Source organism: Desulfobulbus rhabdoformis (genome assembly GCF_016919065.1).
In the GTDB taxonomy this organism is placed as follows: domain Bacteria; phylum Desulfobacterota; class Desulfobulbia; order Desulfobulbales; family Desulfobulbaceae; genus Desulfobulbus; species Desulfobulbus rhabdoformis.
The window spans coordinates 1-53,447 of record NZ_JAFFQA010000024.1; the positions used below are offsets into that span (position 1 = coordinate 1).

74 protein-coding genes and 1 tRNA gene (1 of these 75 running past the window's edge) are annotated in these 53,447 nt (G+C 47.5%); 34 read left to right on the plus strand and 41 right to left on the minus strand.

The features are described from left to right. Positions 1-326: 326 nt before the first annotated feature. The 13 genes from JWJ90_RS13165 (at position 327) to JWJ90_RS13215 (ending at position 6,223) form a co-directional block, all read left to right on the plus strand. Entirely contained in the window at positions 327-887 is a 561-nt protein-coding gene (locus JWJ90_RS13165) for a hypothetical protein (protein ID WP_205227695.1), read from the plus strand. Positions 888-919: 32 nt separating this feature from the next. Then, complete coding sequence (locus JWJ90_RS13170) at positions 920-1,558, plus strand: hypothetical protein (protein WP_205227696.1); 639 nt, start codon at positions 920-922, stop codon at positions 1,556-1,558. A gap of 50 nt (positions 1,559-1,608) precedes the next feature. After that, positions 1,609-1,749: a hypothetical protein gene (locus JWJ90_RS13175; protein WP_205227697.1), complete on the plus strand. Its 141-nt coding sequence runs from the start codon at positions 1,609-1,611 to the stop codon at positions 1,747-1,749. Then, positions 1,746-1,880 (plus strand): hypothetical protein, encoded by a 135-nt coding sequence (locus JWJ90_RS23960; protein ID WP_420828916.1) that lies wholly within the window; start codon positions 1,746-1,748, stop codon positions 1,878-1,880. The genes JWJ90_RS13175 and JWJ90_RS23960 overlap by 4 nt, the downstream gene beginning before the upstream one ends. A 25-nt stretch (positions 1,881-1,905) precedes the next feature. Continuing rightward, positions 1,906-2,034 carry a hypothetical protein gene (locus JWJ90_RS23600; protein ID WP_275889112.1) on the plus strand — a complete coding sequence of 43 codons (129 nt, stop codon included), beginning with the start codon at positions 1,906-1,908 and terminating at the stop codon, positions 2,032-2,034. A gap of 16 nt (positions 2,035-2,050) precedes the next feature. Next, the gene (locus JWJ90_RS13180) at positions 2,051-2,212 is read left to right on the plus strand and encodes a hypothetical protein (protein WP_205227698.1); all 162 of its coding nucleotides are present in this window, start codon (positions 2,051-2,053) and stop codon (positions 2,210-2,212) included. 39 nt (positions 2,213-2,251) lie between these two features. Continuing rightward, complete coding sequence (locus JWJ90_RS13185) at positions 2,252-2,482, plus strand: hypothetical protein (RefSeq protein ID WP_205227699.1); 231 nt, start codon at positions 2,252-2,254, stop codon at positions 2,480-2,482. Continuing rightward, positions 2,463-2,597 (plus strand): hypothetical protein, encoded by a 135-nt coding sequence (locus tag JWJ90_RS23605; RefSeq protein WP_275889113.1) that lies wholly within the window; start codon positions 2,463-2,465, stop codon positions 2,595-2,597. The genes JWJ90_RS13185 and JWJ90_RS23605 overlap by 20 nt, the downstream gene beginning before the upstream one ends. A gap of 41 nt (positions 2,598-2,638) precedes the next feature. Then, a complete protein-coding gene (locus JWJ90_RS13190) occupies positions 2,639-2,905 on the plus strand; it encodes a hypothetical protein (RefSeq protein WP_205227700.1) in 267 nt (88 codons plus the stop codon). Then, complete coding sequence (locus tag JWJ90_RS13195; RefSeq protein ID WP_205227701.1) at positions 2,886-3,125, plus strand: hypothetical protein; 240 nt, start codon at positions 2,886-2,888, stop codon at positions 3,123-3,125. The genes JWJ90_RS13190 and JWJ90_RS13195 overlap by 20 nt, the downstream gene beginning before the upstream one ends. A gap of 292 nt (positions 3,126-3,417) precedes the next feature. Continuing rightward, entirely contained in the window at positions 3,418-3,609 is a 192-nt protein-coding gene (locus JWJ90_RS13200; RefSeq protein ID WP_205227702.1) for a hypothetical protein, read from the plus strand. A gap of 57 nt (positions 3,610-3,666) precedes the next feature. After that, positions 3,667-5,958 carry a DUF3560 domain-containing protein gene (locus JWJ90_RS23240; protein WP_240194921.1) on the plus strand — a complete coding sequence of 764 codons (2,292 nt, stop codon included), beginning with the start codon at positions 3,667-3,669 and terminating at the stop codon, positions 5,956-5,958. A gap of 7 nt (positions 5,959-5,965) precedes the next feature. Then, positions 5,966-6,223, plus strand: a complete 258-nt coding sequence (locus JWJ90_RS13215) for a hypothetical protein (RefSeq protein ID WP_205227703.1) — start codon at positions 5,966-5,968, stop codon at positions 6,221-6,223. Positions 6,224-6,684: 461 nt separating this feature from the next. On the opposite strand, the gene JWJ90_RS13220 is transcribed toward JWJ90_RS13215, so the two are convergent. The 22 genes from JWJ90_RS13220 to JWJ90_RS13325 form a co-directional block, all read right to left on the minus strand. Beyond that, positions 6,685-7,329: a hypothetical protein gene (locus JWJ90_RS13220; protein ID WP_205227704.1), complete on the minus strand. Its 645-nt coding sequence runs from the start codon at positions 7,327-7,329 to the stop codon at positions 6,685-6,687. Between the two features lie 4 nt (positions 7,330-7,333). After that, positions 7,334-7,786 (minus strand): hypothetical protein, encoded by a 453-nt coding sequence (locus JWJ90_RS13225; protein WP_205227705.1) that lies wholly within the window; start codon positions 7,784-7,786, stop codon positions 7,334-7,336. Beyond that, positions 7,787-9,862, minus strand: a complete 2,076-nt coding sequence (locus JWJ90_RS13230) for an AAA family ATPase (RefSeq protein ID WP_205227706.1) — start codon at positions 9,860-9,862, stop codon at positions 7,787-7,789. A gap of 574 nt (positions 9,863-10,436) precedes the next feature. Further along, entirely contained in the window at positions 10,437-11,180 is a 744-nt protein-coding gene (locus tag JWJ90_RS13235; RefSeq protein WP_205227707.1) for a hypothetical protein, read from the minus strand. A 3-nt stretch (positions 11,181-11,183) separates the two neighbouring features. After that, on the minus strand, positions 11,184-12,857 hold the full coding sequence (locus JWJ90_RS13240) for a DNA cytosine methyltransferase (RefSeq protein ID WP_205227708.1): 1,674 nt from the start codon (positions 12,855-12,857) through the stop codon (positions 11,184-11,186). Next, complete coding sequence (locus tag JWJ90_RS13245) at positions 12,854-13,279, minus strand: deoxycytidylate deaminase (RefSeq protein ID WP_205227709.1); 426 nt, start codon at positions 13,277-13,279, stop codon at positions 12,854-12,856. The genes JWJ90_RS13240 and JWJ90_RS13245 overlap by 4 nt, the downstream gene beginning before the upstream one ends. Continuing rightward, positions 13,276-13,479 carry a hypothetical protein gene (locus JWJ90_RS13250; protein WP_205227710.1) on the minus strand — a complete coding sequence of 68 codons (204 nt, stop codon included), beginning with the start codon at positions 13,477-13,479 and terminating at the stop codon, positions 13,276-13,278. The genes JWJ90_RS13245 and JWJ90_RS13250 overlap by 4 nt, the downstream gene beginning before the upstream one ends. Then, on the minus strand, positions 13,476-14,384 hold the full coding sequence (locus tag JWJ90_RS13255) for an FAD-dependent thymidylate synthase (protein WP_205227711.1): 909 nt from the start codon (positions 14,382-14,384) through the stop codon (positions 13,476-13,478). Before JWJ90_RS13255 ends, JWJ90_RS13250 begins: the two co-directional genes overlap by 4 nt. 52 nt (positions 14,385-14,436) lie before the next feature. Next, positions 14,437-14,775, minus strand: a complete 339-nt coding sequence (locus JWJ90_RS13260; protein ID WP_205227712.1) for a hypothetical protein — start codon at positions 14,773-14,775, stop codon at positions 14,437-14,439. Between the two features lie 4 nt (positions 14,776-14,779). Next, positions 14,780-15,097 (minus strand): hypothetical protein, encoded by a 318-nt coding sequence (locus JWJ90_RS13265; RefSeq protein WP_205227713.1) that lies wholly within the window; start codon positions 15,095-15,097, stop codon positions 14,780-14,782. Next, positions 15,094-15,279 carry a hypothetical protein gene (locus JWJ90_RS13270; protein WP_205227714.1) on the minus strand — a complete coding sequence of 62 codons (186 nt, stop codon included), beginning with the start codon at positions 15,277-15,279 and terminating at the stop codon, positions 15,094-15,096. The genes JWJ90_RS13265 and JWJ90_RS13270 overlap by 4 nt, the downstream gene beginning before the upstream one ends. Then, positions 15,272-15,442, minus strand: coding sequence for a hypothetical protein (locus JWJ90_RS13275; RefSeq protein WP_205227715.1), 171 nt, complete (start codon positions 15,440-15,442; stop codon positions 15,272-15,274). Before JWJ90_RS13275 ends, JWJ90_RS13270 begins: the two co-directional genes overlap by 8 nt. After that, positions 15,442-15,792, minus strand: a complete 351-nt coding sequence (locus JWJ90_RS13280; RefSeq protein ID WP_205227716.1) for a hypothetical protein — start codon at positions 15,790-15,792, stop codon at positions 15,442-15,444. Before JWJ90_RS13280 ends, JWJ90_RS13275 begins: the two co-directional genes overlap by 1 nt. Positions 15,793-15,883: 91 nt before the next feature. Further along, positions 15,884-17,533, minus strand: a complete 1,650-nt coding sequence (locus JWJ90_RS13285) for a DEAD/DEAH box helicase (RefSeq protein WP_205227717.1) — start codon at positions 17,531-17,533, stop codon at positions 15,884-15,886. Beyond that, on the minus strand, positions 17,530-17,973 hold the full coding sequence (locus tag JWJ90_RS13290; protein ID WP_205227718.1) for a hypothetical protein: 444 nt from the start codon (positions 17,971-17,973) through the stop codon (positions 17,530-17,532). The genes JWJ90_RS13285 and JWJ90_RS13290 overlap by 4 nt, the downstream gene beginning before the upstream one ends. Positions 17,974-18,046: 73 nt before the next feature. Further along, entirely contained in the window at positions 18,047-18,721 is a 675-nt protein-coding gene (locus JWJ90_RS13295) for a hypothetical protein (RefSeq protein WP_205227719.1), read from the minus strand. Further along, entirely contained in the window at positions 18,721-19,224 is a 504-nt protein-coding gene (locus JWJ90_RS13300) for a nucleoside triphosphate pyrophosphohydrolase family protein (RefSeq protein ID WP_205227720.1), read from the minus strand. The genes JWJ90_RS13295 and JWJ90_RS13300 overlap by 1 nt, the downstream gene beginning before the upstream one ends. Before the next feature lie 221 nt (positions 19,225-19,445). After that, a complete protein-coding gene (locus JWJ90_RS13305) occupies positions 19,446-19,655 on the minus strand; it encodes a hypothetical protein (RefSeq protein ID WP_205227721.1) in 210 nt (69 codons plus the stop codon). 4 nt (positions 19,656-19,659) lie between these two features. Continuing rightward, positions 19,660-20,463 carry an ATP-binding protein gene (locus JWJ90_RS13310; protein ID WP_205227722.1) on the minus strand — a complete coding sequence of 268 codons (804 nt, stop codon included), beginning with the start codon at positions 20,461-20,463 and terminating at the stop codon, positions 19,660-19,662. A 478-nt stretch (positions 20,464-20,941) separates the two neighbouring features. Then, a complete protein-coding gene (locus JWJ90_RS13315) occupies positions 20,942-21,220 on the minus strand; it encodes a hypothetical protein (RefSeq protein WP_205227723.1) in 279 nt (92 codons plus the stop codon). Between the two features lie 239 nt (positions 21,221-21,459). Then, complete coding sequence (locus JWJ90_RS13320) at positions 21,460-21,903, minus strand: hypothetical protein (protein WP_205227724.1); 444 nt, start codon at positions 21,901-21,903, stop codon at positions 21,460-21,462. After that, positions 21,903-22,346 (minus strand): hypothetical protein, encoded by a 444-nt coding sequence (locus JWJ90_RS13325; RefSeq protein WP_205227725.1) that lies wholly within the window; start codon positions 22,344-22,346, stop codon positions 21,903-21,905. The genes JWJ90_RS13320 and JWJ90_RS13325 overlap by 1 nt, the downstream gene beginning before the upstream one ends. 357 nt (positions 22,347-22,703) lie before the next feature. Between JWJ90_RS13325 and JWJ90_RS13330 the strand changes: the two genes are divergently transcribed. Continuing rightward, positions 22,704-23,771, plus strand: coding sequence for a tyrosine-type recombinase/integrase (locus JWJ90_RS13330; protein ID WP_205227726.1), 1,068 nt, complete (start codon positions 22,704-22,706; stop codon positions 23,769-23,771). A 266-nt stretch (positions 23,772-24,037) separates the two neighbouring features. On the opposite strand, the gene JWJ90_RS13335 is transcribed toward JWJ90_RS13330, so the two are convergent. Further along, positions 24,038-24,113: transfer RNA gene (locus tag JWJ90_RS13335), tRNA-Glu, on the minus strand. A gap of 504 nt (positions 24,114-24,617) precedes the next feature. Between JWJ90_RS13335 and JWJ90_RS13340 the strand changes: the two genes are divergently transcribed. Then, a complete protein-coding gene (locus JWJ90_RS13340) occupies positions 24,618-25,694 on the plus strand; it encodes a flagellar hook protein FlgE (RefSeq protein WP_240194922.1) in 1,077 nt (358 codons plus the stop codon). Positions 25,695-25,826: 132 nt separating this feature from the next. On the opposite strand, the gene JWJ90_RS13345 is transcribed toward JWJ90_RS13340, so the two are convergent. The 6 genes from JWJ90_RS13345 to JWJ90_RS13370 form a co-directional block, all read right to left on the minus strand. Continuing rightward, positions 25,827-26,096, minus strand: a complete 270-nt coding sequence (locus JWJ90_RS13345; RefSeq protein WP_205227727.1) for a hypothetical protein — start codon at positions 26,094-26,096, stop codon at positions 25,827-25,829. 354 nt (positions 26,097-26,450) lie between these two features. Continuing rightward, a complete protein-coding gene (locus JWJ90_RS13350; protein ID WP_205227728.1) occupies positions 26,451-27,233 on the minus strand; it encodes a hypothetical protein in 783 nt (260 codons plus the stop codon). A gap of 117 nt (positions 27,234-27,350) precedes the next feature. Further along, positions 27,351-28,325: a hypothetical protein gene (locus JWJ90_RS13355; protein WP_205227729.1), complete on the minus strand. Its 975-nt coding sequence runs from the start codon at positions 28,323-28,325 to the stop codon at positions 27,351-27,353. Positions 28,326-28,579: 254 nt separating this feature from the next. Beyond that, on the minus strand, positions 28,580-29,374 hold the full coding sequence (locus tag JWJ90_RS13360) for a hypothetical protein (RefSeq protein ID WP_205227730.1): 795 nt from the start codon (positions 29,372-29,374) through the stop codon (positions 28,580-28,582). A gap of 98 nt (positions 29,375-29,472) precedes the next feature. Continuing rightward, positions 29,473-29,928, minus strand: coding sequence for a hypothetical protein (locus JWJ90_RS13365; protein ID WP_205227731.1), 456 nt, complete (start codon positions 29,926-29,928; stop codon positions 29,473-29,475). Between the two features lie 93 nt (positions 29,929-30,021). After that, positions 30,022-30,432: a helix-turn-helix domain-containing protein gene (locus JWJ90_RS13370; RefSeq protein WP_205227732.1), complete on the minus strand. Its 411-nt coding sequence runs from the start codon at positions 30,430-30,432 to the stop codon at positions 30,022-30,024. Between the two features lie 100 nt (positions 30,433-30,532). On the opposite strand from JWJ90_RS13370, the gene JWJ90_RS13375 reads away from it, so the two are divergent. The 9 genes from JWJ90_RS13375 (at position 30,533) to JWJ90_RS13410 (ending at position 33,399) form a co-directional block, all read left to right on the plus strand. Beyond that, positions 30,533-30,709, plus strand: coding sequence for a hypothetical protein (locus tag JWJ90_RS13375; protein ID WP_205227733.1), 177 nt, complete (start codon positions 30,533-30,535; stop codon positions 30,707-30,709). Next, positions 30,706-30,918, plus strand: a complete 213-nt coding sequence (locus JWJ90_RS13380) for a hypothetical protein (RefSeq protein ID WP_205227734.1) — start codon at positions 30,706-30,708, stop codon at positions 30,916-30,918. The genes JWJ90_RS13375 and JWJ90_RS13380 overlap by 4 nt, the downstream gene beginning before the upstream one ends. Before the next feature lie 47 nt (positions 30,919-30,965). Further along, positions 30,966-31,298 carry a hypothetical protein gene (locus JWJ90_RS13385; protein ID WP_205227735.1) on the plus strand — a complete coding sequence of 111 codons (333 nt, stop codon included), beginning with the start codon at positions 30,966-30,968 and terminating at the stop codon, positions 31,296-31,298. Positions 31,299-31,566: 268 nt separating this feature from the next. Beyond that, a complete protein-coding gene (locus JWJ90_RS13390; protein ID WP_205227736.1) occupies positions 31,567-31,704 on the plus strand; it encodes a hypothetical protein in 138 nt (45 codons plus the stop codon). Between the two features lie 69 nt (positions 31,705-31,773). Continuing rightward, on the plus strand, positions 31,774-31,917 hold the full coding sequence (locus JWJ90_RS13395) for a hypothetical protein (protein ID WP_205227737.1): 144 nt from the start codon (positions 31,774-31,776) through the stop codon (positions 31,915-31,917). Positions 31,918-31,968: 51 nt separating this feature from the next. Continuing rightward, complete coding sequence (locus JWJ90_RS13400; protein WP_205227738.1) at positions 31,969-32,505, plus strand: hypothetical protein; 537 nt, start codon at positions 31,969-31,971, stop codon at positions 32,503-32,505. 117 nt (positions 32,506-32,622) lie between these two features. Continuing rightward, positions 32,623-32,748: a hypothetical protein gene (locus JWJ90_RS23610; protein ID WP_275889114.1), complete on the plus strand. Its 126-nt coding sequence runs from the start codon at positions 32,623-32,625 to the stop codon at positions 32,746-32,748. A gap of 2 nt (positions 32,749-32,750) precedes the next feature. Further along, positions 32,751-32,891, plus strand: a complete 141-nt coding sequence (locus JWJ90_RS13405) for a hypothetical protein (protein WP_205227739.1) — start codon at positions 32,751-32,753, stop codon at positions 32,889-32,891. A 97-nt stretch (positions 32,892-32,988) separates the two neighbouring features. Next, on the plus strand, positions 32,989-33,399 hold the full coding sequence (locus tag JWJ90_RS13410; RefSeq protein ID WP_205227740.1) for a hypothetical protein: 411 nt from the start codon (positions 32,989-32,991) through the stop codon (positions 33,397-33,399). A 193-nt stretch (positions 33,400-33,592) separates the two neighbouring features. On the opposite strand, the gene JWJ90_RS13415 is transcribed toward JWJ90_RS13410, so the two are convergent. Further along, positions 33,593-34,453: an IS3 family transposase gene (locus JWJ90_RS13415; protein WP_205227741.1), complete on the minus strand. Its 861-nt coding sequence runs from the start codon at positions 34,451-34,453 to the stop codon at positions 33,593-33,595. Beyond that, positions 34,411-34,725 carry a transposase gene (locus tag JWJ90_RS13420; RefSeq protein WP_205227742.1) on the minus strand — a complete coding sequence of 105 codons (315 nt, stop codon included), beginning with the start codon at positions 34,723-34,725 and terminating at the stop codon, positions 34,411-34,413. Before JWJ90_RS13420 ends, JWJ90_RS13415 begins: the two co-directional genes overlap by 43 nt. A 31-nt stretch (positions 34,726-34,756) precedes the next feature. On the opposite strand from JWJ90_RS13420, the gene JWJ90_RS13425 reads away from it, so the two are divergent. The 9 genes from JWJ90_RS13425 to JWJ90_RS13465 all read left to right on the plus strand — a co-directional run bounded on the left by JWJ90_RS13425 (position 34,757) and on the right by JWJ90_RS13465 (position 42,037). Beyond that, the gene (locus JWJ90_RS13425; RefSeq protein WP_205227743.1) at positions 34,757-36,115 is read left to right on the plus strand and encodes a hypothetical protein; all 1,359 of its coding nucleotides are present in this window, start codon (positions 34,757-34,759) and stop codon (positions 36,113-36,115) included. 2 nt (positions 36,116-36,117) lie between these two features. Then, entirely contained in the window at positions 36,118-36,453 is a 336-nt protein-coding gene (locus JWJ90_RS13430; protein WP_205227744.1) for a hypothetical protein, read from the plus strand. A gap of 2 nt (positions 36,454-36,455) precedes the next feature. Continuing rightward, entirely contained in the window at positions 36,456-37,298 is an 843-nt protein-coding gene (locus tag JWJ90_RS13435; protein WP_205227745.1) for a zonular occludens toxin domain-containing protein, read from the plus strand. A gap of 11 nt (positions 37,299-37,309) precedes the next feature. Beyond that, positions 37,310-37,906: a hypothetical protein gene (locus JWJ90_RS13440; RefSeq protein WP_205227746.1), complete on the plus strand. Its 597-nt coding sequence runs from the start codon at positions 37,310-37,312 to the stop codon at positions 37,904-37,906. Positions 37,907-38,286: 380 nt separating this feature from the next. Beyond that, on the plus strand, positions 38,287-39,768 hold the full coding sequence (locus JWJ90_RS13445) for a hypothetical protein (RefSeq protein ID WP_205227747.1): 1,482 nt from the start codon (positions 38,287-38,289) through the stop codon (positions 39,766-39,768). A 282-nt stretch (positions 39,769-40,050) separates the two neighbouring features. Next, on the plus strand, positions 40,051-40,338 hold the full coding sequence (locus JWJ90_RS13450; RefSeq protein WP_205227748.1) for a hypothetical protein: 288 nt from the start codon (positions 40,051-40,053) through the stop codon (positions 40,336-40,338). Positions 40,339-40,373: 35 nt separating this feature from the next. After that, positions 40,374-40,625 (plus strand): hypothetical protein, encoded by a 252-nt coding sequence (locus tag JWJ90_RS13455; protein WP_205227749.1) that lies wholly within the window; start codon positions 40,374-40,376, stop codon positions 40,623-40,625. Beyond that, positions 40,622-40,789: a hypothetical protein gene (locus JWJ90_RS13460; protein WP_205227750.1), complete on the plus strand. Its 168-nt coding sequence runs from the start codon at positions 40,622-40,624 to the stop codon at positions 40,787-40,789. The genes JWJ90_RS13455 and JWJ90_RS13460 overlap by 4 nt, the downstream gene beginning before the upstream one ends. Before the next feature lie 174 nt (positions 40,790-40,963). Next, positions 40,964-42,037, plus strand: coding sequence for a tyrosine-type recombinase/integrase (locus tag JWJ90_RS13465; RefSeq protein WP_205227751.1), 1,074 nt, complete (start codon positions 40,964-40,966; stop codon positions 42,035-42,037). A 394-nt stretch (positions 42,038-42,431) separates the two neighbouring features. Here JWJ90_RS13465 and JWJ90_RS13470 read toward each other — a convergent pair whose 3' ends face one another. The 6 genes from JWJ90_RS13470 to JWJ90_RS13495 form a co-directional block, all read right to left on the minus strand. Continuing rightward, positions 42,432-43,025, minus strand: coding sequence for a PEP-CTERM sorting domain-containing protein (locus JWJ90_RS13470; protein ID WP_205227752.1), 594 nt, complete (start codon positions 43,023-43,025; stop codon positions 42,432-42,434). 120 nt (positions 43,026-43,145) lie between these two features. Further along, a complete protein-coding gene (locus JWJ90_RS13475) occupies positions 43,146-44,195 on the minus strand; it encodes a hypothetical protein (RefSeq protein WP_205227753.1) in 1,050 nt (349 codons plus the stop codon). Positions 44,196-44,471: 276 nt separating this feature from the next. Continuing rightward, a complete protein-coding gene (locus tag JWJ90_RS13480; RefSeq protein ID WP_205227754.1) occupies positions 44,472-44,759 on the minus strand; it encodes a hypothetical protein in 288 nt (95 codons plus the stop codon). Between the two features lie 393 nt (positions 44,760-45,152). Next, on the minus strand, positions 45,153-45,944 hold the full coding sequence (locus JWJ90_RS13485) for an AbiU2 domain-containing protein (protein WP_205227755.1): 792 nt from the start codon (positions 45,942-45,944) through the stop codon (positions 45,153-45,155). Positions 45,945-46,025: 81 nt separating this feature from the next. Next, complete coding sequence (locus tag JWJ90_RS13490) at positions 46,026-46,532, minus strand: hypothetical protein (RefSeq protein WP_205227756.1); 507 nt, start codon at positions 46,530-46,532, stop codon at positions 46,026-46,028. A 586-nt stretch (positions 46,533-47,118) separates the two neighbouring features. Continuing rightward, positions 47,119-47,682: a hypothetical protein gene (locus JWJ90_RS13495; RefSeq protein WP_205227757.1), complete on the minus strand. Its 564-nt coding sequence runs from the start codon at positions 47,680-47,682 to the stop codon at positions 47,119-47,121. Positions 47,683-48,045: 363 nt separating this feature from the next. Here JWJ90_RS13495 and JWJ90_RS13500 point away from each other — a divergent pair, with 363 nt between their 5' ends. Beyond that, positions 48,046-48,369: a hypothetical protein gene (locus JWJ90_RS13500; RefSeq protein WP_205227758.1), complete on the plus strand. Its 324-nt coding sequence runs from the start codon at positions 48,046-48,048 to the stop codon at positions 48,367-48,369. Positions 48,370-48,371: 2 nt separating this feature from the next. On the opposite strand, the gene JWJ90_RS13505 is transcribed toward JWJ90_RS13500, so the two are convergent. From JWJ90_RS13505 to JWJ90_RS13520, 4 genes are all read right to left on the minus strand, one after another. Beyond that, entirely contained in the window at positions 48,372-48,944 is a 573-nt protein-coding gene (locus JWJ90_RS13505) for a glycoside hydrolase family 108 protein (protein ID WP_205227759.1), read from the minus strand. Continuing rightward, the gene (locus JWJ90_RS13510) at positions 48,941-49,453 is read right to left on the minus strand and encodes a coiled-coil domain-containing protein (protein ID WP_205227760.1); all 513 of its coding nucleotides are present in this window, start codon (positions 49,451-49,453) and stop codon (positions 48,941-48,943) included. Before JWJ90_RS13510 ends, JWJ90_RS13505 begins: the two co-directional genes overlap by 4 nt. Further along, a complete protein-coding gene (locus tag JWJ90_RS13515) occupies positions 49,454-49,705 on the minus strand; it encodes a hypothetical protein (protein WP_205227761.1) in 252 nt (83 codons plus the stop codon). A 376-nt stretch (positions 49,706-50,081) separates the two neighbouring features. Continuing rightward, positions 50,082-53,447, minus strand: the 3' portion of a protein-coding gene (locus tag JWJ90_RS13520) for a host specificity factor TipJ family phage tail protein (protein ID WP_205227762.1). The gene runs 54 nt beyond the window's last position; the window shows 3,366 of its 3,420 coding nt (coding positions 55-3,420); its start codon lies beyond the right edge, outside the window — the gene reads right to left on this strand; its stop codon occupies positions 50,082-50,084.

Consider the following 53,447-nt stretch of genomic DNA (forward strand, 5'->3'; position numbering starts at 1 on the left):
TTGGCGCTTTTCCCTTGTAGCGCAAGCTTTTGCAGGTGGCGCTCATAGAGGGACTCGAATCGTTTAATTTCGGCCTTGTTCATAGTATACTCCTTGCTGTAAGTGTTTGAAAATTAAACTCTTACACCGAGTATACACTGGTTTTTATTCTGCCGCGCAGCGGCTTCGTCCAACAAGCCGGTGAAGCTTCCAATATAGACAAAAAACAACTCGATGAAATGCAGCGCATAAGTATGATTCGCACGAGAAAGAGATAAACGCCCGTCCTGAGTACGACAGAAAACTGCTCCCCCAAAAATCAACTATAACGTTCGGAGAATGAAACAATGGAACAGAGCTATTGTACCTATATTTGTGACAAGTACCGGCATAACTGGAAAATCGGCCAAGCATTAAGGACTGAACATATCGAGTACATGGAAAACGATATAGACGGTCTAGTCGATGAATGCAGAGCATACGAAGCGGAATTGATTAGTTATTACATGGAACAGGAAAACAAGGGCGATTTTTGGCGGAACAGTGAAGGGCAAGTATTTTTTCGACTCCCGCGGGATGCAAGAGAATATAGCAACATGAGGGAAAAGGTCATTGCCTGCGCCTGTGGTTTCACATGCGTTCCGTTTTACAAAGTAATCGATCAAGACTTGTGGCTATGCGAGGACTGCACGCAAGCCGCCGTAAACGCCGATTATACCGGCCTCGACTATCATTACAGCGAACAGGAAGCGGATCAGCGTTACAAGGAAATAACAGAAGGCCTTGAACGTCTCGGAACTGGTCTTTGCTGGTCTGGCGAGGAATCAGACGAGTTTTCCCGCAAGACTTGCGACTGTTGCGGAACTGCTCTTCATGGTCGACGCAAACGCTTTGTTTTAGTCGGGTAATTTCCCAAAAATAAACCACAGGAGAAAACAAGATGGAACAAATCACACTTACAATTAATCTGTATTCTTTTGAAGAGTTAAGCGACGAAGCGAAACAACACGCAATAGAGGAATACCACGATATAAACACGGATCATGATTGGTGGGATTGCTCATTCGAGCAGTTTGCAGAAGTGGCGGAACTGTTCGGGCTCGATATCCGCCAGACAAGAAAAAATCTCATAAATGGCGATTTTCGTTACGATCCTACAATTTACTTTTCCGGTTTTGCCTCGCAAGGTGACGGAGCGTGCTTTGAAGGGAGGTACAGTTACAAGGAAGGCGCGTTAAAAAACATTAAAAAGGAATGGCCACAGGACAAAGAATTGCACCAAATAGTGGCAAGCTTGCAGGAGTTACAACGACGGAATTTTTATCAGGTACACTGCCGAACAAAACAAAGTGGCCACTATATGCATTCAGGATGTATGCAGGTGGACGTTGAGCATGCAGAGGACAGCTACAGGCAAGTGGCAGGGGAAGACGATTTCATCCAATGCATGCGCAATTTTGCCGACTGGATTTATAGCAAATTAGAAAAAGAACACGATTACTTAACCAGTGACGAACAAATAAAAGAGTCGTTGATTGCAAATGAATACAAGTTCACGGAAAACGGTGAAATTTACTAAAATTTTTTATCAATCCGTTTCCCAAAAATAAAACATTAAAGGTGCTAAAAATGAAACAATCTGATTTTAGCCGCATTAAACACAATATCAACGGTAATTCCCGCTTTGTTGTCCACTTCCTGCAATGCGCACTGAAAAGTGGAAAGGCGACGGTACGCCAGGCCTGTACGCCAGAACAGCAAAGCTTATGAACAAAATAGGGGGACGCAAATACAATTGCAAGTCTTTTGCTGGTGGAATTGTGTTCCAGACTTACAGCATTGAACGAACTATTGCAGATATCGAACGGGTTAAAAGCTACAGTATAAACGGGAACGTATAGAACCACTAGAACAGGAGAACAACCAGTGAAACAACTCAAAATTGCAACAAAAACTAACGCCGATAATATAGCGGAAAAATTGAGGGAGCAAGGCTTTTTTGTCGTTCGCATGTTCGATGGCCGTCACTATTACCTAATCATTTCCCGGCTGTAAAAAGGAGAATGTAATAATGGTTTATATTCAGCGAAAAGGAAACGGCTATCTTGAAACAGTAGATGAATTTACCACCAGAAAAGAAGCGCGTGAAATGCTGGCAGAATATCGTTTGTCAGATCCATACGCGCACTATTACTTATCTAGTCGAGCCTGCAAGGCATGGCATGAACGTTAATAGGAACATTAAGAACCAATAGAACCGGGATATTTTACAATGCAACAGACAATTTTGATTGAAAACGTTGATACGGGATTACTCCAGGAGCAAATAAAACTACTTGATAGCCTTTTGCACAGCATGAAACGGAATGATTTTTCATTGCCTTGTCAAGATAGAGCGCTTGAAGGCGTGTTGAATATGTTGGCAGAACGTCAAGAGACCGAACAGACTGTTTTATTTGTCAATCATTTACCAAAAGGGAAACATGAAGAAAAAGAAAATTGAAAAGCAGGAAACTTTCACCAAAGACAGAAGCAAACCGGCACGCATTCGTCGCCAGCGTAAACGCTTGGCAATTCAGGAGCGAGAGACCGCCTGTATGTTGGCGTCTGCCCGGTAAGCGGAACGCACGGAACCACTAGAACCACAGGAGGAGAAACCATGGAACGCATAGAGGCCTATAGGACTTTCGACGGCAAAATACACACCTCACACGCGGACGCAAGGCGTCATGTGGAAAAAATGTATGGGGATTTGCTGTTGAAAACTTCACACCGGCTTTGCAGGGAAACGAACAACGGTAAATATTCAAAAATCACTGAATTTATTGACAGTAACCTGGATATTTTTAACCAATTGCGCCTGATTAAAAACGACTTGGTAATCGACAATGACGGGAGACAGCACCATGGACCAGAAAACAGATGAAAAGATTAATGAGCTAGCAAACTTCTTTTGTTCCTCTTTAAAGATCGAAGCCCAAAAACTCGCCCGGTCTGGAATGATCGACGTTGGCAAGTTTGATCCGGACCAGTTTGCTTTGGCGAAGGTACTTTTGACTGCCTCAATCAAGCGCATGCAAGACGACTTTGCCCCAGTGCATGACAAGAAATTGCAAGCTGACGTTGAAAACCTGTTGCACGCATAGAACGCACAGAACCGATAGAACCTAGAGATAACTAATGTTGCGCACAAAATTAGCCAGAAAGGTACTGACCAAAACGGAACAGAAGCATTTGACAGAAATAGGCGTCAATTCAATACAACAATTTCAAAAATCGATAGACCACCAAGAGAGAATGCACCGGGAAGCTGAACAAAAGCACGGTGAAGATATACCTGCTTTTCTTTGCCGCTGTCCTGATTGCTGGCATATCGCAAAGAAACTGGGGATAAACGCCACAAACAACTCAGAATGCACAGAACAAGGAGAACTGACTATGGAACCGCAAACCCTCAAAGATATGACCGATCAAGGCGCAACAGAACAGGAAGCACAGAAAGCGCTTGAACTGTTCACCCTGTTGCGGCCAAGTCTCAAAATTAAGAGCAATGGCCGCATTGAAACAGAGTGCGGAGACAAGACGGTCTTAGGCCTTTATCGAACGTTGAAACGTTTTCACCGGAACTAACGGAACCGCCAGAATCATATATTTTTTTAACCTCATATTTCCCAACGGAGAAACAAAATGGAAAACATGACAGCCACCTATTCGCCCGATGATAACAAATTGCGCCTCTATTCAGCCACCCGCCTTGACTCGGAAACATACGCCAAGGCAAAAGCGCACGGGTTTAAGTGGGCACCTAAACAAGAGCTCTTTGTTGCTCCCATGTGGACGCCAGGAAGGGAGGATTTTCTTTTGTCCTTGGTGGATGAAATAGACGACGAAGATACAAGCTTGATTGATCGTACAGAGGAGCGGGCGGAACGGTTTAACGATTACAGCGATAAACGAGCAAAGGAAGCTGATCAAGCCGCTAACGCTGTGCAATTCATTTGTGACCAGATTCCGCTTGGTCAGCCTATCCTTGTTGGCCACCATAGCGAAAAACGAGCGAGACGAGACCAACAGAAGATTGAAAACGGAATGCGCAGAGCCGTTTCTCTCTGGGAAACCTCGGGATATTGGCAACGCCGGGCAGCCGGTGCGCTCGCTCATGCAAAATACAAAGAACGTCCGGACGTTCGCGCTCGCAGAATTAAGAGAATCGAGGCGGATAAGCGGAAACAAGAACGCAACATTGCAGAGGCGGAAACGTGGTTAAAACTCTGGTCAGCCCCAGACCTTACCCACGAAAAAGCGGTGACCATTGCCGGTTTTTGCTGGCTACACATGCCAAGGAAGGCCGGGGACCGGGAAGATTTTGACCAGAGTCCCACGGCTTACAATGTCTTGACTAATGATTTCCCTCACCTGTACGCACCGCGAACGGTTGAGGAGGTTGTAGAGGTGGCAAAAGCAACCTATCCGCGCACTATTGCTTGGTGTCAACGGTGGATCAACCACTATGACAATCGCCTGGTGTATGAAAAGGCAATGTTGGGCGAACAAGGCAAGCTTGATCTTATCGCAAAAAAGGCGAGGCCTAAACAATTGCCCCTTTGCAACTATCGCACGCCGGAAGGCCTGGAAATTGAAAATCAGTATTACAAGGGCGAGTTTATCCACTATCAGCAAGCGGAAATGACCAAGGCTGAATACGCCAAACTCTACAAAGACGACAAAGGCACAAGGAAAATAGACGGAACGCACCGGGTAAGGGTTGCCTATATCCGTGGAAAAAATTACAGCCGTTCCTTTTGCGTCGTTTTCTTGACTGACCAGAAAGAGACCAGACCGCCCAAGACAGAACAGCCGGAACCGCCAGAAGTAGCAGAGCAGAGAATACAGGCCAAAAGCTTGATGATCGACGAAACTACCCTTGCAGAACATGGTGATTTTTCACCGGCTCAACTTGCGACCAACAGGGACCAGGCCCTTATCAAATACTTTTCGGAACACCCGGAAGAGCTTAAAAAGCACGAGGCGGAACTTTGCAATCTTTATGAGAAATGGCAAGAGCAGAACCAGCCGGAAGAGCCAGAACCAAAGGAACTTGAGCCCGTCCGCTTTGAGGTGGGAAAAACATATTACACTCGCTCGATTTGTGACCATGAATGCATTCACCGCAGCACTATTGCCAGCCGCACAGAAAAAACCATCACTACCACCGAGGGAAAACGGCACAGGCTCACTGTTTACAATGGAGTGGAACAGTTTAAACCCCACGGTTCCTACAGTATGGCGGCAATCTTGAGCGCGGATAAATTCGAGGAACAGGAACAGCCGGAACCGGTGGAAGTGATTAACCAGGAGCAAGCATGCACCGTCATGGAGTCAAACGGTGGGCCTGTCACCGACCCGCCTCCTCCAGAGGACAGAGGCACAAAGTTTGACCAGATGCGCACACAGTTAAAAGCAGGCGTTCAGGTGGTGACTGCTCCCCAGTTGTTCCCTACTCCGCCCGATCTCGCCGCACGCATGGTGGAATTGGCGGAGATCGAACCAGGCCACAGGGTGCTCGAACCATCGGCGGGGACCGGCAACATATTGAAGGCCATAGGAAACGCACCCGACAAGGTGGCGGTGGAGCTAAACCAAGAACTCGCTTTCTCGATTCTGCCCCGGCTAGGGGTGTCTGGCCTACACATACACCAGGCCAATTTTCTCGAATGCTCAAAAGAGCAACCAGAGATCGGAACCTTTGACCGTATTCTTATGAATCCGCCCTTTGAAAAAGGGGCAGATATTCAACACATAAAGCACGCCTTGACTATGCTCAAGCCTGGTGGGCGTCTGGTGGCCATTTGCGCCAATGGTCCACGGCAACAGCTCCAGCTTAAACCGCTGACGGAACTCTGGGAACCGCTCCCGGCTGGCACGTTTGCGCAGGCTGGAACCATGGTCAACTCTGCTTTGCTTGTCATCGAGAAGTGACAGAACCGTGGACCGATACCAGAAAGAAAACGCCGCTCGCCGTGTGCTCGAATATTTTTACCCACGAGCACACGAGCGGAGCGACCAGGATCAAACAGCAGTATTTAATCGGGCCAAGGCTGAGACAATCAAAATAATCGAACAGGCCTTGGCAGAGGTGCAAGCGCTTGAGCAAGACGATTTTTTTACTCTGCTCAAGGCTGGAAAAATACAAAAAATTGAGTTCTGGCCATGGAATAATCAGAACCGGGGGAACCGACCATGAAAGACCACCACGAGATAAAAGCGAAACTTGAGGAGCTGTTTAACGGTCCCCGTAACCATAGTTTATTATCCAGCAAACCTGCCTTCCCAGAATAGGAGGGCAGGTTTGCTGTTTCAGGAATACCTGTTAGCGGTCTAGGCTTTACGCCGTGTGATACTCGGCTATAACGTCCCACCACCACGGATCGGTCAAAGTGCCTTCTTCCAGGCCGCAGAGAACACCAAGGCAAAAGTACCCTCTTGCTCCGTCTCGCCACCGTTCCAACGAGTTGCACTCGATGAATTTTCCAAGCTTTCCATTGTAAATTTCAAACTTTTCGGGTTGTGGGCCTAATATAAAAGGGTGCAGTTTACTGTTTCGCAATTTATCGAGTCCTTTCTTTGCTTCACTACACGGACCAGAGAAAAGCAATCGAGTTTCGTTGAGGTCGTAATCATGTATAAACAGTTTGCATATAACCATCACTCACTCTCTGGCGCAGCCTCGACCACCGGCACGATCCAGTCTTCGGGATCGGCTACACCTTGACCGTCTAGGGAGTAAACACGGGAGAAGAGGCCAAAGTACACTTCGTAACCTTCTGTGCTCTTGTAAATGGTTAAACACCCTTTGCCGTGCTTTGTTGATTCCACTAACTGATGGTTGAGGAAGGCCTCTTTGAGCTGGTGAGCCATAGAATACTCGGAAGCCATGGAACCGTTAGAACCGTCAGCAAACGATGTCAAGTCGTTGGCCAACTCCGGGTATTCATCTTTGCAAGACTCCGCGTAGGCCCTAATCGCCGGAATGGCGTGGATGTCGTGAGTGAGATCCAGCACGAAAAAATCACAATCATGGTGTTTCTTTCCTGGTGCGGATTGACCGTCTACTCGCGTGACCACGTATTTTTTATACATGCCGATTTTTTTCTGATCGACAGGCACAATGGCTTGCGCTTCAGAGTAATACGGGTCGTCATCCTGGCAGTCGCAAGCTTGCCCGTGTTTGATGCCATGAATCATGGCCTCTTGAAATAGAGTGCCGGTAAGATCAAGCATTCCCTTTATAACTTTTTCGGTGTAGCCCCAATGGCCACCCGCCAATTCTTTTGCTGTTGGTTTTGTCATATCTTCAATTGCTCCACCACCGAAAAACCATCTTCCGGGCGAGTTGATATTTTACTTCGGTTTCGATCTTCCGCTTATGGAGGATCTTTGGCTTTTGTCGTTCAATTACAATCAATCGACCTCTCCATTCCTTGCATATATAGAGGCCGGCGTACTCCGGAACATCGCAGGAACTTGCAAGAACTTCTGGAATCAGAAAGGAAAAATAATTACAAGCGAGCTTGCCCGACTGGATCAGCTCGTGTTTAGACTGTCCTCGTGGATTGGTCTTTTTGAAGTCGGCTATAAAATCAGACTTACTGATTTTGATCTCAACCTCTTCAAGCAATCCGCTTTTGCGCAGGGCAGCCAGGTCCATCTCATTACCGGAATTGCCCATATACACGTTTGGCAACACCATCTCGTATCGTTGATTGAAAAAACGATAAAAGGTTTGTTGCAGGTCTTTTGAAGTCAATTATTCATCTCCTAAGACGTTGATTACCTCCCGTGCGGAACGGCCGGAACCAACGGAATCAATGGAAGCCTTGCGAGTGTTCAGCAGGTGGTCAACGCACCTCGGCATATCTACACCCCGCTTAAACGCAGGGAAGGCCTCTTTCATGTCGCGTGTTATTTCCAACCCTTTCTTCTCGTTCACCAGTTCGTTCCTGGTGTACGCTTCAACATCGAGTTGGATAAGTTCGGCCAGTTTGGCACTCATATCTTTAAGGAGTTGCAAACCTGGCTCTTCGTATTCCAGAACACCACCGGCTCCGCGCTTGAAGTACAGACAATTGGGGAGATCCGGTGCATAGTTTGATTTGGGAACATCGAGAACCACATAGTCACGGGCTCTTTCTATCCCGAGCCTGGTGGCAGTTTTTTGGTCCATCCTGGTCATACCCGCTTGCCAGCGGCAGCCATCAACAATGGCGGAGGCACCACGAGCCATCTGTTGGCCGATTTTATCGGCATTCTGCTTGCCGGTGTGATGACTGAAAAGGATGGTGACCGAGTGTTTCTTTGCCAGGGCCTCCAGACATTGAATCCACTGGGTGGCATGATCGTTTGAGTTCTCGTCAAGTCCGTAGAAACGGCTCATCGGGTCGAAAATTAGAAGCTCAAGCCCCGGGTGATTACTCAACGTCTCGTCGAGCCAGTACCAACCATCCGCCCTAACCGGCTGGCCACCTTCCAACCTCATAAAAGGACCAACTTCGCCATAGACACTGGCAGCGTAAAGTGATTCAGGGAACTGCCCTTTACCGATCTTCCAGAGGCGTCGGTCAAGCTCATCCTGGGGATCTTCACCGACGATCACCAAGGTCTCCAACGACCTGGGCACATTGATCGGCCCAATGTTGCCACCGCTGGCTGCAGCCATGGCGAGGGAAAGCAGAAGGAAAGTTTTACCGGTGCTACCGGTGGCGGTAATGACGCCAACTACCCCCTTGGGGATGAATCCCTGATCGTTGAAGCGAAACAAGAACTCCATAGGGTCGGGTTGCTTGATCAACCGCCCGAAAACTCTTGAACTCCTGGGAGTTAGCGGGGGCATTTTTCCTTTTGGGGGAGCGGCCGCAAGAAGCACCTGTTGGGTAAAGTCCATCCCCTTGATCGACGCCAGGTCATTGAAATCCGTTGGCCGCAGCTCGTCCAAGTTCTCGATGTCGTCGAACTCGGGCCAGACAACCTTTGCTCCAACCTGTTCTGCGGTTTTGTTTGCTGCCGTGATACCGGGATTACCGATCGTAAACTGATCGTTATCTGCGCAGATGATCAGTTGCGCATCAGGGTTGTTCCTGCGCACTGAGGTGGCCACAGCCGGCAGGTTGGTAGTGTTGAACGCAACTACCACAGTAGAGCCGGTGGCGGCGTGTACGGTTGCCCCTGTGGCGTACCCCTCACAGATCCGGACAGGCAAAGAAGGGTCACCTTCGATAACGAATGACCCTTCAATTACTTCCCCGCCTTTGAGGAAGAACTTGTTTTTTCCATCCTGATTCTTTTTTGGGAAAACACGCTGCAAGTTTACTATCTCGCCCTGAGTATTCAGCAGCGGAATAAGCAACTGGCGTTTATACTGACGCAAGAAGTGCGAGGGAACGCCCTTTAACTCCAGGTAAGGGTGAGAAACCGCATCCTCGGCCATTGCCCACATTCGCTGTGCAACCCGCTTGGCCCTGGATTGATCAAGCTTCTTCTGGGCAGCCCTCAGCTCGTTGGCCTTTTTGACCCGTTCGTTATGTTGCCGAGATTCCTCATCGTTCAGTTCATGAGGCTTTTTGCTGCACCAGTTCTCTTTTAAACAGGTCTTCCAGTTGCCAAACGTGCCACTGGCAATACTGTCACCGAAAAAGACGTACCACCCGGCCTTGTCCCCTTTTCGATCAACATCGAAGCGAATGAGAGCTCCGGTGGGGTCAATGACTTCCGGCTGAAGGCCATAGGTTGATAGGGTTTCGCGAAACGCCTCGACTGGATCATCTGAAACCTCCGGCGCACGGTATCGCTTTGTTTCTTGTAACGGGGCTAGGCCGAGGTCTATCATGTGGTGATTTTTTTCAGGCAGCGTTTACAGGTGACGTTTTCAGGATTGCTCGAAATTAAGACCCGGTGATTGATTCTGCGTTTACAAAGGGTGAATCGAAGCGGTTTGCCGCCAAAGAGGTTGAATTGTGCAGTCAGAGAGGCCGCGTGAACCTTCTTCTTTGATTTGGATTTTGGCTTATCCTCTAGCCATTCCGCTCGTTGCTCAACACCCCTCATATAACCAGACGGCATGCGCTTACTGCCCATTAGGCCGCTCAATCTCGCGCTCCCTTAATCGTTCCATGATGACAACCCCGTGTTCATCAATACTGACAACCCTTACAATCGTTCCCGGTTGGAAAGTGTGATACAGAACTCTCCCGCTAAACAAAAGTCCATGTATGCGCCAGGTGTCAGTCAGAAAGTCGTACCCTTCTCGGGAATTCACCCACCAAAAAAGTGCGCTCAAAGGGAAGAGTATGATTTTGATCACCAGTAACCATGAAGGGAGGCGCCTGGCGTGCTTGGTCCCGGTCTTCTGGACTAACCAGTAAAACAAAGCCCTTTTTTTTCGACCTATTATCTTCAACATATTATTTAATTTCCATCTGGTGGCAGTGCTCGCACCAGTCGCAAAACTTACATTGATAAAAGGTGGGGTCTTGGCTGATTCTCGGTAGCAGTTCGCCTGCTAGGCAACTACGCAGGATTCGCGCAGCTTTGACGCTCAACGCTTCGCAAGCCATAGGGTTGAAAGGTACGGCTTCCCAGTGGATCTCCATGGTGTCCATGTTTACAGCCGAGAACAGTGCCGGATTATCGCGCAGGTCGAAGCGGTCCTGGTACACCTGGACCTGCCCCCAGTAGGTGCCAGAAAAATGGCGTAGACCGTGCTTTTCAAAAGAACGCCACTTGGCAGCCTTGAGCCCCTTATTTTCCCATAACCGGGGGAATGGGCCAAAAACAGAGGGTCCACCAACGATAATTCCGTCGCAATGTCCTTTAAAGAGCCCTCCAGCCTCACTAAAACCAAACTGCTCCCCGTCTTTATCCTCCGTCAGGATCTCCACTCCACTAAGACGCATCCAGCGAATCATTGCCGCTTCTGCCCAGTGGCCACGCTCGAAAATTCGTAACTTTCGACCAACGAGATACTTATCAACGTCTCTTTCCACGTTGAAAAACGAGAACTGCAACTGGCGCTCACATTCGTGGCCAATCTCGGAACCGCCAAGGTATTCACGTTTCGGCTGCTGGTCGCGCTCTCGCTCAAGCGCCGCATCGAGCACGGCGTTAAGCTTGGGCGAGAGCATTTTTTTAGAGCTGAGGTCAATCATGTATCAGCAAGCCACCTGGGTAATATTCGCTCCACAGTTCGCAGCCACCAGGGCGGCTGCAGGATATGGCGAGACTGAATTACCGCACATTCGAACCTGAGCCGTTTTGGTCATTTTCTTGCCGTTGAAAATCGGGTCTATAATGTAGGAATCAGGGAATCCTTGAGCCCGAAACAATTCACGCGGTGTAAGCATACGCATGCCGATATCGACAATCTGGTATTGAATCCCCCTAACTGTCACCAATCCAAAACGATCCTTGGTGGTAACTGTATGCATCGGCTCGTTAAGCTTAGGGTTTTGGTCGCTTCCATAGTATTTCAACAAGAAAGCCCGAACTTCGCCCAAGTGAGTACCGCTGGCGGTGATGGTTGGTGCCGGGATCAGCGTGGATTGGCCATCCTTGCAGGTGCCTCGCAGCTTGATCATGTGCGAGGTGACAAGCCCGGTTTTACCTCCACCACCCGCCGTGATGGTTCCGACTGGGGCAGCAGTATCGCCACCTACGCTTTTGCCAAACTGGCGCATGAGGTTCGCAGTGACCAAGGAGTGATGATCAACGCTGGTGACAGTGCCAACAGGGACATTCAGATCAGACCCGACAACCCCGGTGTAGTGCTTAGCCAAAAACGCCTGGACCAGGGCATGGTGACCGCCCTTGACATTCGCGCAAATCGTTCTCAGCGGTTCATCGCTTTGCATACATCGAGGCGAAGAGGCATTTGCATGTTCGGTCAGGACCGGGGCGATCAAGCCCCCTTGAGAGCCCTGTGCCGTGATGGTCCACAGGGGATCATCTAAGCTTCTGGTACGCGGAGCCTGCCCCTTTCTTTCACCATTCCTCGTATTCACGATAAAAGGTTCCGCTGTATTCACCACGTATCGCATGACACCATGGGCAATACGTCGGCAAGTAGCATCGGCTAACGGGCGTTTGCGCTCAAAAATTGATGGAGCGGGAATTGACCAATCGATACACTCTGCAGCGGTGCGATAGGGTATCAGTTGATCCCCATGGGTAGGCTCAGGCCATACGATAGGTTGACCGTCGCACCGGGCGATCAGAAAAAGCCGTTTCCGGATAGTCGGGGCACCATAGTCGCAAGCTCGCAATTCTCTCCAGTCAACCTGATAATCAAGGCGTTTCAGACGGTTTACCCATCGGTAAAAAGTTTGCCCCTTGTTATACTCACATGGGCGCAGGACCGGTCGGCCATCGTCTTCGAACAGTGGTCTACCATTCGCATCGCAAGCCTGGGTCAACGGTCCCCAGTCTTGAAACTCTTCCACGTTTTCAAGCATAATCACACGCGGACGAACCTTTTGAGCCCACTTAACGACGATCCAGGCGAGCCCACGAATTTTTCTCGAAACCGGTTTTCCGCCCTTGGCTTTCGAAAAATGCTTACAATCGGGGCTAAACCACGCTAGGCCAACCGGTCGCCCCTCGCAGGCCTTCACGGGGTCCACGGTCCATACATCCTCGCAATAATGCTTGGCATACGGATGATTCTGCATGTGCATGGTCACCGCTTCCGGATCGTGATTTATGGCGATATCGACCGGCCTTCCGATCCCCATCTCCATCCCCAAGCTCGCTCCGCCCCCGCCAGCAAAGTTATCGACAATAAGCTCCTCGCCACCAATGCCCCGATGAGCGTTATAAGGAGCCGTCATGCGCAACGCTCCCGCAAAACCACACCAGCCTCGGCACACATTTCGGCCGCCGCGATGAACTCTTCTGGGTCCATGTGAGTTTTACCTGGCCCGTAAACGATTTCCTTGATGCCAGCCTGAATCATCGTCCTGGCACAACCTGCGCACGGGTGATGGGTTACATAGACTGTACATCCCTTGGTGCGGATTCCCTCTCTGGCGGCAAAAGCGATCAGATTGGCCTCTGCGTGACTGGCAAAAAGGTATTTTCGAGGACGCTCAAAACGATCAGGCGAGTCAACGACCCCCCGAGGGGGGCCATTGTAACTGGTCAAGCGCACTTCACCTTCAGGGCCGACCAGTGCGGCCCCAACCATGGTGCTGTCTTTTGACTTCAGAGCGGCATGGACTGCAAAGCCGTAAAGGTATTCTTCCCAGTTCATGCGCAAACCTCCTTGCGCTTCAAAGAAAAGCGCAGCGACATGACCAGGAGAAAAACCATCACAGTATTTCCGCCAGATTGTATTCCGACGTGCCAGTTCCATCCGCCGCCGAAACGCCCCCAATCGTTATCTTTTGAGCGCATTTCAGCGGTGATACCCAACCGTCCGATGGTGGTTTTTTTGTTAAAGATATATTTCATGCGCCCTCCCCTTTTGACCAATCAGCCTCCGGATATTTCGCCATGAACTCCTCGCGCAGTGGAATCATGATTCGCCGCATTTCTGGGTCTGCATGCTTGCTGCAGCGCATGGTGTCCGTGTTGAGAATATGCAGCCACTCAGGGAGACTGGCATACATGATCAGCTCGGTTTTGCATTCGTTAGGGAGAACGCCACGAGCTTGCTGAGGTTGAAGGCCTTTGTCAAGCCGATTAAAATAACGCCTCTCGGCCCCCATCATGTCGTCTCTCCAGAGTTTAAGCAACGGATTGTAACCTCTCGAAAACGCAGGAGATACCCACCCAGGACGAACAAAGCTCACCTCACCATCAAACCGCTCCCCGTCGTACCGGCAAAACCGTTGGCTCTCCTGCAGGATGGCGCACGGCCGATGCCGCACAAGCTGGTGGCTGATAGCTCGATTCGTGACAATCCGCACGGCAACATGCTTGTGGTACCAAGGTATCTGGTCAGGACGCGCAAACTTCACGTAGGTGTCCCGAATATCCTCGCCAAAAAACAAAGGAAACTCATGCGCCAAGAAGCGTAAAGACTGCTCCGTATTGGGATACTCGGCCTCAAGGAAAGCTCTGATTGATCCAGAGATCACAACCTTCCCTCTTGTCTCTCCTGTTATCCGCGAGGAGGTGATGTATTTGCTTTTAGGGACATCAAGTTCCGTTGTAGCCAAATGAACGACGGCCATTTCAAGCGGCATCCAGTGTTTGCGATCAACTATCCCCAGGCAAAACACTCGGGCCTCCTCGTCGTTTGGCTTCTCTGGTCGTTGGTAGCATACGCTGGCGCACTTATCGATACGTTGGTAAACGCTCAGTTGCTCAAGCTCCGACTCAATTATCTTTGCATAGGGTTCGACGATTTTCATAAAACATCTCCAAGGTATTCTTTTTTAGTTTCCATTTTGGGAAATTACAAGGCTAAAAAAAACGCGGGTTTTCTCTTTTGATAACTTTATCGAGTTTCCAGAGACTTATTTGCTTGCCTCTTTTTTGAAAGCGTCGATTTCTGACATGGCTCAGTCGGTGCGACCGAATTTGCTCTTTTTTTCGACTGGTCAGCCGGCGAAACACCGTGACGACCGTGCGGCCACCAACGACAACGCTATAACCGTCATAACGGAACACGGAAAAACGCTTCGTTGAGGCTGTTGACTCAATACCATGCGCAATAACGGCCAAAATAGTTGGCCAATAGATGTCGCGCTGGATCATACGCGCAATTGCGTGACCACTTGGGCGAAAATCGGTTAATGGCACAGGGTCACCCTTCACCATACGTGTCCCACACATGAGGGATTTCATTGGTTTCTGTTACCTCCGTGATGCTATTTTCCGGTGGAGTATAGTCAAGCATTGCCTGAATCCAGCGAATGGCCACTCTGAGTTGGTGCTTGTCAGCATTGGCCGGCACGATCAGGCGTTGCGCATGGTCCACCAATAAGGGACAGGGCCGTTGATCTGCGTAGTTTTCAATGATAAAGGCGACCAAGGCCTCTATCTCTTGCTCTTCATACTCGCAGAACGGCTTGGCCATCAGCTCCTTGGCTGTGAGAAAATCGGCAAGCTTCGTCAGATTCATGCGTCGATCACAACTTTAGCCGTCTCGACCACCGCGAACTCTTCATGGCAGTCATCACAACGAAACCTGCCGCCGCGAGGGTCGCTAACGAAACCGTACTGCTCTTCGTGGCAATAAGGGCACTCGACGGCGATCTCCTTCGCTATCACCCTGGTGGCCACTTTGGAGGTAGATTCAGCCATTCTCGCCTGCCTCCTTTTTCTCATTGAGAAGGTCTTGCAACGTTTTCACGTCATCAGTGGCGCTCTCAAGCCGCAATTTAGCTCTGCGGTAATTGGTGTCCGCTAGGTAGTGGCGATGTACCGCCTCTTTCAGCATTCGCTTCAGCGTCTCGATGGTTTTCATTATGTATTCATCTCCTGCAGGGCGCTCATCATTTCGTCGTTATCAACTGTCCACCACTGAACCATTTTGCAGATAGGGCAACGCTGGTTGGGACGGACAAAACCCCAGGTGTTACCCCCCCAACCAATCTCACCAGACGCGTACCCGTCAATCCAGGAGCTAGAGCAATTGCATATCGGGTGATGCCTTCTTGTCGCCCGTTTTTCAAATATCGAATCAACCTCTTCGACAAGATCGAGGCAGTAATCGAGCTGAGCCGATGAGCCCGTTGTGAGCCGCCCGTCGTTTTCATCTCCCTCTACCCATGTGAGGGCATTTTTACGCACAAACAAAAGCTCCGCATCGTTCATTTGCTGGAGGCTCCCTCCAATTGGGTTCAATTCTACAACATCGGGAACGCGCCTCAATTTGCCAAAACAGTCTGTATTCATGCTGTCCAATCTAAACTCCTAAAATTTGTTCAATTGCTCGGCTGTTAAAACCGAAAGTTATAAGCGCAGCCGCTTCAACTTTAGAAAACTGGCCGTAATGCCCCAGGCGGTTAAGCAACTGCATCTGTTTCTGTGAAGCGCTCTCTCGCATCCACCGAGCCGCTTTCTTGGCCGAAGTGGATTTCTCGTGCTGCCGCATAAAATCATCAGCCGAGGAGATAGCACCGATCTTGTTCGATACACCAAGCGGAGTAACCGTTTTCCCCTCGCCACCAATGGCGTACCAGTTTTCATCGTCTGCTGTGCATACGCATGCCCAACTGGCGAACCCGGTGGCAACTAGGGCAGCACCACTGTCAAAGATCGAGATCCATCGAAATGGACTGGTATTGAGCAGGTCAATCTCGATCAGTTTGAGTTCTTCCAACTCGTTGTAAAAGCCATCTAGGTCAACCTCGACCTTGAACTCGTACCCACAAAGAGGGCATTCCTTAACCTGGATCGGTAGCTTGGATTTGCACTCAGGGCAGGTTTTCTTTGCCGCCTCCCCTTTTTCTTTGTTTTCCTTGTACTTCAAGCGAACATCGGCGTTGAGATCGCCATGCTTGAGCAACGAGATTCCGAAGTCCAAAACAAGGCAATCGCGCTTTACGATCCCCGGATGTCTTGCAGGGTCTAGCTTACGCAGCCCCCGTCCAATCATCTGGATCATCGTTGATTTGTGCGAACTGACGCGCAGGAGCATGACGCAGGAAATCCGTTGGTTGTCGAAGCCTTCGGTCAAGATCATTGGGTTGATCAAGACCTGCACGTCGCCTCGATCGGCCGCTGCAAGAATAGCTCGACGCTCTCTAACCGGTAGTTGACCATGAACCGTCTCTGCCTCAACGTTCATCTCGCGGAAAACTTTGCAAACATCCTCCGCGTGTTGGATAGTAGAGCTAAAAACGATAGTTTGCCGATCGTTGGCCATTTCCAACCATTTTTCCACCACTTGATTGTTATTAACCGTGGTGTTCTGGATAGCCTCAATCTCGGCCTGGTTGTAATCATCAGCTCTCGGCTTTAGAGATTTCAACGCCGACTGTGTGCCAATATCCACCACCATTGCCTTTGGTGGCACCAGGTGGCCAGCTTGCACCATCTCGGAAATGGTTACGATGTCGGCAACATTGGAAAAGGTGTTGGCCAGCCCTTTTTTGTCAGAGCGCTCCGGTGTGGCCGTAACCCCCAAAATCTTAATTTCAGGGTTAACCTCTTTGACCTTGCCAATCACTTTTTGATAAGTGGCACTGGCACAATGGTGAGCCTCATCGATCACCAGGAGATCAAGCCGTGGTATTGCCTCAACATGATTAGCAACCGTTTGCACCATCCCGAAGGTGGCGCGTCCCCTCCACGATTTACGGCCCGAAGTGAAAAAGCTTATCGGGATTTCCGGCGCTACCCGGCGAAAGGTCTCAGAGTTCTGGTTGGCCAGTTCGTCACGGTGCTGTAAGATTAGCGCTCGGCCAACTCCATTGATCTGTTGAGCGGTGGTGGCTGATAGTGCCACTGTCTTGCCGAATCCTGTATTGGCGACCCCTAGGGTGTTTCCATGTTCGCCAAGGGCCTGCAGGCAATTGGCTACAAATGTTTTTTGTCTTGGGCGTAGAATCATCGTAATACACCGGTGTATATGGGGATATCAGGGCTCCCCGGCTTCGTCGCCCCGAAGTTTACAATTTCGCTCTTGGCGAATCCATTGTCCCCTGCTGTTGACAAGTGCTTGCGCTCCCACCAGCCAGGGGCTAACGATTGATCTTCGTCTTCTTTGCCACCCCCTCTCCCTGAAGCTTCTTCGTTAGCCTCCACTTCCGCAGCCCAGAGGTGAGGGAACTTATGCTTGACAGCTTCCTCCCATCGTTCGAGATCATCGCCTCGTTTTTTCCAAACCGAATGGGGGACAAATAGCCAATGATGAACCCTAGTGGGGCAGCCGAGCGCTCTATATCTTTTGAAGACAGCGAACCTGTCACGTTTCATTTTGCGACAGAGAGTGTTGAGCGAGTATGTTCTTTTTCCGAATTTAACGTTGATAGTGCTGAATTTATTTCTCATTAGACCTCCATGGAAACCGGCCCGGGTCTTCCGGGACAGTTTCCATTTTGGGAAATTACTGAGCAAAAAAAAGTTACTTGCGCTTAGCCCAAGATGGGGTTTTTACGCTCTGCTGGCCACCATTTTGAGTGGTAGTTGTCCCTCCCGGTGCCCCTTGTTGACCACCGTTTTTCCCACTGCCACCACCTTTGTTAGCCCCCCCTTCTGGGATAGAAGGGATAGGCTCTTCGGTGATTACCTCACCGCCCGACATGACAAGCTCAAACTCTTTATCCCCAGGAACGAGCACTTTGGAAATCTTGTTGTTGATGTACAGGTCTCCAGGCTTCGGCTTGTCAATTCCAACCCTTACGGGAATCTCCAGTCCATTCAAATCGTACCAGCTCTGAATATCGCGGTTCGCGTTGGGATCAGCGGGGTCAAGGTTCCGTGAGGCTTCAATAGCGCCACGCATTTTTGCAAACGAGCCATTACAGGCACCCTCCTGCCCTTTGGTTAAATTAATTGTCTGCATGCTCGGTGGTAGGGACCAATATTCCCAAATTCGAACGCCCTCGAATTGACCGCCAATAACCTCAAATTCAAGATCAAGTTGCTTGAGGCCAGTCGATGCAATGAAGACGCAAGGGTCTTGCTCGTCCTTTTTCTTGGGCTCGCGGACCTCGATACGGACCTTGACGCTGGACTTCGGGGGGATCGGCCCCCCAGTGCTTTCCTTTTGCTCAGGAGCATCACCGAGATTAATCATCAGTCCTCCAGATTCTTGAGGATACGAATGCACATGGCAATAACCTGGACCAGCTCTTCGCACACATCGTTAACGTTTCGTCCTACGGACAAGTCAGCCTCAAGGGCTTCGCCAGCCTCTTCAACCATGATCGCTACAGCCTCGATCTGATTCTCGGGCCACACGGGGTAAAGCTCTTCCGCCCGGGCCAGTTCGACAAGCCCACGTTCGAGCGCCCCAAGTTCCAGAGCAGTGACAATAGTTCGCTCGGCAAACACAAGGGTCATCATCACCGAGCTTTTAAGTGTGTCGATTGTTCCAGGCCCTTGACCGTGAACAATATTATTGGCCACCTGTAAAGCCTTGCAAGCTTGGGCGGTCACATACAAAACACCTGCCCTCTTGCCGCTATTTGCGAAAACCCGTGACACTGTGTAAGCCGTATCTACGATTTTACGAACTTTGTCATCGCCTAACATGGAAGCCACGATCAAGTCGCGCTCTTCACCCTTTTTTTCAATCATCACAGATTATCTCCGCGTTTTTTAAGTAGTTATTGCAAAAGTTTTCCACTTTCGCCCCTTTATCACGCTCCACCCCATTGGGTAGGCGCCAGAACACAAGCCCCTCCTCTCGCCAATAAGGGTTAAACTCCACCCCTATCACGCGAGTGATGACCCGTCGTCGCCCTTTGGAAATTAGCGTTTTCCCTTTGAGCGCTAACAAATCTTCGGGGGTGACAATCTTAAACTTTCTCCTTTTCGCCATCTATCGAGCGCACCTCGGTTTCAATTTTAACCTTGTAATCCACAACAAATCGCCGATCGCAACCACCGTCTTCACAGTCGCAATAGCAGATCTCGCCATGGATACTCGGCATGTTTTTAAGATCCACGTGCCGGGTGTTGATGAACTCACAGTACGGGCAGGTAATATTGACGGGGACAGTACTCATATAGCTACTCCCCCCTCAAGGCCTCGGGCAGCTCGTACCGCCCGTTCGTCGCCTTATTCAGCTCTCGGTGGAAGGCACCCCAGGTTTTATCTCTCCCGATGTATATTTCGGGTGATAACCCCCACCGGTTCTTGGCAAGATAAGCAGGGCGCTCCTCGGTGTAGATCATGCGCTCCCCGGTCCCCTCTCCTCGACTGACCTCTTTATTGAATCCGACCTCGGTCTTTTTGATCTTGGTCTTGTAGCCGCAAAACAGCACCATGTCGGCCCACTCTTGCCACAAGGCAAAAGCTCGTTTATGAAGCTTGATGCCATAACGATCATAGGGGTCCGTATCGGGTGAGTCGTACCGCTTGACCTCCGAGTGGGCCACCAGCACGATATTCATGCCGCGCTCCAAGCGGAGGGCGTCGAAGTACCCCATGACCTCTCGCCAATCCGAGTCAGCCTCCAAGTAGCCTTTTCCGTAGCCGGGAGCCTCAATGCTGTCAAAACCGAGGCGCTGGCAAGTTGCCGCCCAAACCATCGGTTCTAACCAGTCAACGCTATCCATGATCGCCGTTTTAAACTGGTGCTCCTGCTCGTACAACGTCTGGCATGCCTCGCTGAGATCCGACATGGAGTGAAGCAAGGGAAAAGCAGGCACATTGAGATTGCTGCCACCATCTTCTGCTGGCAAAAGGATGGGATTCTCGAATGTGGTGCCGAACGTACTTTTTCCTAGTCCTTGCGTTCCGTAGAGCAGAATCTTTTGAGCCTTCCACCCCTCATTTGCGAGTTTGATTTGATCGAGTGCAAATTTTGACATTTTCTCTTTTCCTTTTTTAAGGAGTTCGCCGGCAGGGTTCGAACCTGCAAATATCCTTGCTGCACCGGGTCCAACCCGTGACGTGCATTGGGGGCGCGTCTACCTATTCCGCCACGGCGAACATTTTAGTTTAAAGCTCAGTCTCTCCTGAGAGTCACGTCTCTGCTTCGCACCGACGTTCATGTGCAGAGTCACATTTTCAGTCCACGCCCTACCCTCTGCACCAGACTTGTGAACTCCCGACTTCAAGAATCGGGCACTTGCGCTGGCATTCTCACGCGGAGACAAGCGAGTTAATGTCTTAGCGCTTGGCTTAGCGCACCACCCGGGAGCAGCATCTACAGCGAGGCCTCCACTCTCCCGGTTTCCCCTCCGTGCGAAACATCAACAGGTACTAGGTCAGATAAAACCGTGGAGATCAATTATCCTAAAAAGTTTCCACTTTGGGAAAAGTAGATTTAAAAAAATATCAGTCGCGCTACGTCGGGGATACCGGTATTTCCGGACCACCGGTACCATTCTTACCTTCAATGACTCCGTTCGCTAACAATCCCAACTGCGGCTCATCAAAGGATTGTCGCTCCAGAGGGACACCGTCACGTAGAACAGTTGGCTGAACCGTATAAGTGTGGCAATTATTGAGCCACTGGTGACGCCCGATCACTATACCGGTGAAGCTGGTTGTTTTATCTTTAACCCCATAATCCAATCCAAAGGTAAAATTAGGTTGAGCCACTTTTTTTGTTAAAAAATTCATTTCACTTGTTCCGTATTTTAAATAATCGTTAAACAGCAAGGGGTACAGGGCAGAACCCGTGCCACAGAGTGACTGCTACTGCTTACTAATTAACCGTTTTTACGCTCAATTAACACTTCTTCACTGTTAATTACCACAAAGTAACACAGGGTCGCCTAAAAATATGCGGAATTACAAATGTTTATTCCACATAATGTCTAAAATTGTTTCTTTTTTGGGAAATCAATGAGCAAAAAAAATTACCGTAACTCAAAAGACATCTTGGGCTGGCCCCGCTTCACAGTGCGAGCACTATCGAAGACCTTTTTAACATCAGGCGACATGCCTTTGTATTTTTTCTCGCTAACCTTACGAGTGGTCTTTGTTGAGATGTCCATGTATTCTGAGGGGTCATCGCCATGAGCGGCGATGGTTTTCTCTATCCCCTTTAGCTTGTCTTCGTCCCATTCGACTTTTTTGGGGACATTGTGCTTCACCATAACCCCCTGGACGAGAACATCGACAACTCCGGTATCTTTTCCAGCCTGTTTGCGCACAATGTCAACAGGATCGCTAATAACTTGACTTATTATCGCCTCAACATCCGCCAGGCGCTCTACCGCCTGCGCTTGTTTAAGTTTGGCGTCTTCTATTTCTGTTAGGATGCACTCTCTGAGCAGCACCGCTTCCTTGAGGTCGGCCATCAATCCTCCTCGCGCAGTTTCGAGAGCATCTGTTTGATATTGACACCCTTGCTTTTGAGGGTAGCGAGGGTTGAATACACCTCCAAGGGGGAAACATCCTCTTCCTTCTTTACTTCGACAACCAGCCGTCGCAGGGCTAGGTCTTCGTAAAAGCCAAGATCCTGCAAAAACTCTTGCTCCTTAACAGACAGCCCCTCTGTCGCGTCGATAACGTCAGTCATAGTAAAAAGCCCATTTCCAATAAATTTTATCAGGTGACTGAGCGAGACGGGGCGCTGGTACTTTTCATAATCTCGATATTCACTGATACGGCTATGAGCTATCCCCGTTCGTTGGGATATCTCCGTGCCGGTCCAGCGGTCATCGAGCTTGCGCAAAAGTTCCTGCACGGCCACGCTCACCTTTTCTAACATCTTTTTCTGTTCCTTAGCCAACAATGTCATCTCTACGGTTCTCCTTTTTTGGTCAATGTTTTCCCAATGATCATGACAGTAACCCCCTTTCCCACCTGCGTCAAGATTTTTTTATTTTTGGTTTCCCATTTTTATTTTATTCTATTTTTCATTGACTTTCCCAAAATGTAAATTTACTATACCCGCACAAGAAAAACAGAGCTACGAGGATAAAAATGGATGCACCCGAACAGAACTTGTTAAGCGAGGCTTTGGGCCAGAAGATGACCCCTAAAGAGGTGGCCACCCTTACCGGCTTTAGCCTTCGGTCAGTCAAGGAAAACTACAAAGACCTTGGCGGCGTTATGATAGGGAAAAGAATAGTCTTTTTTGAAAAGGAGGTTGTTAATGCCATACAAAGACAGACGCACCGGGCAATGGATCGGGCAGGTGAAAGAGACCCTACCCAACGGCAAGGTAAAAAAGCACTGTGCCAGGTTACCAAAACTGGGGATGGCCAAAGCATGGGAGCGCGAAAAACAAAAAGAAATAGACGAGCAGTTCACCAAGGGGATGTCCACGGACTCCTTGATTGACTGGGCAAATGCGTACCTTAGTTTCTCGAAAAAGAAACATGTTAAGAAGACGTATGAAGAAAAACGCTTAGCTTTCAAGCTCTTGCTCAAGGCGATTGATCCAGCTTATCCATTAAAAATGCTTCAGCCGCGGCATTTCTTATCTCACCTTGAGACGCAAATGGAGGGGCGATCTGGCAATGCTGCCAATAAGGACCGAAAAAATCTCGTAGCAGCATGGAATTGGGGGATTCAATTCGCAGGTATGCCCGAGAAAAATCCAATCATTAAGGTGCCACGGTTCGCCACAGAAAAAGATGAGCGACGAGTACCGACCATGGATGAGTTCTGGAAGGTCTATAAAGCCACCACAACTGAACAGGATAAACACATGCTTTTTTGTTACCTGCACACTGGTGCCAGACGTGATGAACTATTCCGGCTCATGTGGAAAGATGTTGACTTTGATAAAAAGTTAATCCGTCTCTACACCCGAAAAAATAAGAGCGGCCAATGGAAAAACGCTTGGCTACCGATCAGTGATGAACTCCTGATCATGCTCAGGAAACAGCGCATGGTAACAGGCCTGCTTGGCAATGTATTTATGTGGCGTACTGAAGATGGCCAGTGGTTGCCATATTTGTATCGCCAGCACTGGATGAAGCGATTGTGCAAACGAGCCAAGGTCGAGAAATTTGGTTTCCACGGCATTCGCCACCTGTTTGCCTCTATCTTAGCGGCAAAAGGCGTGGTCTTGGTCGAAATACAGCGCATGCTCAGGCACGAGTCAATCAACACGACCGCCCGGTATATCCATTCGCTAAATCCAGAGGGGCGCGAGGTGGTCGGCGTGTTGCCCAGGCTTGAAGATCAAAAGAGGGTTGCGGAGGGGGAAGTTTAATCGAGGGCGAAAAAGGAATAAAAGAGAGGGTACTCGATCATTTAAAAGTAGTGACCGAGGCTGTCGAGCGAACCAATGCCAGGATCGCTAATGCTATCTGCTCGATCTCTACGGCATTTGTTTTCTGGGGTGTCGAAGAAAAATCAGACATTAACCTACATATCACGCTGGCTCTGTAAGTACATCAACGGCCCCTTGTGGCCCACAAAAAGGCCCACAAACAGAAAAGGCAGTTAGTGCTTGCGCGCTAACTGCCTGAATTTCCGTGGTGACCCCAAGGGGACTCGAACCCCTGTTCCCGGCGTGAGAGGCCGGTGTCCTAGGCCACTAGACGATGGGGCCAAGTCGTTTGGAACGGGGCTATTATATCGAAATTCGACGAGCATGTCAATAAAACTTTTCTTGTAGAATACAAATTCTTTCACTACGCCGTGGCGGTTATTGGTGAGGCGATTCAAATCCCATTGATTCGGTAAAATACACCTTTCGCCAACCATGAAATGTCACGGTATCAATTCTTAACATGTGTTTCTCTTGGGGCATATGTCCCAGCCTCCTCATACAGATCGTTACATTCGTGACGAAATGCCATTATCATTCAACATTTCAACCGCACAACGTTGCGAAATCACAATAAAAACCAACAGTCCTTCGTGTCGATAACCTAGCAAAGAGCTCTGTATCAGTTGCTCAGAAAGAGTAATTGACTCTTAAAAAACAGTTCTCTCCAGGATGGGGAGTGTTGCTGCAAGGATGCACTCAAAGGCCGGAATTTTCTCTCTGCGGGCCAGATCGCTACAACTCGTTATATGAAAAAAACAACGGCAACCTGTTCAGGGGACAGACATGGGACTTTCAACAGCATTATACACTGCCATCACGGGGCTTCAGGGAACTTCACAGGCAATGACTGTGACCGGCAACAATATTGCCAACAGTTCAACTGTGGGGTTTAAATCAAGCTCAACCCTCTTTTCCGATCTTCTCTCCGCCAATATTGCAAGCTCCAGTGGGAATTCCCAAGTCGGTCGGGGAGCGCAAGTCCAGACCGTGCAAACAAACTATAGCCAGGGGGGATTTGAATCCACTGAAAGCGCTACTGACATTGCTATCGAAGGAGATGGCTATTTTATCGTTACTGATCCTCTCAGCGATGAGAGTCTTTACACCCGCAACGGTAATTTCAGTTTTAACGAAGACGGCTATCTTGTAACCGCCGACGGCTTACGGGTTCAAGGTTCGACCTATAACAGTAGCGGCATCCTGGCAAGCGGTAGTCTGAGTGATATTCAGGTAGACATGGTCTCACAGATTGAGGCGAAATCAACCGAAAATGTTGAGTTACAGACCAACCTCGACTCCAACTCAGATACCCTCAACGGTGGAGTATTTGACATAACCGCCCCTGAAGATACCTCCAATTACGCTACGACTTCTACCATTTACGATACCCTAGGAACAGCACACCTTTTAACCTGTTACTTTACCAAAGTCAGCGATCAAGTCTGGGATTGGAATCTGACCGTAGATGGCGGCGATCTCACCACCGGAACAGACGGTGTTCTTGAGAATATTGGTTCTGGCACGCTAACCTTTGACACAGAGGGTAACCTTATCTCGGGTGAAACAGGGACGACAACGGCGTCAATTCTCACTTGGGACAATGGATCAGATCAGACGCAGCTTGTCACCTACAGCTTCGATACCACCCAGTATGATAGTGACTCCACTGTTTTCTCGCAGGATCAGGATGGCTATGCATCTGGCGAGGTTACTGACGTGGATATATCATCAGACGGAACGGTGAGCGCCGTGTATTCAAATGGTGAAACACTACCAGTAGCCATGATAGCCCTGGCAACCTTTATTAACGATGATGGCCTTGATGCTGTAGGAAGTAGTCTCTTTTCAGAAATCGGATAGCCGGGGGTTTTTCTCCCCCGGCCTCCACACCACCTGGCATGCGGGTCCGCACCAGGCGGTTCCCAAAGAGAGACGGGCCGTGGCCGGTCAATCGATAGCTTCAGTTCTTTAAAAAGACGGCAGTAACCGCGACTATCTTGGAGAGCTTGATTCCCATGACGCGCCCATTGTGTTCGCTCGCCCGGTCGGGTTCAACGCGATATGGAGCTCATGAGGAATGACATCCCCCTCTTCAAGTTCGGCCCTTCGACAGGGTAAGTCTTCCCGGCTCTCTATGCCGGGCTTGTTTCCAGCCACCACACTGCCATCAGTGGTGACGTCCTGTCTACTATGGCCTCTGCTGACTTCTGCTCCATCACGGAGACCGTTACCGGAAACCGCGCTTTTCTTTACGAAACGCATGTGGAGCAGATCTCCCCGGATAAGAACGTGAACTGTCGCTACACAACCGCAGCATTTACCGTATCACTTGAACCCGTGGGACTTCGTCATGTGGTGCTGACTTGCCCGGTGACTCGGCCTTATATGCTGTTTCTGTCCGTCGGCTCATAGCTTTGCGCTCGGGCTTCCTTCAGACCCCTCCTCGCGGAGACGCCCTTGCCGTCGGCTAGTACTTTGGTATCGCTGCCAAAAGGCAGTGATAGGATTCTACGTACAGGGGACTTGCACCCCATAAGTTCACGCCCATGCCGGGCGTACACCTCGGATAAGATTGTGGTTCGTTCGTGCCTCACTCACACAATCTATCCTTGTTCGTTAGGCACCTGGCAGCTTGTATGGAAAGACAGATTTGCATTTGTGACATTGCACCTGACTATATTTAGCCAGTTCCCGTTTATCTACCTGAAGAAGTTCATTACATGCAGGGCAATTACCTGACAATATGTTGGGGTTGCCACCAAAACTGATAGAGCCACCGGCGCCAAAACCGATACCACTTCCTTGTGCTGATATTGGTCCCTGCGTACTGATTCCATTCATTGAGACTGCGCCTCCAGACCCTTGGAAGGTGCTGCCATCAACAAAGTTCCTGCTACTGTCTGTGGCGTGTAGATGTATTTTTTCAGAGTTAACAGTAGAGCCATGGATTACATTAGTGCTCCCACCCCTTGCCACGAAAGCAGAAATATCTGCATGTATGATACTGTTTCTTATTTCCTGATAGCTTTGATTTTCTGTAAGCACAGAGAATTCCTTTTGATTTTGACTTATCTTTGAAATGAACTCACTTGTTTTTGCTTCTAAATCAGGAGAATTTTCGATCGCTTTAGCAATCTCTTGAATTGCTTCTTCTAATGTATCTACTTTACTTACTAGCTCATTTACCGTTGCAATTTCAGCCCATAATTCTGCCAATTGCCTTTCAAATTCTTTATTCCCTAGATGTCTGTCTAGAGCAGCTCCTGCCTGTTGGATTACAGGAACAGGCAACATGCTTAGACAGAAACCGAGGAATCTCATAGGTTCCTTGATTCCATGCTTTTCCCAAAGCTTACGGATAGAGTTCGACGCTACTTCAATAGAGTTATTATTGCTCAATTTTCAGATTCCTTTTAATGCCTAACACAATAATCACCGGTTGATCCGGTTTATTATCTTGTTTGATTTTCTTAAAATCGTGGTACGTCCCCTATTATTGCATTTGAATGGAAATGACTAGTTAGAAATTCCCATATCTTTTTTATATTTTTCAATAGCCTTTAAAGTACTATCAATTGCTGATCGAGCCTCTTCTTCTTTTATTGAATCTAACTTACTACCATGAACTAAATCATTTCGTATTTTTAGAACTTTTGTATGAAATAATTTAAATTCCTCACATTGCCCATAATTAACACCAAACTCTTTCTTTAATCCTGTACTGCACACCTGATAAATACCAACAAAACATTCACAATCAGGATTTTTCATTATCTTTTTTAGTTTGGTTTTGCTCAATTTTTTATTTAGCGTAGAATAAACAAAATTTTCAAATAAAATGGCACATTGTATTAAACAAATATTGAAGTTTTCCAAATCATAATTATCTAAAATACTCAAATATAAATCATCTATGAGACTGACATTTTCTTTAAATAAATTATTCCTCAAAAGATTATCTTTTGAATTATCAATTATAATTTCTTTTCCACCATTAAAGCATACTGTATTATTAAGTAGCACATGAGTAGCTTGTTGAGTTTTTTCTGTATCCAATAGAATATAGTCATAATTCAGGATATCTTTTGAATTAACTGGTCTTATCCAAAACTCTCTTGTAACTTGTTTATAATTCCTTAAAAATTTATTTAGATATTTTATAGACAAATTGAAGAAAAATCTGTCTTTCATAATCAATTCATCTTTTCCAAACTCAAAGTTATCAAATGTTTGATTGTCAAACCATACTTGAACTTCTGTTTTAGACAGAAGTCCATATCTATCATTTTCTATTTTTGAAAATTGAGCAAGTTTCACCTTTTTTATGCAATCTTCATTATACTTTCTTTCAAATCTAATTTGAGCTGGGATATAATTTATTACGACAATATATGGAGAACCTTCATCTTCTTTTTTTGTAGAATTACTTACATCAATAGCATAAGGAATAGTAAAATTTAGTATAATATTTTTTAATTTTTTAATATCCATTTTTTCTTTCTAATGCGATAATCACCGGTTGATCCGGTGTATTATCTTGTTGGATTTTCTTAAAATCGTGGTACGTCCCCTATTATTCACCCTTCTCCTTCACACTTTCCGAAGGGGCTCCGGGAGTTGAACCCGGTGTCACTCTTTCAAATCAAGAGCTCTTGGGTTTACCGGGATACAGACGGGATATCTCAAAAAATAAATCGTGGCCTAACCCCATCTATACTGTTCATAGTTCCAATTTATGCATAGTTTCATTTCGGACGCCCAGAAATATCGTAGAATTGTCCTTCCTGAAATTCAAACGGATCTCTTTCTTCTATTTTCAATTCATTCAACAATTTCGATGGCGACATGGGCTGACAAGGAAGGCTTATTCTTTTTGACTGGGTCATTGCCCTAATGAACTTTCCGTCAATTGTTAAGAACAGGTCCGAACCATTCACTTCGGCCGACCATAAATGGAACGCATCGGGATATTGCTTCTCCGCAAGCCCCTGGCACAATTCACGAAATCGCTGTACGTTCTTTATGTTATTTAATAACCACAATGGATATGCTGGATTTCCAGATAACCGATCAGCTAGCTTTTCGATGCCTGGGCTCATTAGCCATTTACAATATTCGATTACTTGCTGTGTTTTTATAAATTTACCAAGTTCCATTTGAAAAAAATATGATCGATCAACAGCTGCCTCAACGGATTTTATTGAAACGCCTGAGAAGATATTGCCGATGCTGTTTGCTGCAAATGAACCGGAGCGTTTCCATCCTTCACTTTGAAGTTCAAAATACGTAAAAAGAGATATTTTCCCTTCTCTCGCAATTCTTCCGATTGTGGGAAGGAACTTAATCTCATTACGCTTCCATTCATCTTTAAGATTTGGAAGTGGTTTTCTCATGTAGCCAACCACATCAACCCACTGCACGGAGTCGCCCCAGTTCAACGGGAATTGTTTGCTCACCGCTTGCATGGTTTCACTAACACTCATGATGCAATTATCTACAAACACTTTAGGGGGAGAGTGAGCCATTCTTGTGCCTAACATGATGATCACCGGTTTATCCGGTGAGTTATTTAGTTAATAACAAGAGAAGAGCCAAGCAAAGACCTGACTTCATATCTATACTGAACGACGCATGCTTTCTAATAATATTTAATTTCACAACTAGTTGTTTTCCCATCATTTGGGCAGCCTTTGTTCGAATAGACTTTATAGCCTTTTTCATCTGTCCAAATATATAATTTCCTCTGTGGTTGCCTTACAGGATGTTCTTTGGGTACAGGAGGTCTCCTGTGCGTAATATCTTGATTATTTTTTATTTTTTGTAATGATATAGGATTTGCTTGAATAAGTTTTTTTTCATTCTTTGTTATTGTTTTCTCTAATTTAATTGTTGATCTTTGTTTATCGGTATTCTGTTTTTTGTAGTAAAAATATATACTTAGAGGAATGTCAATAACGAGGCATATTATAATTGTTTTAATAATAAGATCTGCTGTTGGGCTTATTCTTCTCCGATTCTCCCTTATTTTCTTTTTAATTTCTTTTTCACTTTCACCTTCCTTCTCATTTTCTATTTTAATTTCTGAAAGTTTCATTTTTATATTTACCAGGATTTTCAATGTTTTTACGACATTTTACATACCACAAAGTACCCTTTTGGTTTTAAAGTAATATTATTATATATCTTATTACGCTACTTTACGAGTCGAAGAACTGTCTGTGTAACCTGCAGATTCTTCCTTTTCTTCCTTCCACTTTTTGAATTCCTCAAAAGCTCGCTCGAATTCCACTTCAAACCAAATTTCTCTTTTAGGGTTTTTATTTACTTCTTCGTTTAACCATTCTTCTGCTTCGTTGAAAATTTGAAATTTTCTCCTTTTTTCTGTTTCAGCCAGATTGGGTTCATCTCCTGTAATGAACCATTGAAGATTAATTCCTTCTCTCTCAGCCCATTCCACTAACAGCGGCAGTAAAGAACCTCGTTTTTTTCTGTTACTAAAATCAGCTGGCGATATCCCTAAAATATTGGCTGCCTCCTTCCCCTGAGACAATCCTTTTATTTTAAGTAATCTTTGTACCACGTTATCAAGATTAATCATTTCGTGTATTTTTCTTGACCTTATACACTTTTTTGTGTATCAAATAATTAATGAATTAATTTATCAGTGTATCTTGCCATTTAACCACCAGGAACCGACCATGACCTTAACGAACGCCTCAATCCTCTTCGGCCTTTTCATCATCTTTCTAGGTCTTGGCCTGCTTATTTACGCCACCCTCTTTCGTTTTTATCTCCGTTTACAACTTCAACTGTTCCCAAAGCTCAATGAGCAGTTTGAACAAATGCTCAAACGCATGGAAGCAAAAGACGAATGAACACCACCAACCGGCCCAAAATCTCCGAACTCACCTGCCACCAATGCGGCAGACCGCTTGAAGTGTCCACCGTCTTAACCCCAGACGGCCACTATCAAGATTATCTCCAGTGCTGGCACTGCTTCACCAGCACTCCGGGCCGGAAAGTCATGCGCATCCCGCTTCATTCGTATCCAAAACATAGAGAGCAACCCAACTCTCATTTATAGCCCAGCAAACCCATAAAAATCAAAGCAAAAACCAGGAGTAAGCAACCATGTCCACCGAGAACAAGCCCGCAGGTACCACAAACGTCGTCCCCAGTTTCATCGTTTCTGGCCGTATCGAGTCCTCCGACCAGGTCGCAGTCAGTCGGGATAACCTCCCTATCTTTAATACCCTGATCAAAGGCAAGGCGGCAGATGAATACTCCAACCCGCCTCAATGGGCTGTTACCTCAAACATCCGTTTCGGCAAACAGGGCGACATCGTCAACAACATCAAAACAGAGGTTCGCTGCCGGTCCTATCTGGTGGAACAGGTGGACGAACGCACCGGCGTTGTTTCCAAGATCCGGAGATTCACGCACGATCTCTGGTTACAGCAATGACGTGCGTCCCCACTATGAAAGCGTCTGGGATCTCCTCGGACCTTGGCAGGTCTTCCCGGCTTCCGGCGTCTGCCGGTGCCGGGGAGTCCTGGCAAGGAGCGTGGTTTCCTGGATTGCTCCACGAAGCAGAGGACCTCCGCGAATCCTTTTCCCTCACGTACAGCGAAATCGGCCGGGCTCTGTGTCAATGCGTTGATGCAGAGATCATCAACCAGGAACAAGCCCGACTGATTGGCAACGTCCTCTTTCCTATAGTGGAGAACGAACCATGGAATGGACCCCCTTAATCACTTCAACCTTTTTTGATGGTGTCCGCGCCGACATGCTGACCGCTGTGGGTGGCATTCTCGGGCTGGCTCTCATCATTTTTGGCCTGGTCATGCTGATGCGTACCGTCGGCAGATGATCAGCAACTTACCCTGAAAGGAAACGGTTTCCTTTCTTTTTTCCCCACTTTTTCCTCAAGGAGGAACCCATGCAAGCACTTTTTGACGCAGTAGACATCACAGGTATTAGCACCAACGTCGGTACCCTTATGGTCGGCTTTATCGGCATTGGCCTGTTGTTCCTGGGGTATGCCTACGTCAGACGCACCATGCGTGTTGGCAAGAGCGCTTAACACCTCAACATCGGGGAGGGGCAACCCTCCCCTTAACGAGATTCAACCGCCATGCCGAAAGTCGACCCTACACAATACCTTATGGACGCCCTGGCCATCCTCACCGGTGGCCTGATCAAAGATCTACAGACGTTGATCCTCGGGCTTGTGGTCTGCTCCTTTATCCTCATGGCGCTTGATCTGCTCAAAGATTTGATCCTGGTTCCGGCACTGCAGTCTGCTGGCAATTTCCTTGCTGATCCGATCGGTAACTATCGCATTTACCAGACGAATAAACGTATTGCAGCCAATCTCGCCAGTGATGCACCGTCCATTCGACCAGAACGCCATGATATCGAGATTTCGCCTTTGCGGCAACATGACATGGAGCTGGCCTTAGATGGAGTTGAAAGCCTGGAACCTGGACCGGACGCCACTTATGCAAACAACCATTGGGAAAATGACGGCGTCGAACTTTCGGAAGACCGCTACGCCGCTTTGGAAACTGCCATGGATGAAGCCATGTACGAAGAGCGCATGCGCCATCGAATGTCCGATGATGATGCTTACGACCTGATTCATTCCCATGCTGAACGATTGAGAGGATGAGATGACCTTAAATGTGACTGCCTATGGCATGGGCCTTGGCCTGGTTCTCGTCGGCTGGATAGCCGGGCTGGTCGTCAGTTATGCCTTTTCGACAGCTCGAACCATAGGGCGGGTGGGATGACTCCGGCAGAACTGACCGAAATACTGAACCAGATCGTGGGGCAGCTCGGCGACATCATGAGCTTTGGCCTTGGTGGACTCACCGGCATTGCCTTTGTGATCGCAGCAAAGATGGAGTGGTGATCATGATTCAGCTACCTGAAGGCTTCAGCGCTGCCGCTTTGTTCACTGAACTGTTTCAACTGGCCGCGCCCTTTGTCGGCATAGCCGCTCTTTTTGGCTGCGGCTACTTAATTCTCAACATGCTGAGGAACGCACCCAAATGAACTTTCTTCCTTCCTTCCCCAAGATCCGACGCTGTGCGCTGGTGATTGCATTTGTTGCGTTGTGCTTCTTCCTCGGTCTGCTCAAGAGGATTCTTCTATGAACGACATCACCAAAATCCTGCTCTATGCCGCTGGTGTCTATGTAACCGTTATTACTGCCGGGGTGTATTTGTCCCATGCGGAGGAGGTGCCTGGGTTACCTTCTGGGCCGAATGCCAAATATGAACCCAGCACACCGCAACAGTACGTGGTGCCCCGGATTTCTTCTTCCACGGCGCCCTTGCGGAAAAGGATTTCAAAGTCCTGCCACGAATACCTCAACATCTGTGAGCGTTCCTGCAAGGAGCGCGGCAGCCTCTTCAAGTTTCAGTGCATTGGCAAGGATTTTCAACCGTTCCAGGACCATTCTCGCTGTATTTGTGCAGATGACCTGCAATACCAGCGCCGGGGATCTCGGAGTGAACAGGTTTCTTCTGTTCAGCTTCATGAAGGCCAGGGCAATGAATAAGGGTACACATTTCCTTATCAGCATTGTCATTTTATTAATGGCATCAAATTTTGCATTTGCTGTTTCATACCCGGGTGACTGTACCAGAAGTGGTCCCTCTTTTTGGACCACCACTTTATGTCTTTAGGCTAACTCCATAGCTCCGGTGGTGCCGCTCAGCCCCTCCCCCCGCGGGGGGAGGGGCTGATTTTTTTCAGGCCGCTTCTTTTGTATTTTTGCAGTACATCTCTTCCGGAGTCATATCTGAAAGAGAAGAATGAGGCCGCTGGGTATTATAACGTAATACGTATGACCTGATCCCCTTGCCTAACTCCCTCGGTGTCTCGTAAGATTTTAGATAGATATCCTCATATTTGATACTTCGCCAGAATCTCTCGATCATGACATTATCAACCCATCGGCCTTTGCCGTCCATACTGATCGTTACATTGCCCTCTGTAAGGGCATTTATCCAAGCCTCGGACGTAAATTGGCAACCTTGATCCGTATTCATGATCTCTGGACTACCAAAGGTCAATAGAGCACGATTGAGGCATTTCAAACAAAAAGCCGTATCCAGGGTTGTTGAAAGCTCCCAATCAATGATCTTGCGGGAATACCAGTCCATTACGGCAAATAGGTACATGTGGCCTCGATACATCGGAATATAGCTGATATCGGCACACCACACCTGATTAGGCCTATCTATTTTCAACCCCTTCAGACGATATGGGAATATACCGGATGGGCCTCCGGGAATAGTCGTTCGTTTTCTTGGATAAATAGCTTCAATACCCATTCTTCCCATCAAACGTCTAACTCTTTTCCGGCCTATGCACTTTTGGGTGTATCGCCGGAGCACTTTGCTCATCCGACGAGTGCCTGCAGCAGGATCTTGGAGGTGAAACTTATCGATCAGTTCCATCAACAGCTGGTTTGCCGCAGACTCCTGCTTGGGCTTGTAGTACACAACGGATCGTGGCACATCCAGCAGCTTGCACTGGCGCCTGATGCTGAGTTGGGAATCGGATGTTATGAGAGCCGCCCTTTTACGGGTATTCCCAACTGTTCGCACTTTTTTTCAAGAAAATCCACCTCCATGGTCAGCTGACCTATCTTGCGCTGGAGATTGTCTTTTTCACGGTCCTTGCCGGCATTTTTTCTCGGGCTTTCTGTGGCGAAGATTTCCGGCATCCGGCTCAACAACTCATTCTTCCATTTACTGACCGTTATCGGATGGATTTCGTATTCTTGCGCAATCTCATTTTGGGTTTTGATCCCCTGGATTGCCTCAAAGGCAATTCTGGCTTTGAATTCCGGTGTGTGCTTTCTCTTTTGCTTTTTCATAATCCCTCTTCTTTAACATGATGAAGGAACTATGGATAGGTTAGCCAAAGGGGTGGTCCGGATTCTTGGGACCGTCTCTACCCAAATTTTCTATCGTATAGCCAAAGACAATTATATTGATAGTCATCAAATAACAGGCGTTTCCGTTGACTCAAGCAATGGCTATGTATCCGTCACCTATGACGTTGAGTCTGTTATGTCTGAGAAGTGGTATGTCTATTTCTATTCCGCATATTTTGCCGAAGGTGCCTGGTATAGAGTCAATACTGCACGCGAAAAAATGAATCGAGATGAGGCTGAAATTGCGGCGATGGCAGCAACGGTTGACGCAATCCAAATTTCATCTGGAACAACAGCAGCCATGCTTGATGCCCAAGGTTCTTGCCCTTCAACCGATCCCTGCGCCGATAAAGCGGGTACCTCAGCTGGATGGCAATTAATCAATTACACGGAAGGAAGTACGCCGGTTCCTCAAAATACCTGTGTCGATGGCTGCCAGGTTGAAGCAAGTCAGATAAATGAACTTCCTTGCTCAGGCAGTTCTTGCGCAGCAACTGTACAGTTTACGTATACAGGACAAGAGTGCGGAGCTGGCGAATATATCAACACTGATCCTGAACAACCATCAGCTTGTGAAACCCAGTGGACCGCAAAGAAGAACGAATGTGGTGGTGCTGCCAATATCGGGTCTTTTGATTGGTCAACATGCACCGGTGAATGCAGCGAACCAGAAAACTCCTGTGCTGCCGCTTGGGCCAATCTTGCAGAACGATGCGGTGATGAGGGGCTGATTGTTAACTGGAATTCCAAGGACTGCACAGGGCAATGTAAGGATGATCCGAAACCAGACGTAGAAAACGGTGATTACCCACCAGAGTCTGTGAAGACTGAAACCACCACCAATTCTGACGGTTCGTATGATGTCACCAAAACAACGACCTATAATATTGATGGCGACACCTACACGACCACAGAGACCACAAATTATGCAAGTGACGGCACAGAAACGGGTTCAACAACCACAGAATCTCAAGGGAATTCAGGCTCTGATTCTGAGGGTGAAGGCGAAGAAGAATCTTTTGGTGCCATAATCACCGATTCCTTTGGTGAAGGGTATGCGCCCTCAACAGAACTCTACGACATCCCCACCAGGTTCAACACCTTCCTGAGTAACGTTCAGTCTTCCGGCCTGTTCTCCTTTTCCTCAAATTACTTCAGCTCACTGCCTTCCGGTGGTTCATCGGTCTTTGTCATTGATGGCGGCAACACTTTTGGAACGCATTCTCTTGATCTCAGCGACACCATGGCAACAGGACTTGCTGTGCTCAGATCCATCCTTTTTGCCTGTTTCGGCTTTCTGTCGATCAGAGCCATTATCATGAAGAGGTAACCATGTCTTTCTTTGGCGTCATCATTGATTGGCTCACTACGTTCTGGAGCTGGATAGAAACCGCACTCACCTGGATCTTAGATGGCTTCATTCTGCTGCTGCAGTTCGTGTTTTTCACCATCTTTGATGGTCTTTTGACCATTATCGAAACTTTTTTGACCACCATTGATCTCTCAGCGGTTGCCTTCAACTATGCCGCGGCCTGGTCGAATCTCCCTACCCAACTCGTCTGGATGATCAATGCTGTTGGTCTGCCTCAGTGCTTTACGCTCCTGGGCGCTGCCTACCTCATCAGGTTAACCCTCAACATTATCCCTTCTGTTTTTACACGGGTGTAATCATGATCATTGGATTTGCCGGTACGCCCGGATCGGGCAAGACCTATGAAGCGGTGAAAAAAATAACCGATAATCTCCAGATGGGCCGTGTGGTCTATACCAACATTGATGGGATCTGCGATCCTGAATGTTTGGAGATGATCAAAAGCTACTGCGGACTCTCCGACCTGGCACTCGTCAGGCAACTGCACTTTCTTGAAGAGCATCAGCTTGCCGACTTCTGGATGCACATTCAACCTGGTTGCCTGGTGGTTTTGGATGAGATCCAAAAAGTTTTCTCTTCCCGGGAATGGTCAACGGCCAAGAATAATCAGTTCGCGTCCTGGGCCTCTACCCACCGCCACAACGGTTTTGACGTTGTCCTCATTACTCAGGCTGTTGCACGCATCGATTCCGCTGTCCGTTCCCTGCTGGAATGGACCTATGTCTTCCGCAAGGTCAATTTCTTTGGCGGCGCTATTCAAAAGAAATACCTCTGCTACGCCTACGGCGGGGAAGACACCGCAGGAAAACCGCTTTCGACCAATACCCGGACCTATAACAACAAGATCTTTCACTGTTACAAGTCCTATGTAGCCAAGGATGTGAAAGAACTCTCCATCATGCAGCATGTGAACGTGCTCAATCATTGGGTGTTCTACGCTATTCCGGTTGTCCTCGCCTTCACCCTCTACATGTTATTCGGGCAATCCAGCTTGGCCAGTGGTGATCTCTTCGGCTCCAAGAAGGTCATGACCACCCATGCCGCAAACAAAAAAAACAAAGTCAAAACAAAAGACATGGCCACATATCACTCCATTACCCCGGTGTACCGGGATGGCCAGCTTGTGTTCACTAACCGATAAGGAGCACCACCATGAATCGTCCTGTCCTCAACTTCTTGTTGTTTCTGGCCGCTATGGTCATTACCGCCTCACTCCTCTTCGGGATCTCAGGTTGTTCCCAGGAACAGGAAGCGGACCCGGCTCCGACCGTCAAAGCAGAATCAAAGCCGCTTCCTCCGGTGCCGGCGAATCTGCCGATGGCGGTGGACTTTGACAATGTGCCACTTTCCGAGGTGGTGCAGTTCGTCACCTCCCAAACAGGGAAAGGGCTTGTTTTTTCCGGCAATGAGTCTACGCCCATCACATGGATAGAATCGAACCTGAGCAAAGAGACCTTGTTTGACTCTTTCCAAGCTGCTGTCACGGCTTCGGGCCTCCAGTTGGAACCGGTCAATGACGGGCACACCGTATTCACAGTCAAAAAGCCTGAAGAGCCACAAACAGCCGTCTTACTGAACTATGCCCGGTCCAGCCGGGGCGTGTTTTTTCTTCTCGGGTCCACCATTTATCCTCTGAAGAAGTTTCCTTACCCGGTTCGGTATGACTCTGGCCACTGGTATGCGCTTCTCCCTCAAAGCAAAGCGGACCAGCTCACCAACGACCAACAGGAAACAGAACCCCCGATGTGAGAACCCGACCGCGACGCGGCGGTCGGAATGCCGCGCTGCAGTTGTCTGTAGTTCCGCGTGAATGACGCGGGTAACTCCAGAGATTTTCCCAACGGAAAACGGGGTAAGCGACCCCTCTAATAGAGCGGCCCGTTTTTCGTCCTGAAACCGGCAACCAATGAGCAGCCAAGATCAGCGAGGGCGCTACCCGAGGGCATGACGAGGAGGAATGAGACTGCAGCCTTCTCCAAGAAAACAAAAGCCCCCACTATTGTGAGGTCAATAGTGGGGGCAGCATGTGAAGGTCCAGGGAAGTGGACCCAAAAGAATCCTATAGGTAATTTTACCTAGTGTCAAATTTTTTTTCGCATAATTTCAACGAGTTCTGATAGGTAAAAACAATGAAACGTTTCTCGTCTCATAGGCTTTCCCAAGATCCACTTTCTAAAAAGGTTCGTTCTGCTGCGCAAGGAAATGAAGTCGATCTTGCCAGCGTTCCGACCTTCTTTGACCCGTTTCCTGATTACACCCAAGAGGTGGCCGAAGAAAGTGGCCGCTGGAATTTCTTTTATCCTCTCTTCCTTCATCAGGATTCAGCACCGATCAAGCTTCGCACTTCCCCCCAGCTGCCCACCGGCTCCAGTCCACAAGCCCGATTAACAAGTGGTTTGCCAGTAGTATCGGAGTTGCCAGGTATGAGGGCCGTGCGGTGTCTCGATTTTTTGAAAGTGTCCTTGCATATCAAGTGGGACGGCACGGATAGCGATTTACTTCCGATCCTAGATTTCATGAAAAAGCAGGTCCAGGACACGGAACTTGATTGTATCCCTGTTTTCAAGGAACACGGCTTTGACTGGAACCTCTACCGCACCGGCACCCGGTATTACACCTACCGGATTAAATCCGGTGACGTCACCTTGCTCTTCAATCGCCGGACGCATGACCAAAAAATACCCAACTGCCGTGTAGAAATCGGCTCTCTTTCCTGCTGGTCGCCTGGGTTTTACTCCGTCTTCAACAAAATCAAAGCCTTTCTCGCCCTTCACGGTGGCGAGGTCATGAAAGAGATTGTTTCCGAGGTTCATCTTGCCGCTGACTTCATCGGTACTGATATCAAAACCACAGATCTTGACGACAAAAGTCGCTGGATAGCTCTTGCCCGTAAAGAAGGAGACCATGACGGCCTCGTGGTACAGAAACGCGATCCGGAGCCAGACCCGGACGTTCTTGAGTTTGACCGGGATTATATGAACCGCAAGTTTTCCGGTGTTCGTGTCGGCAAAGGCAACTTGATGCTCCGGATCTACGACAAGGTGGGGGAATTGAAATGTACTCGTGCCACTCACAAGCAACAGATCTTTTCTGAGATTTGGGGCTTAAAGGCCTATGACGAACAACCGGTAACCCGTGTCGAATACCAGCTCCGACGGCCAAAGCTGCGGGAATTCTCGGACCGGGAAGGCAATCAAATCAATACAGTCTTTGACCTAGTCAACGCTTTGAAGAGTCTTTGGGCTTACCTGACATCCGAATGGACCCGTCATGCAGAAAACCCGGTCAACCGAAACCACAACCGGACAAAAGCAAAAGTTTCCGAGTTCTGGCAGAAGGTCCAGGCCGTTGTCTGGACAGGAGTGTTCGGTTACGTCCGAACCCACCCCGTTAAGCATCGGGACACGGAAATGCTTCGCAAGCAGGCCCGTGGAATCTTGATGTCAGTTTGCGCCTCATTCGAAATCGAGCCCAACGATATCGATAAGATTGTCTACCTCTGCCAGGAGATGATTGAGGAGGATCTGCACCGCTTTTTCAAGGATGAGAAGAAGTTCGTGGACAAGATGATTACCAAGCGAAACGAATTTCGAGCAACGCTCGCGGGATAGTGCCTCTCCTTTGATCAACCTTTTTTCGCGCTATCTGTAGTTCTGCGCAGCAGGTAACCAGGGGGCGGAGCGCGCCGGATAATCCTTTCAGCGATACTCTGAGCATTCGTAACCACTGACCTGCCAACGTATTGAGCGATTGATTAAGCGCGCTACAGGGGCATGCTTGGAGATTTTCTCTTTCTTCCCTGCGGCATACTCAACAACTCGAAAGGAAAAGCTTGCTCGTTGGGGGCGCATGCGAAGCCCCCCAATCTGCGTGATGAACAACCAAGGAGCTCAATGCAGATGAAAGTAAAATACTGGCCGGAACAGAGTCAGAAGTTTTTGTATGCCTTCGTCGTCGATGGTAGGTGCATCGGAATTGTTCAAGAAAGCGCCAAGGCTGAAAAAGAGAAAAAGAGACTTGAGAATCTGTGTGGAATTCAAGTTCGAAAGGCGACACCAAACGAACTTATCAAGTTTAACGCGAAGACCGCAATTCCCACCAGAATCGTCAAAATCATGCAAGCAAAGGCGCGTACCCGTTCACCTAGAACCGTTGTTTCGCGCCCGAAGAGTGTCAACTAACTGTTTACATCAATTCAGGCACGAAGGAGGCCTCAATGGTTGAAACGTCTGAATGGCTCAAGATGCTTTCCAGGATGATTCGAGCAGCCGGTCGCCGTGTCGCTGATGCAGACGAACATGAACTCGCCCAAATGGTGCAGCTTCGAACCGAATTCGATCAGGCAATTAAGCATGCTGTCCAGGGGCAGCGATCTTCGGGCCGCTCCTGGGCACATATCGGCCAAGCCCTTGGGTTAACCCGGCAAGGTGCCTGTCAACGTTACGGTGATGTGGAAAAAGGAACATGAAAGCTCAGATTTTTAAAACTCCCCGGCGTGGGTTAATGGGCAATATCCCGCTCGGAGTTGAGTACATGTCTGAAATCAACGAAAGGGTAAAACGCTTAAAAACAGCTGTTCGCGAAGACAAGCAGCTCATTGATAATCGGCTACAGCGTTTGCCGGGCTTTTAGTTAAATTTTAAACGGATATCTGAACAATGTACCCCGAAATGATGACTTTACAGGAAGTTTGCGAGTATTTCCGCGTTGAGAAACGAGTTCTTCAGCGGTATGGTCTCGAACGGCTTGGAGGGGTGCGCTTGGGGCCACGTTCTTGGAGATTTCCGCGTAACGAGGTAATGCAACATGGCGTACAAAAACCCGAACAAAAACAAGGACAAATTCCCTTGGATGGGTCAACGATTCATAGGGAAGAAAAAAGAAAGGAAGTGTTTTCTTACCAAAAAGGATGCCCTACTCTGGGAGTCCGAAAAAATAACCGATCTGATTGCACAAAAGATCCGTACAATCTTCTTGATTGAATGGGCTACTGAATATCTTCGGTTTGCAGAGCAGAATTACACTGACAAAACTTTTGACGAAAAAAAGCGGGCATTCCGTTTATTTTTCGCATGTCCTGAAATTAACCCTAAAGAATCTGTCGAGCAATTAACCGCTTACCAGGTTCAAAAGGCTCTACAAGCACAATCGATCAATCGTTCTGGAAATGCAGCGAATAAGGATAGAAAAAACCTGTCTGCTGCTTGGACCTGGGGGGTGAAGTTTCTTAATCTCCCGGAAGTAAACCCTTTTTCTAAGGTGGAAAAATTTGCTTCCACACGTCAGGAACGATACGTCCCTACCCTTGAGGATTTTTGGAAGGTCTTTCACAACCTGGAAGACGACCAAGATAAACTCATGCTCTACTGCTACCTGCAGACTGGCGCTAGGCGGGATGAACTTTTTCGGCTTGTTTGGGCAGATGTTGATTTTTTCCGTAGAAGAATTCGGCTCAGTTGGAGAAAAAACAAGATTGGAGAATGGCGCTCTCAGTGGATGAGCATCAAAGATGACCTTGTTTCCTGGCTCATGCGTCACAAAGAGAAAAACTGTGATTTAAATGAGCCGGTATTTCTCAGTCAGTGCAACCTTGCTTACCAGTATCGGCAACACTGGCTAAAACGCGAATGCAAAAAGGTGGGAGTAAAACCGTTTGGATTTCATGGTATCCGGCATTTATTTGCTTCGATCCTTGCAGCTGAAAATGTATCACTGGTCGAAATTCAACATATGCTTCGGCATACCAGCCTGGCTACCACTCAACGGTATATCCATAGGCTGAAAAAAGAAAACCGGGCAGTGCTGGCGGCACTACCCGGTTTGAATGACTCCGAGAAATTTTGTACATCAAAAGTACATCACCAAGCTCTCGGTATATGATCAAACTAGATAACTAGCTGAAATTACTTGGTGACCCCAAGGGGACTCGAACCCCTGTTCCCGGCGTGAGAGGCAGTCGCCATAGGTTTATTTTTTACCGGGTTCACGCAATTACAACACGTTAAACTTCAAAAACAATTAAAAAGCCGCAAAAAGTATCAACCTTTGGCCCACAGTTCGGCCCACAAAACAAAGAGCTATTTTATTCGAAAAATACAGTGATTGCGATACATCAAAACATTAACAATAATTAGTGCGAACTCCCCAAAATGAGTTACCTGTAGCGGCTCGCGAATCCCCCCCCCCCCGGACCTGCAAGCAAAACACATTTGGACTCAAATTACGTCAGTCACGACCTACAGGAGAAATCTTGACTCATAACACCCTGCAAAATTCAAGACTTAACCACAGCAACTCTGTTGCGGCATTTCGCTCCTAAAATAATTACCGCGGAAGTTCCTAAAAGGATCAAAGTAGATGGCTCAGGTACCGAAGCCACATCGCCATTTCTTACCGCCCAAACCCCCGAAGAAGAGAAATTTATGAATTGCTTAGGAATGGCAAACGATGTCCCATCATCTAAGAAGAAACCGTTATAGTAGACATCTGATGAAGAGTGAGCACCCCAATAAGCATATGAAAGAGTAAACGGGCCTGGGTCGTAAGCTTGTCCATACCAACTTAACCGCCAGTCGTTTCCGAGTTCATCGTGGTAAAGTATTCCAAATTCGCTATTTTTTTCATATTGACCATCTGCTACAAACGCTGTTGGCAACCTCCAGTCAGTGTACCCAGCGTAAGAAAGATCGTTAGCCCATGATTGAGCTTGATCCCAAGTCATTTCACCGTAAACAGTAGGATCTTGAATCCAAGTCATATCGAGAATAGTTGAGTAAATAAGGCCATTTCCACGATCAATAAGGGTCCCGTTTGCGTTAACGCTGAAAAAAAAGGATAGTATTAAAACAGGTAATAAAATTATTCGCATGACTCCCCAAAATTTCTAATGTTTAACGGTGAAATAACCTGCTGGCCGACGTATAGCCCATCTTTTAAGAACGCGGCTATTTCCGGTCAGGTTTATTGACTGGCTATACCTTTTATTGAGTCAATTTAACGAAAACACTTCATTCTCAGCTAATTCAATTAGTTCGTCTCTATAACTATCGGTCCAATATTCAGTATTGTATATTCTGTCTTTTGTATTATCGATAGCTTGCTCAATAATATCTATTAAGCAATGTTCACTGTTGATTAGATATGATTTTAGATGACTTAACCCCCCTGCATTTTGAGCACTAAGTGCATATCGAAGAACAAGTTTTACGATTTTGTCATCTGTCGCCACTAGAAATTGATTATCATTGTCTTCCTTGGTAAGCAAGCGAAAATATTGATTAACTAAAAATATATCCCATGTCATATTGTATAGTTGCTTTAATTTCTCCCTATTACTACTTTTCTTCTTTAATTTATTCATATTTCGAATTCTTTTGCTGCTAAACAAGATGGTTGCGAAAACAATACAGGGCAAAGACAATCTGAAATATTTAACTAGCCATGCCATAAAATAAGTAATTTTATCTACTTTTTTCTTATACTTATGATCAAATAGTGCAATTTTTAATACTATTAAATAAAGCGATCTCCATTCATTCAGAAACTGATATTTTGTCATGTCATCGTGCAGCTTATCAGTATCCCACTGAGTTTCATTAAAAATATCAATTACATTTGATTCTGATAAGGCATATTTCAACAGGGATTCACTCGGTGCGCTATCTGTTTTGTAAAATTGGATTAAATCATTGATAGCACTTCTGGTATTGCATCTATACGGTAGCAATTTTTCATATACAGCTAAATTGGGCTCGAAATCTATATTGGAAGCCTGGCAGAAATATATTAATGCGATGGCTGCTCGGTGCTTTTCGTTTGGATTTTCTTTTTTTGAAGCTGAAATGATAAATCTAAAAATATTTCTATCTAATACAATTATGTATTTATAACCATGCAACTCAGTGTTGTATACATATTGTGCTGGATTGTATAATTCTTCATCTGTTGCAGGGAAATTAGATAAAATCCAATCTTGTTTTCTAATTTTCGCAACAATTTCTTCGAACTCAGCAGGTAATTGTAATAGTAAATAGTTCATTTAGGCATAACTATATTATTATCTGGATGCACTATCATCTCGAAAAATAAGTGAAATCCATCCGTGTTTTTTGCGAAAAAGCTAAAAATTAAGGCAAAATAGGCTGATTCTGCATCTTTACGCTGTCCTTATGAATGTTATCAGGATGCACGATAAAAACAAGTGACCACTTATTCCGTCAAATGGCCTGCGGCGGTCAACATTCTTCCAATAAGTTGCACCTAACAGGATATATATTGATTCAGCATAAACCATGGTCTGTCCCCAATTTATTTCTCATTCTCGGCTGGCTGCAGGTTTTCCAAATAAATCGTCAAATGCAAGTTCCGCTTGTTTTCTCAAAGGGGATGAGCTTCCAAACATTTTGAGCACGACAACAGCCCAGGAATGATTAGCGTATTCATCTTGGTCAATGTTGATTCCACTGACGCCTGGGTCGATTTTGATGCAAGCACCATAATAAGGCTCTGAGAACTTGCCGCCAGCATCGAGTTTTTCGGTCTTCCTATTCTCGTAGCTATTTCGATACTGCTCATTGAAGAGATGACTTTCTAAGCGTCGCATTACTGTCGCGCATTCACCTCGATAAATTGCGCGAAGCCCATCCATAAGTCTAAACGTGCACTCGTTATCCGCCATTGGGAATGACGTGCAAATAATGTATAGACCAGGCGACCCGTAGATTGATGATAGATCTTCGTGTGTATTTATTATGAGACTATCTACAAGGCGGTTACTCGATAAGCTTTCAGTAGTCATCTCGCCATCCGACAGCTCTCTCAGGAATTGAGAAAATTGGCCTCTAATATTCCGAAGGACTTCGACCTGCGCATCGTGGAGCGATGCTTTCATGGCCTCAATATTATACGGTGGCATCAGAGCTTCCTCTTAAGACATAACGGCGAATTTTAGCGAGTCCGAGCGAACGCAGTGAGCGTTGTGAACCGGTATGTTTATTTATAATTTTTTAAGCAATGATTCTGTATCGTTAAAAATATATCCCTCTTCTTTTAGCTCCCAATAGCCAAAGTTCATTTCTTTTCCATTTGTATAGAGATCCCATATTACTCTTTCAACCTTATAGAGTGTATTGAGAATATCTTCGGCATCATCTATTGTTGCATTAGCAAAAAGATCACCTGGTTTAGCAATATAGTCAGAATCATTGTGAGCGAAAACTTTATGCCTAATGGGACGAAAGTTCTCCTCGTAACATTTTTGAACTCTTGAAACGTTTTTCTTTAGCTTATTGAAATCTACGTGTTTAGGCTCATATACAGTCTGAAGAAATGTATCTAAATAGTCAGGTCTAGTTCCTCCTGCTTCATCGATTTTTCTCTGTTCCAAACTTGACTTGTTAAATTTTTCTATACTATCTTTACACTGCCTGAAAAGAAGGTGAATTGAGCATGATTTAGGATTAACATCGAAAATTCTTCCCATAGCTATAAAGAAGGTAACTTGTAATGAATGCAGGTAAATATTCCAGCTTAATGCATTGGTATTAATTGATTTTTTAATATTCTCATCACTTGCTGCAACGATATGGATTGACTTCCATGCAAAGAAAGCTTGTGCAGCGATTGTTATTTCTTTATCGACTTCTTTCAACAATTCATCTATTTCGAAATATTTTGTATCTTCTGTATTTTTTCTAGAGAAATCAAACTTCACGTAAATTTTGCCTGATTTCCATAGGATTAATGCTCCAACAATAAAGAATAAGAGAATAACATTAATGATTGTCATTTATCGATTCGCTTGTATCTGAATTTTCTTTAAAAGAATGCCACATTCAGCGGCTTGTCCACTGTAACGATCTGTTAAGATTCAATTTTCTACTCTTTTGATCAAGTCTTGAAGTTTACTGTCGATAGCCTTCGATGTCTTCTCGATCATCGAAAGAGTCAGTTCCGTTTCTCCACGAGTCAGCTTTAGACTAGGAACTCGTTCTATAGCTGTAGCGTAACCATTGACACTAAACTCACGGACTTCCCTTAGCTCAACATCCGAATGAGCATATACAGTATTTCGTAGTGATCTCATCTTGTTATGCAATTCACGTTCAACGGCATCGTAAGGCCTGAGGTTCCTTGGTAATATAGCACCGCTTCGTGTAGCAATAAAAGGTCTACAATATGAGGTAATCAGAGCTGTGGTATATGCAGCCTGCTGCATATAAGTAGTCCATCGGATTTTTTTATCCCAAGGATCAAAGTGCCACCCTTTTCTTAGCAAGAAGTTAGCAAAATAATTTGCATCCCTAAAATCTTGCCGCCAAACAATTAATCGCTGATACAACCTCTGCTCGCTTTGCGTGATATTGGGAACGGTCATTTCAAGTAAATCCTAACGAATAAGGATAGATTGTGGTTCGTTCGTGCCTCACTCACACAATCTATCCTTGTTCGTTCTGCTGAGTTTGCAGCGTCTTGATAAGTAAAAAATGCGGGAACAGGTCATTCCCAGCTACGCCGTGAGCGGTCTGTATCAGCAAACTTGCTATCCAGCCGCTCACGGCGTAGCTTGCAGCATATTTTTCCCTATTTTTAAATAGTTAGCGGATAAATTCTGGCTGAACAAGTTATTATCCGGAAGACTGATCGGGGTACCCTCAACGGACGTTCTCGGTGTGGCCAGCCTTCCTTTTATGTGAAATATATTTAAAAAATCGAACATATATCTTGCTGACTAAAACAAGACCGCGTGCCCGTTTATCCGGGTAACATTACCAAAAATCATATTACCCAAATTTTTTCTCACGATACCGGAGCCTGTTATGCTGATTGTACCATAGCAGTAAATCTCTGATTCTCGGAGTCTCCATATTTCCAATTCTTGTTAACTTCGCTGCTTTTGATCCTGACCTCTGCGCCTCAATCAAGTGAAAGTCACCTCAGATAGGAGCCATGTAGCTTCAGCGCTATACTTCACCAGGTTTATCAGCCGGTATTTTGCGTGTACGCTTATTGAGTAGCCTGCTACTTCGGATGGCTATTAACAAATGCTCCCATTGATTTTCGAAACTTTCGAGTTCCGCAATGCTGACCGAGCAATGTGTGGACGCGGGCGCCTTTGGTCTTACTCCGCCGTGCTTTTCCAGGTATTCTCGATAATGATCAATAATCAATGACCTAAGTTCTTCCCACGAAAATACGAAATACCTATCTTCAGCACAGCTCTCACCGAGAGCGACGAAAACACAATAAAGACAAGGGCATGGCTCCTCGACAGGGGTGCCCAAAATTTGACGGTCACCATCCATTGCTATTTCTACAAACTTGCGAGCGTTAAACTGCCAGTTTATCTTATTGATGGCTTTAACTTGTATTACCATATGCCCCCCAAACTCATCTGAGGCAATGATGTCATAGTGAGGCACGTTTCCGGAAAAAGGTGTAGCAAGGAGCCCCCTACGGCAGAGCTCAGCAGATACCAAAAACTCTCCAATAGAGCCTGTCAGCTTTGTGCCTCTTCCTGTAGCCATATCGCGTTCCCTTTCTAAGTGGAATTTTTCTAGATGCGACGCTTTTCCCGATTGTATAGGTCTTCTCGTCCTCGCGGTTACTAGAACGGTCAACATTGTTCCAATTTATACCTACTTTTTTTAATCCCTCTTGACCATCACATTCTGATTCATTTTTGGTTTTAAGGTTACAGCTACAGCAAATTTTTTAGCCACACTCATTCGCGTTTATTGTAAGTCCTGAGCTACGTTTACTGATCCAATGAAGTAGATGCACAAGCCGCTACAGCTACCGGTAAAAAACTGCCGAATAAAAAAATCATAGATTTTGTTTTAAAGGGGGTGTATTAATTTTTCAAGCTTGAAACTTTATAAGGAATTCCTATGAAATTTAAAACAGCCATGGTGGCCACTCTAGCCCTCTTTATCCCCTGGCAGGCTAACGCCTCTGAACAGGGGCTTATGAAATTTTGCTCAGGTGTTGATTTGTACGCCAGGAAGCACATGGAGTGGCGTCAGGAAGGTGTCCCCATGTCGATGATGATGTCTACGCTAAAAGCAACTAACCCTCGGCTGAGGAAGATTGCGGCCGACGCCTATGAGGAGCCGGCCGTTATAGGGCATGATTTACAGGAAAGAATTATAACTGAATATGGAAACCGTTGGTACAAAGAGTGCCTGAAAGACTGGCGCTCATTCCTTCCGTGATCTTAAAGAATTGCACCAATAGCTCGGTTGTGTTGCCAACCAAACTCAAACTTCTCGTCTTTCTCTCGGCGCTCAGCAAGCTCGATTAGATACACGGACTGGAGAGATGTAACCATTCCCAAGAGAACCTTCCTTCCGTCCTGCCCAGAACGCTCCTCCAAGAAGGCCTTCAGTGCCGGGATCGTCTCTCGGCGACCGATAAGCCCGTCAACCCCGATATCCTTGTACAGTTTCTCACGGTTGTTAAGCACGTTCAAACACCGCTGCAGGAATTTCCCAGAGGTGCCCACACCGGCCAAAACACCAAAATCAGCCATCCTCACCGCGAGATCTGGGAAGATAGGATTTATATGTGCAAAACCAGGAGCGTTCCAATACCAATCACGATAAATAATTCTAGCCATGCTGCGTGTGAAGTCACGCATGTGCCCCTTGTACCCGTACAGCCTAGCCGTTTTTTCGGTGATGCCGCACTTTGTCCCTTTCCCTGAATCATCCGGATCGTTCGTATACTCTTCGCCTTCTCGATCAATGATCCCATTTACAATTTCTTCAATAGACTGAGGCGTGCTCATCTTGTCTCCTCGTTTTGTTTACCAGTCGGGACTATCAAGGCTTGTAGGCTGTCAACATGATGCCCAAGCTCCTTAACCGCACCAGCTATCCCTTCAAGTCGTTTTTGTCCCTCACTGAGGTCGCGAACGACGGCTCTCGTCTCTTGCGACAAAGCGGTGAGTACCGCCAAATTCGTTCTCACTTCTTCCATTTCCCCTGCACGCTGCAGGGCTATGCGCCCGATTGCTCGATCAAGCATATCTTCCATGTCTCTCCGGGCTTCTCTGGGTGCCTCTTTCAGGTCTTCCTGGACCTGCTCAATGTCAGCCTGGTTGCTCTTGATCCCTGCATTAGCCGCATCGATTTCCCTGTTTGTCGCATCGATCCGGCCGTCGAGTTGAATATCCTTCTTGCGGAGAGATTCTAGCAGACCACGCGCAGACCACGCCCCGCCAGCCGTGCCACTGAGGAGCCCCAACAGGGCTGCAGCAATGGCGTGCCATGTTTTAAAATCTCCGCCATCCTGCATTTACTTCTTCCCCAAGGCACTGGAAAAAAGCTGAATAGCCCTTTTAAAGCGACCTATTTTTTCACCAGCTTTTCTCCCCCGGATTTTCTGCACAGCTTCAATGAAAGAAAGCATGGCGTATAACACTGCACCGCCCGTGGTCAACACTCCGTTGAGGGCTTCTGCATCCCCCCCAATCCCGGCCGCAACCCCGCCAGCCGCCGCGCACTTGACCAACTTGCTAGCCGCTGCTAAATCAATTTTCTTAAACAAGCTTCACCTCGTTTTTATAAAAAGTTTCCTATTATGGAAATATAATGTCAAAAAAAAGGGCCTTTGGCAACCTTGTTTGAGAGTTTTCTTTGAAAGACTTTCCCGTTTTCACAATACGAGCAAATCACGCTGCAAAGCCGGTCATTCACTCGCGCCGCACACCAATGGCATGGGTCGTTCATTTGGCGTGGCTTATCGCCAGGACACAGGAGGTACCGAACCCCGCCAACCTCTATCTCCTCCCCGCCCTTTTTTATGATCCGCACGAGCGTGGTAGCCCACTCTGGAGGATTTGCTACCGGCTCACTGGCAAAATCAACACCCCTTATTACTGCGCCAGGGGCTAAGGCGGGGGTCGATCGTGTCTTTGGAGCTGTCATCCTGAAATCTCCAAACTGCTGCTAAAATTGATATCCCCGACATCCGAGAAATAGGCGTCGAACGAAGCGACTTTGACATAGTAGGCGTACGGTGAGGTGAGATCTAAAGAGATAGTAGCGTACGCATTGCTTCCGCTGTACACCTCTGCGCCTTCTGTTTCAGGATTAAAATCAACAGTTGCACCCACGTAAACCTTGTACCCCGACGCGCCTGACACCCCACTCCAGTTAATCATAACCGCAGAGGCCAAGGTCAGTTGCAACACTGGAGCACTTGGTGCCGCTGGTGCGGTTCCATCGCTCACTGCGAAAACCACCGTGTTGCTAAAATTTAAGTAGGTCGGGTTAGGGTATGTGGAGATAGACGCCGCCACCTTGTAATAATGAGCAAAGGGAATGGTAACGTCAGGCCGGTGAGTCACTTCAATAGACGTGGTCGAATAAAGCAATGTCCCTTCGGTAAGTGGATCAAACCCGGCATAGCTCCCCACGTAAACATGGTAATTCACAACCCTGTATGTCCAGCCGATCACCGGCCTGTAATATGTCCCCGCATTGATCCCCTCCCAATGAAGGTAAACAACACCCGCCGCTGTAGTGTCTATTTCAACTACAGGTGCGGCCAATGCGCCATGCAGGTTTATATTAACCGAGGTCGGGTCAGACTCAATAGCGCCAACAAAAGCTGTGACTCGCACCGTGCAGCCATAATACGCTCCCATGTTATTCATAGCATAAATGTATGTTGAGTACTCAGTGCTCTCCGCTATGACGCTGATTCGCTCTTCATCCCCTACATACAGCCCTACTTGGTAGTACTTGGCATTGGCAACCTCATTCCAGGTGAGAGTTACCTTGTCCTCGCTTTCATCTATGGTATAGGTTAGGCCGGTAGGCGGGGGAACCCTCGTGTAAGAGGCAGTCAATTGATGATCCGTATCAAGTGTCGTGCCGTCACTCTGGTACGGCGTAACTCTTACCGTTGCCGAAGTGGTGACAATGTCATGAGAGAGGGAAAAACCCGAATAATTGTCCTCCACGGTGGCGTACCCACTGCCATCGTCAACCTCCACTAAAAACGTGTCTGCCGATCCGCTCCAGGTGAGCAGTAGGTGCCGAGTGAACCCGTCATCGTCAAGCCCCTCATACGCCACATCGACAGAGATAAGCGGGTCACCAGCAACAATTGGGCTACCAGGCGTTGGCGGAGCGTCAGAAAGGTCATAAACCTCCACATTGACTACCTCGCCACCCAATTCAATCTTATCTCTGCCTCCCGGTGCAATACTGGTGATTCTAACTACGTGAATGTCCTCCGACACTGGCCCAAAAACATACGGAGTCGCTTTGTGCGCGTCATCTTTTAACGTCCGCAAGCCAGGGATGGCCCCAGCTACACAATGAGCATAGTTTGTTGGGTGGACCGTGTACGGCCCCCCACCTGTACCGTCCGGGAGCTGGACCATTAACCACCCCTCAGCCTGCCCCTGGAAATCGACAGGTTCAGAAAACCAAATATAGCCAGCTTCAGACGAAACTATCACCCCGGTCTGTCCAAAATCGACGGTTTCCTCACCAACATTCACCCAAGAGAAAAGAGTCGGCAGGTGTCCCATCAAGCCAGTGGTCCACGTCACACCTGTGGTCGTCAGTAGCAGCTCTTTCCAGGCACGCATACCTACCTTGTACGCTTGCTCTCTGTCTGTGCAGCCATCAAGCGTGATTTCATAAGGTGTTTCATTCCCTCCCCCTACTGTTACACAAGTCACAGTGGTGGGCTGCCAGGTCACAGGATCGGTATATGTGACGAGTACATGGTCCGGGGAGTCGGGCGTGTGAAATGAGTGGGTGATGGAAAGGGAGCCTTTATCAATCGCTGTCGCGCCGGTAAAGGTAAGCGTGGTTGAAGCCTGGACACGATCAGCAACAAGACAAAACAACCCTCCTGGGGTGTACGGCACAGCCATGGCACACCGGGCAGCTTTAGCGGCGGCATCCATAACAGAACTCCGACTGGTGAACCCCCAATCGAAGAAAAACCCCTCTGATTCAAAAAGGGTTTTAAGGGCGTACATTTCTTCCCAAACCAGAATCGAGTCATCCTGCTTGCCGCCGTTATCCGCTGTTACTATATAGGCAACAGCATCAGCGACAGAGCGTGTACCCTCCTTTACAGCCCCAAAACCTGTGGCCGTTACAGGGTAAAGCATCCGGGTTGCACGAACCCCGATCTTACTTGAAACCTCACCATTTAACTGCTTGGTCGCTTTTATCTTGCACTCAAGCATGGTTACGCCATCCACTGCAGGGTGTAATCCAGCAAACCCGCGCAGACCGGCGACAGAGCACCTTTCAACTATTTGAGCGCTACTGCTTTCCTTTCCTGTGCGTCGGATTCTAAACTCGTACCGATCGTTACCAAGAGGAGCCCCGATTTTATTGGTATAGAACAAAGGGTCTTTGCTGGTGGCTTTGTACTTCCTGGAATGAAAAGTCGTCCACTCAGACACCCCTTCCCCGTGTTCGTCTATTGTACGAACTTCAGTCTCTACGGTAACAGAGCGAGACTGGCGCTTACCTTCGTCTGTGTACCTGATCAAACCTCCAGTAAAAGCAATATCATATTCAATGATATAAACTCCGGTCCCCGAAGGATTTACAACATACGTGACCCAATCCGTATCAAGCTCTTGCCCCCCCACCTCCATTGACGGATAACAAACATCCGTGACAATGGTGGGTAACTCACCAGGGGCAATTACGTTGGACTCGGTGTCGGAGTAATCCCCAAGTGGCGTCTTGTCGATATAGATGTTGATATCTTCAAACTCACCTATCCCCAAGATCATCAAAACGTATAAATACTGCTCATTCTCCTCGTACCGGGCGTAACTCATCTGCGCAAGGTCGGGGTAAAACGGCCGACGCCCAAACCGTTCGGCATAGGGCTCCCCAACCCGCAGCTTATTGGACCCGCTGACGGAATACACGGTGTCGGCATTCTGTAAATCTGAGGTGCCAAAATCGACAGGAAACAAGGTGGAGAGCAGTATGCTCCCCACCACACCGACCGCCGCACCCGCCGCCGCACCCCAAGCGGGACCGTATGCAGCGCCGGCTAAACCAGCAGTGTAGTAAGAAAGGACCGCGATTGCGATTGCCCCTATTATTTTTAAGGGGTTGCTACCCCTTCCACGCGGGAATTCAATAAAGCGGACCACCCCGCCCACAGGCACAGGGCAATCCCAATCCTTGCGCCCCCATATATCCCCATTAACCACACAAATGACGGGCCGGGAAAACACTAAGGCATTGACCGCAATGATTTTATAGGGGCTCAAGTCTTCCCCCGGATCGGGTAA

Bases quoted from the DNA above. Each gene is read 5' to 3' on its own strand.
- JWJ90_RS13165 (WP_205227695.1), top strand. From the start codon at position 327: ATGGAACAGAGCTATTGTACCTATATTTGTGACAAGTACCGGCATAAC.
- JWJ90_RS13170 (WP_205227696.1), top strand. From the start codon at position 920: ATGGAACAAATCACACTTACAATTAATCTGTATTCTTTTGAAGAGTTA.
- JWJ90_RS13175 (WP_205227697.1), top strand. From the start codon at position 1,609: ATGAAACAATCTGATTTTAGCCGCATTAAACACAATATCAACGGTAAT.
- JWJ90_RS23960 (WP_420828916.1), top strand. From the start codon at position 1,746: ATGAACAAAATAGGGGGACGCAAATACAATTGCAAGTCTTTTGCTGGT.
- JWJ90_RS13180 (WP_205227698.1), top strand. From the start codon at position 2,051: ATGGTTTATATTCAGCGAAAAGGAAACGGCTATCTTGAAACAGTAGAT.
- JWJ90_RS13185 (WP_205227699.1), top strand. From the start codon at position 2,252: ATGCAACAGACAATTTTGATTGAAAACGTTGATACGGGATTACTCCAG.
- JWJ90_RS23605 (WP_275889113.1), top strand. From the start codon at position 2,463: ATGAAGAAAAAGAAAATTGAAAAGCAGGAAACTTTCACCAAAGACAGA.
- JWJ90_RS13190 (WP_205227700.1), top strand. From the start codon at position 2,639: ATGGAACGCATAGAGGCCTATAGGACTTTCGACGGCAAAATACACACC.
- JWJ90_RS13195 (WP_205227701.1), top strand. From the start codon at position 2,886: ATGGACCAGAAAACAGATGAAAAGATTAATGAGCTAGCAAACTTCTTT.
- JWJ90_RS13200 (WP_205227702.1), top strand. From the start codon at position 3,418: ATGGAACCGCAAACCCTCAAAGATATGACCGATCAAGGCGCAACAGAA.
- JWJ90_RS23240 (WP_240194921.1), top strand. From the start codon at position 3,667: ATGGAAAACATGACAGCCACCTATTCGCCCGATGATAACAAATTGCGC.
- JWJ90_RS13220 (WP_205227704.1), bottom strand. From the start codon at position 7,329: ATGACAAAACCAACAGCAAAAGAATTGGCGGGTGGCCATTGGGGCTAC.
- JWJ90_RS13230 (WP_205227706.1), bottom strand. From the start codon at position 9,862: ATGATAGACCTCGGCCTAGCCCCGTTACAAGAAACAAAGCGATACCGT.
- JWJ90_RS13235 (WP_205227707.1), bottom strand. From the start codon at position 11,180: ATGATTGACCTCAGCTCTAAAAAAATGCTCTCGCCCAAGCTTAACGCC.
- JWJ90_RS13240 (WP_205227708.1), bottom strand. From the start codon at position 12,857: ATGACGGCTCCTTATAACGCTCATCGGGGCATTGGTGGCGAGGAGCTT.
- JWJ90_RS13245 (WP_205227709.1), bottom strand. From the start codon at position 13,279: ATGAACTGGGAAGAATACCTTTACGGCTTTGCAGTCCATGCCGCTCTG.
- JWJ90_RS13250 (WP_205227710.1), bottom strand. From the start codon at position 13,479: ATGAAATATATCTTTAACAAAAAAACCACCATCGGACGGTTGGGTATC.
- JWJ90_RS13255 (WP_205227711.1), bottom strand. From the start codon at position 14,384: ATGAAAATCGTCGAACCCTATGCAAAGATAATTGAGTCGGAGCTTGAG.
- JWJ90_RS13265 (WP_205227713.1), bottom strand. From the start codon at position 15,097: ATGAATCTGACGAAGCTTGCCGATTTTCTCACAGCCAAGGAGCTGATG.
- JWJ90_RS13270 (WP_205227714.1), bottom strand. From the start codon at position 15,279: ATGGCTGAATCTACCTCCAAAGTGGCCACCAGGGTGATAGCGAAGGAG.
- JWJ90_RS13275 (WP_205227715.1), bottom strand. From the start codon at position 15,442: ATGAAAACCATCGAGACGCTGAAGCGAATGCTGAAAGAGGCGGTACAT.
- JWJ90_RS13280 (WP_205227716.1), bottom strand. From the start codon at position 15,792: ATGAACGATGCGGAGCTTTTGTTTGTGCGTAAAAATGCCCTCACATGG.
- JWJ90_RS13285 (WP_205227717.1), bottom strand. From the start codon at position 17,533: ATGATTCTACGCCCAAGACAAAAAACATTTGTAGCCAATTGCCTGCAG.
- JWJ90_RS13290 (WP_205227718.1), bottom strand. From the start codon at position 17,973: ATGAGAAATAAATTCAGCACTATCAACGTTAAATTCGGAAAAAGAACA.
- JWJ90_RS13295 (WP_205227719.1), bottom strand. From the start codon at position 18,721: ATGATTAATCTCGGTGATGCTCCTGAGCAAAAGGAAAGCACTGGGGGG.
- JWJ90_RS13300 (WP_205227720.1), bottom strand. From the start codon at position 19,224: ATGATTGAAAAAAAGGGTGAAGAGCGCGACTTGATCGTGGCTTCCATG.
- JWJ90_RS13305 (WP_205227721.1), bottom strand. From the start codon at position 19,655: ATGAGTACTGTCCCCGTCAATATTACCTGCCCGTACTGTGAGTTCATC.
- JWJ90_RS13310 (WP_205227722.1), bottom strand. From the start codon at position 20,463: ATGTCAAAATTTGCACTCGATCAAATCAAACTCGCAAATGAGGGGTGG.
- JWJ90_RS13315 (WP_205227723.1), bottom strand. From the start codon at position 21,220: ATGAATTTTTTAACAAAAAAAGTGGCTCAACCTAATTTTACCTTTGGA.
- JWJ90_RS13320 (WP_205227724.1), bottom strand. From the start codon at position 21,903: ATGGCCGACCTCAAGGAAGCGGTGCTGCTCAGAGAGTGCATCCTAACA.
- JWJ90_RS13325 (WP_205227725.1), bottom strand. From the start codon at position 22,346: ATGACATTGTTGGCTAAGGAACAGAAAAAGATGTTAGAAAAGGTGAGC.
- JWJ90_RS13330 (WP_205227726.1), top strand. From the start codon at position 22,704: ATGCCATACAAAGACAGACGCACCGGGCAATGGATCGGGCAGGTGAAA.
- JWJ90_RS13340 (WP_240194922.1), top strand. From the start codon at position 24,618: ATGGGACTTTCAACAGCATTATACACTGCCATCACGGGGCTTCAGGGA.
- JWJ90_RS13345 (WP_205227727.1), bottom strand. From the start codon at position 26,096: ATGCGTTTCGTAAAGAAAAGCGCGGTTTCCGGTAACGGTCTCCGTGAT.
- JWJ90_RS13355 (WP_205227729.1), bottom strand. From the start codon at position 28,325: ATGGATATTAAAAAATTAAAAAATATTATACTAAATTTTACTATTCCT.
- JWJ90_RS13360 (WP_205227730.1), bottom strand. From the start codon at position 29,374: ATGTTAGGCACAAGAATGGCTCACTCTCCCCCTAAAGTGTTTGTAGAT.
- JWJ90_RS13365 (WP_205227731.1), bottom strand. From the start codon at position 29,928: ATGAAACTTTCAGAAATTAAAATAGAAAATGAGAAGGAAGGTGAAAGT.
- JWJ90_RS13370 (WP_205227732.1), bottom strand. From the start codon at position 30,432: ATGATTAATCTTGATAACGTGGTACAAAGATTACTTAAAATAAAAGGA.
- JWJ90_RS13375 (WP_205227733.1), top strand. From the start codon at position 30,533: ATGACCTTAACGAACGCCTCAATCCTCTTCGGCCTTTTCATCATCTTT.
- JWJ90_RS13380 (WP_205227734.1), top strand. From the start codon at position 30,706: ATGAACACCACCAACCGGCCCAAAATCTCCGAACTCACCTGCCACCAA.
- JWJ90_RS13385 (WP_205227735.1), top strand. From the start codon at position 30,966: ATGTCCACCGAGAACAAGCCCGCAGGTACCACAAACGTCGTCCCCAGT.
- JWJ90_RS13390 (WP_205227736.1), top strand. From the start codon at position 31,567: ATGGAATGGACCCCCTTAATCACTTCAACCTTTTTTGATGGTGTCCGC.
- JWJ90_RS13395 (WP_205227737.1), top strand. From the start codon at position 31,774: ATGCAAGCACTTTTTGACGCAGTAGACATCACAGGTATTAGCACCAAC.
- JWJ90_RS13400 (WP_205227738.1), top strand. From the start codon at position 31,969: ATGCCGAAAGTCGACCCTACACAATACCTTATGGACGCCCTGGCCATC.
- JWJ90_RS23610 (WP_275889114.1), top strand. From the start codon at position 32,623: ATGACTCCGGCAGAACTGACCGAAATACTGAACCAGATCGTGGGGCAG.
- JWJ90_RS13405 (WP_205227739.1), top strand. From the start codon at position 32,751: ATGATTCAGCTACCTGAAGGCTTCAGCGCTGCCGCTTTGTTCACTGAA.
- JWJ90_RS13410 (WP_205227740.1), top strand. From the start codon at position 32,989: ATGAACGACATCACCAAAATCCTGCTCTATGCCGCTGGTGTCTATGTA.
- JWJ90_RS13420 (WP_205227742.1), bottom strand. From the start codon at position 34,725: ATGAAAAAGCAAAAGAGAAAGCACACACCGGAATTCAAAGCCAGAATT.
- JWJ90_RS13425 (WP_205227743.1), top strand. From the start codon at position 34,757: ATGGATAGGTTAGCCAAAGGGGTGGTCCGGATTCTTGGGACCGTCTCT.
- JWJ90_RS13430 (WP_205227744.1), top strand. From the start codon at position 36,118: ATGTCTTTCTTTGGCGTCATCATTGATTGGCTCACTACGTTCTGGAGC.
- JWJ90_RS13435 (WP_205227745.1), top strand. From the start codon at position 36,456: ATGATCATTGGATTTGCCGGTACGCCCGGATCGGGCAAGACCTATGAA.
- JWJ90_RS13440 (WP_205227746.1), top strand. From the start codon at position 37,310: ATGAATCGTCCTGTCCTCAACTTCTTGTTGTTTCTGGCCGCTATGGTC.
- JWJ90_RS13445 (WP_205227747.1), top strand. From the start codon at position 38,287: ATGAAACGTTTCTCGTCTCATAGGCTTTCCCAAGATCCACTTTCTAAA.
- JWJ90_RS13450 (WP_205227748.1), top strand. From the start codon at position 40,051: ATGCAGATGAAAGTAAAATACTGGCCGGAACAGAGTCAGAAGTTTTTG.
- JWJ90_RS13455 (WP_205227749.1), top strand. From the start codon at position 40,374: ATGGTTGAAACGTCTGAATGGCTCAAGATGCTTTCCAGGATGATTCGA.
- JWJ90_RS13460 (WP_205227750.1), top strand. From the start codon at position 40,622: ATGAAAGCTCAGATTTTTAAAACTCCCCGGCGTGGGTTAATGGGCAAT.
- JWJ90_RS13465 (WP_205227751.1), top strand. From the start codon at position 40,964: ATGGCGTACAAAAACCCGAACAAAAACAAGGACAAATTCCCTTGGATG.
- JWJ90_RS13470 (WP_205227752.1), bottom strand. From the start codon at position 43,025: ATGCGAATAATTTTATTACCTGTTTTAATACTATCCTTTTTTTTCAGC.
- JWJ90_RS13475 (WP_205227753.1), bottom strand. From the start codon at position 44,195: ATGAACTATTTACTATTACAATTACCTGCTGAGTTCGAAGAAATTGTT.
- JWJ90_RS13480 (WP_205227754.1), bottom strand. From the start codon at position 44,759: ATGCGACGCTTAGAAAGTCATCTCTTCAATGAGCAGTATCGAAATAGC.
- JWJ90_RS13485 (WP_205227755.1), bottom strand. From the start codon at position 45,944: ATGACAATCATTAATGTTATTCTCTTATTCTTTATTGTTGGAGCATTA.
- JWJ90_RS13490 (WP_205227756.1), bottom strand. From the start codon at position 46,532: ATGACCGTTCCCAATATCACGCAAAGCGAGCAGAGGTTGTATCAGCGA.
- JWJ90_RS13495 (WP_205227757.1), bottom strand. From the start codon at position 47,682: ATGGCTACAGGAAGAGGCACAAAGCTGACAGGCTCTATTGGAGAGTTT.
- JWJ90_RS13500 (WP_205227758.1), top strand. From the start codon at position 48,046: ATGAAATTTAAAACAGCCATGGTGGCCACTCTAGCCCTCTTTATCCCC.
- JWJ90_RS13505 (WP_205227759.1), bottom strand. From the start codon at position 48,944: ATGAGCACGCCTCAGTCTATTGAAGAAATTGTAAATGGGATCATTGAT.
- JWJ90_RS13510 (WP_205227760.1), bottom strand. From the start codon at position 49,453: ATGCAGGATGGCGGAGATTTTAAAACATGGCACGCCATTGCTGCAGCC.